Here is a 57671-nt window from a genome sequence, read left to right on the forward strand (position 1 = left end):
GGGGCCACCCTCACCTTCGGCACCGATTACACGCCGGGTACCTTGGTGACCTCCACGCCATTYGATATCAACAACGGTGAAGACGTTGTRGTYGATGCGTCTGACACCACCTATGACGTAACCRTCACGGGCGGTGACTTTGAATCTCTGACCTCACCAGACAGCGTCACCGTCTCTGTTGAAGACACCATGGACACCGTGACCGTCAAACTCACTGCGTCTGACAAGGTCAATGAAGGCGGCCAGATTACTTACACCGCAACCCTCGTGGGCGGTGAAGCCCAAAACGACATTACTGTCAAACTGGCGAATGGCGAGACTATCACCATCAACGCAGGTCAGACCGAAGGTACTGTCACCACGAACGTGGCCAACGACATTTACGACTCTGCTAACATCTCCAACAGCATTGCGTCAGTACAAGAAGCTAGCAGCAACGCTAAGTTAGAAGACCTTCAAGCAGATGGCGCAACCGTCACCACTGCTGTGGTTGATATCATCGAAAACGGCGATGCGGCCACCCTGACGCTGAACAATGTCACGGTCAAAGAAGGCACAGATAAAGCTACCATCACGGGTTCGCTCGACCACACACCAAAGACTGATGTCACGGTAACCCTAAGTAACGGTGCCACCTTGACCTTCGACACCGACTACACGCCGGGTACCTTGGTGACCTCCACGCCATTTGATATCAACAACGGTGAAGATGTCGTGGTTGATGCGTCTGACACCACCTATGACGTGACCGTCACGGGCGGTGACTTTGAATCTCTGACTTCACCAGACAACGTCACTGTCTCTGTCAAAGACACCATCGACACCGTGACCGTAAAACTCACTGCGTCTGACAAGGTCAACGAAGGTGGCCAGATTACTTACACCGCAACCCTCGTGGGCGGTGAAGCCCAAAACGACATTACCGTCACACTGGCGAACGGTGAAGAAATCACTATCAAAGCAGGTCAGACCGAAGGCACTGTCACCGCAGATGTTGCCAACGATATTTACCACTCCGATAACATCACCAACAGCATTGCCAATGTCACCGAGGCGGGTGACAACGCTAAGCTGGAAGACCTGCAAGCAGATGGTGCAACCGTCACCACGACTGTGGAAGATATCGTCGAAAACGGTGATGCGGCCACCCTGACCCTGAACAATGTCACCGTAAAAGAAGGCACAGATAAAGCCACCATCACGGGCTCGCTCGACCACACACCAAAGACTGAAGTCACGGTGACATTAAGCAACGGGGCCACCCTCACCTTCGGCACCGATTACACGCCGGGTACCTTGGTGACCTCCACGCCATTTGATATCAACAACGGTGAAGACGTTGTAGTCGATGCGTCTGACACCACCTATGACGTAACCGTCACGGGCGGTGACTTTGAATCTCTGACCTCACCAGACAGCGTCACTGTCTCTGTCGATGACACCATGGATACCGTCACTGTCAAGCTCACTGCGTCTGACAAAGTCAACGAAGGTGGCCAGATTACTTACACCGCCACATTAGAAGGCGGCGTGGCTCAGAACGACATCACAGTGACATTAGCCAACGGTGAAAAAATCACTATCAAAGCAGGTCAAACAGCAGGCTCTGCCTTCACGGATGTTGCCAACGACATTTACGACTCCGCTAACATCACCAACAGCATTGCAAGCATCACCGAAACGGGTGACAACGCTAAGCTGGAAGATCTGCAAGCAGATGGCGCCACCGTCACCACTACAGTGGCTGATATCATCGAAAACGGCGATGCGGCCACCCTGACGCTGAACAATGTCACGGTTGAAGAAGGCACAGACAAAGCCACCATCACAGGCTCGCTCGACCACACGCCAAAGACTGATGTAACAGTAACCCTAAGCAACGGGGCCACCCTCACTTTCGGCCCCGACTACACGCCAGGCACCTTGGTGACTTCCACGCCATTCGATATCAACAACGGCGAAGATGTCGTGGTTGATGCGTCTGACACCACCTATGACGTGACTGTCACGGGCGGTGACTTTGAATCTCTGACCTCACCAGACAGCGTCACTGTCTCTGTCGATGACACCATGGACACCGTCACCGTCAAACTCACTGCATCTGACAAGGTCAACGAAGGTGGCCAGATTACTTACACCGCCACATTGGAAGGCGGCGTTGCGAAAAACAACATCACAGTGACCTTGGCGAACGGTGAGACTATCACCATCACCGCAGGTCAAACCGAAGGCACTGTCACCACGAACGTGGCCAACGACATTTACAACTCCGATAACATCACCAACAGCATTGCCAATGTCACCGAGGCGGGTGACAACGCTAAGCTGGAAGGCCTGCAAGCAGATGGTGCAACCGTCACCACGACTGTGGCTGATATCATCGAAAACGGCGATGCTGCGACCCTAACACTGAACAATGTCACGGTTGAAGAAGGCACAGACAAAGCCACCATCACGGGCTCGCTCGACCACACACCAAAGACTGATGTGACGGTCACCCTAAGCAACGGGGCTACCCTCACCTTCGGCACCGACTACACGCCGGGTACCTTGGTGACCTCCACGCCATTCGATATCAACAACGGCGAAGATGTCGTGGTTGATGCATCTGACACCACCTATGACGTGACCGTCACGGGCGGTGAATTTGAATCTCTGACCTCACCAGACAGCGTCACTGTCTCTGTCGATGACACCATGGATACCGTCACTGTCAAACTCACTGCGTCTGACAAAGTCAACGAAGGTGGCCAGATTACTTACACCGCCACATTAGAAGGCGGCGTGGCTCAGAACGACATCACAGTGACATTAGCCAACGGTGAAAAAATCACTATCAAAGCAGGTCAAACAGCAGGCTCTGCCTTCACGGATGTTGCCAACGACATTTACGACTCCGCTGACATCACCAACAGCATTGCTTCGGTACAAGAGACCGGCAACAACGCCAAGCTGGAAAATCTGCAGAAAGGTGGCAAAGATGTAAATACAGACATTACTGATGATGGCGATGTCATTACAGCCAAGCTATCAGGTTCAAGTTCCGTCTCGGAAGATGGCGGCAAGATTACCTACACCATCGAATTACAAGATGCTGATGGCGATGCGGTTGAAGTGGCTAATGATGACAATGTCATCGTAACAATTCAGCTGCCAGACGGCTCATCGAAAGACGTTACGTTCAAAGAAGGTGAGAGCACAAAAGACGTTGAATTTATTGTGAATAGGGACGATATCTTTACAGAGTCGGATACTGCCGAGGCATCAATTACTGGCATTTCAGGTGGCACTGAGTTTGAAGACCTCACAACAGATAATTCGACGGTGACAACACTAGTCGAAGATGACATTGATACCATTTTTGCCATCATCGAAATAAATGGTGATAAGAAAGTTGAAGAATCCGACGGTGAAACAATCACCTACACCGTCACACTTGTTGACCAAAACGGAAATGAAGTCAGCGTTCCAAACAATGAATCCGTTACCATCAACTTAAAATGGAAAGGCTCAACCGAGAAGGAAGACTTTGCCGAAGGCACTGATCTCCCGAAATCGATAATCATTGAGGGCGGTGAAAGTCACGCCTCATTCGACATTGAGATCAAAGATGACAACCTCAATGAAGGCACAGAGAAACTCGTCGCCCACATTAAGAACATCAAGCAAGATTCATTCGAAAAGGTCGTTGAAGGCAAGTTAGATAACAATGGCATTCCATCAAAAGGAAAAGCCAAAGCTGTCGTAACAATTGAAGACGAATCAACGTCTAACGCTGAAGACACCGTCTCCGTGAAAATTTTCGCAGTGGTTAATGGTAAGCTCGTCAGCACGAATACCATCAATGAAAATGTCGAAGAAGGCACCAATGAGGCGGTTTACAAAGCGGTTCTTGTAGACAGCAATGGCAATATCATCGACGAAGGAAATCAATCTGAAATCAATGTTTCCTTCTCGGATCTTGGTCTGAATCAAAACGGGTCTGCGGATTTTGATCTCAATGGTCAAACCATCACTGTAAAGTTAAACGACGCGTTTTCAGCCAAGGCGCTCGATGATCTCTACCGAGAAGTAAAAGAAGAATTCACTGTTAAAGCTGAGCTCACTGATGATCAAATCGCCTCTTTAGAACAAACCTATGAAAAAGTCGTCAGTAGCGATGACAAGGTCACGACCACCATCCGAGATGAACACCACAGTGACAGAGACACAAATGACACCGTTTATGTCGTCATCGAAAGTTCTGGCGATGTAACAGAGTCAGATGATGCAACGATCACTTACACAGTCACCTTGGTCGACGTAAATGGAAATCCTGTTAACGTCCCTGCTGGTGAGTCCGTTGATGTTCGAATTAGCTGGAATGGGTCAAGTGAAGTCTCTGATTTCGCCAACCATAACGGCTTGCCAACGTTCGTCACCATCAACGGTGGAGAGAGCAGTACTTCTGAAGGTTTAACTGTTCACGTTAAAGATGACTCTTTGAAAGAGGGGTCTGAAAGCTTAAAAGCGCATGTGACGCAAATCAGCCAGTCGAGCTTTGAAATCGTTCGAGAAGGTGAACTAGATAGCAACGGAAAGCCTCAAGAAGCGCAAGCTATCGCAGAAGCAAACATCCTCGATGAAATCGTTTCTGGCAGTGAGTCAGTCACCGTGAAACTCTTCGTCGCAGATGGTTCTGGCAAGCTTGTTTTAGAGAACGGTTCCCCAGTCGAAGCTGATGGCAGCCAAATACTGACCGAAGCTGAAAGCGATACCATCCAGTACATCGCGCTCCCTGTTGCGCCTAACGGTGAAATCCTCGCAGACATTGATGATGGCGGGAACGTGACGCTCTCTGATGCGAATCGCGGAAAAGTGATAGTCACCCTCTCTGAAGGCGTTGATTTGAATCACAGCAACAACAGCGATATCGAAACGTCTGGCATATCCAAAAATGGTTCCGTTGTTCTGGGCAAACCTTTTGACGTAACGGCGACCAATGACAACTTCAAAGACAGTGGCGAAACTATCTCCATTTCGCTGGGCGATGTGCAAGGAAAAATCGTCAACAGTTATGAAAATGTCGTTACCTCTGGCGATGTTACGCATGTCATCGAGGATGAAGATGTCTCAAGTTCTACAGAATCACTCTTCGTTACTTTTACAGCAGCACAAACACAAGTAAACGAAGAAGGAGAGCCCACTCTCGAGTTCACGTTGTCACTGGTTGATGAAAACGGTGACAAAGTACAATTGGAAGCGGGACAGACGGTTTCAGTTAACGTTGATTGGTCTTTAGGCCGCGACGGGCAGCTATCGCTCGATGATTTCTCCTCAACCAACAACCTCAATAACAGCTACGTATTGGAAGCAGGAACAGAGCTTCAAACGATCTCGCTCACCGTCGAAAATGACGCGCACGTTGAGGGGCTGGAAACCATCGTTGGTAACATCACCCAAGTAACCAGTGAAAGTTTCGAAAGTGTCGCTCAAGGGATCAAAGACCTATCAGGAAAGATCGTTGAAGGAAGCGCAACAGTATCCTCAACAGTCATCGATAACGACAACCCACCAGTCGCAAAAGACGATTACGACGAAGGTAACATTGAAGTGGGCGGCCCTCATCCCTATTGGGTTAACAACAGTGATGCTGATGGTATTTTCATTGCTTTCACTGACATCACCAAAAACGACACCGACCCAGATACTGGCGACACAGTCAGTATTTGGAACAAAGATGATCTAAGCAGCTTTGTATTAGTGCCAAGCGATGCCGGCTCTTTAGCATTGGGGCAAAACGGCATCACCTTCAAACCAAGCCCTGACTACAATGGCCCCGTTCAGATTGAATACTTCGCCACCGACGGTACAAATAAATCTCTCGAGTCGGCAAATATTCATATTTACGTTAATGAAGTGAATGCCAATGACGATGGCGGTGACGTGTTGTTCACCACATCCAAAGCGGATGGATGGGCAAACTTGGACGGCAATGGCTTTTTCACCGTCAAAGCATTCAAAAAAGGGGAAGCCTTTAATGCCGATGGCTCACTAAGCGGGGCTGGGGATACAGTAAGCGAAAATTCCAAGCACCTAGACAACAAATACGGTATGGGTGTGGCTGACAATGCGCGTGATGATGGCGCGGGAGATGTTCCGTATCAAGTGGAATACGACCATGAGACAGACTCGTCCGAAGCTTTGCGCATTGATTTAACCAATCCTATTAAGGCATTAGCGTTTGGTGTTTCGCGGTTGTTTGCCGAAGAGAATGGTACAGAAGTCGGTCAATATAAGCTTTACGATGCCGATGGCAATCTCATCAAGACCCAATCATTCTCGTTAGATTCGGGTGACAAAGGGGCATTTACCATCTTCTCAAACACGCCGTTTTCTTATGTTGTGTTTGAAGCCCTTCCACGAACAAAAGACGGTGAATCACAAACCAGTGGCGATGCGTCTGATTTTGTCATTACTGAAATTACCATTCTGAACGACGCCTTCATCGTTGAAGAAGGTTTAACACCCGATAATTCAGATGCCGATACTATCAGCGGCTCACTATTCGACAATGACTCGGACCCTGAAGGCCATGCCTTCTCGATCACCAAAGTGAATGGCGAAGCATTGACGTTTACTGACGATGGCAAAGCGACGGTTGACTTTAACGAAGGTTCGTTGACCATTTGGAAAGACGGCCGATTCACTTTCGAAGCCGCTGATCAAGGTGACAACCTCAAGGCTGGCGAGCAGCAAGACTTTGACTTCGAATACACCATCCAAGATGAAAAAGGTGACACTGACTCTGCGACAGTTCATATCGATATTGTTGGTAAGGACGCAGCCCTAAACCCTAATCCTAATCCTAATCCTCAAGATAAAATGGTCGTATTAGGTTTTGGTGGCGATGACGCAATCAATGCGAATATCGTGAAAATTCTGAAAACCGGAGGATTAGAACAAAAGCACGCTTGGGAAGAGCAGCCCGGCGATTACTACACCAAAGAACAATTTGAAGATGCCGGTTATATTGTCACCAGCGCTGACGAAAACAACTTGAACCATGCTTCAGGTAAGTACGGCAACTTTGAACTCGAGCTCGAAAACCCGTACGACGCAAATGAAGGAGCCTACCTGTTTGGTGACTTAGGGAATGACAACATCATTGGTGGCGCAGGCGCTGACACCATTAGAGGTGGCGCCAACGGGCACGGTAGTTCAGGCCTTAGTGCAAATGGAGAATCAGGAGACACGCTTGAAGGCGGTGCGGGGGCAGATACATTCCTTTGGATGAAAGAAGACTTAGTCAACCTCGGCACTGTCAACGGATACGACCATATCACTGACTTCATTGGTGATTTTAATGTCAATGAAGATAAATTAGATTTATCAGACCTCGTTTCTGTATCAAATGGTGACCTAGATAATTTATCAGTAGGCTATGACGAGCATGGCCAGCTTAAGTTATCCATTAACGTCACGGGTGTAGAAAATGACAGTGATGGCAATGTCACTCAACACATTGTTCTACAGAAAAAAAGTCAATCACAAGTGGACAATGAAGGGCTAGACCCATCCGTTGATGGGGGGATCGTTGTCAATACCATCATTAATGGAGAAGAAGCTAAGCTCACAATTACAGACAGCGATGGATATGCAGGGGTCAATGCACCAACTGTAACTATTGATTTTGAAAACGATTAACGTCTAGGGCACTGGCCATTTGGTCATGCCCTTTTCGTTTTTATACGTATGTATTTTTAATTATTTATAGAGAGAACTAGGTGACCGAAGTCAGTATCGCCGAACGCAAACCGTCGCAGTGGCGCATTAGTGCGTCCACAAAGGCGGTTGACGACCCGTTGTTAGATTGTTTGGTATTACTCACCGAACACTATGGTTCACCGTGCTCTGGCGATGCCTTAACGGCTGGTTTACCAATGACAGACGCGTTGCTCAAGCCGGATTTATTTCCGCAGGCAGCAGCGCGCGCTGGATTGACCGCAAAGCTATCTCGTCGGCAGTTACATGCTCTTCCTAAGCTTTTGCTGCCTTGCATACTTCTTTTGAATAACGAAAAAGCCTGCATTCTTCGCCACCTTGATGAGGACAAAGGGCTCGCTCTGATCCAAACGTCTGAAACTGGCGGCGAAGAAGAGATATCTTTGGCTGAACTCGAAGCCATGTATGTCGGTTACGCGTTTTTGGTTAAGCGCCAATACCGAGGCGATAACAGTGTCGACCTTCATCTTCATGACACCAAAATTCATTGGTTTTGGCAGACGGTAAAAGATGCCTCTCCTATCTACCGTGATGCAATCATTGCGTCGATATTGGTCAATCTGTTCGCCCTGGTTTCTCCACTCTTTGTCATGAATGTCTATGACAAAGTCCTGCCTAACTTGGCTTTTGAATCCTTGTGGGTACTCGCATCAGGCGCACTTATCGCGTTCAGCTTTGATTTTCTGATGAAGAAAATGCGCTCCTACTTGATTGATGTGGCGGGTAAAAAAGTCGACATCATCGTGTCCTCGAGACTGTTCGCGCGCTTAATGGGTATACCGCTAGAAAAAAGAGCCAAGAGCGTCGGGGGCATGGCGAAGCAGCTTGGCGAGTTCGATGGCATTCGTGACATGTTGACGTCTGCCACTATCACGACCTTGGTCGATCTGCCTTTTGCAGCTTTCTTCATTTTTATAATCTACTTGGTTGCAGGCGATCTTGCGGTAGTGCCTGTTGTCGCAGGTATTGCCATTATCGGGTACGCCTTACTCGTCCAGCCTCGACTTAAAGCGGCCATTGAAGAGTCCAATAAGTACGCAAGTCAAAAACATGGTCATTTGATCGAAAGCCTCTCGGCGATGGAAAGCATTAAAGCGAACGTGGCTGAAGGTATCGTTCAAAAAAGCTGGCAACAGATGACGGCACACACCGCTAACTGGAACCTAAAGGTAAAAAAAATCACCAATTCGGTGTCCTACTTTGCCGCATTTATCGTGCAAGTAACCTCGGTGGCCGTCGTCGTGTTTGGTGTTTATCGTGTTGCTGATGCAGCCATTACCATGGGCGGAATCATCGCGGCAGTGATGCTCTCAAGCCGTGCCGTGTCACCCATGGCGCAACTTGCCGGGTTAATGAGCCGCTGGAACCAGACACAATCAGGCATGCGTCAACTCAATGCCATGATGGAACAAGAAGACGAGTTCGCGGAAAAAGGGCATTTGATTAGTCGTAAGCGGTTAAACGGTGACATTTATGCCGACAATGTCAGCTTTCTTTACCCCGACACCGACAAACCTGCCCTTCACGCCACCAGCTTCACCATAAAAGCCGGAGACAAGGTTGCCATCTTAGGCAAAAACGGGACGGGTAAAAGTACGCTCATTCGAATGCTTGCAGGCCTCTACCAACCATCACAAGGCAGCCTGCGTTTTGATGGCGTTGATGCAAAGCAAATACACCCAGCAGATCTGCGCCGCAACGTGGGTTATCTAGCGCAAGATGTCACGCTTTTTCACGGTACTATTCGTGAAAATATTATGTTTGGTACGCGCCAGGTAACAGAGCACCAATTAATCCGAGCAACCCAACTCTCTGGTGTTGGCATCTTCACGTCACAAGACAGTGAAGGCTTAGACAAACAAGTTGGCGAGCGCGGCGAGGCCTTATCTCGCGGACAACGACAATCCGTGGCGCTAGCACGAGCACTACTGAACGACCCTCCCCTTTTGATCATGGATGAGCCCACCGCAAGTTTAGATGCTCACGCGGAAAATCAATTTATTCATTCAATGAAGTTCGCCGCAAAAGAGCGCACTTTGGTGATGATCACACACAAGATGGCGCTGCTCCAACTCGTGGATCGCGTCATTGTTATGGATAAAGGCCGCATCGTGATGGATGGCCCACGTGACAAGGTTCTCGCGCGTTTAAATAGCAGTAACGCTGGAGAGAAAAATGACTAATGCGTTAAAACACGATGACCTCGAAATGACTGACGATGTGTATGGCGCGATGCTGACAGATGCACCGCTTCGATATCGCATGGTTATCTGGGGCGTGTTTGCCTTTTTTGCTGTGATGTTGGTTTGGTCAAACTTTGCTTCACTAGATCGCATGACGCGCGGTGAAGGAAAGGTCATCCCCTCCTCGCAAGTACAGCTCATTCAAAGTTTGGATGGCGGCATTCTTCAAGCCATGTATGTCTCTGAAGGTCAGCTTGTTCAGCAAGGTGAACCGCTCGCCCGTATCGACGATACCCGTTTTCGCTCTGACCTTGCACAACAAGAGGAAGAAGATGCCAGCCTGCGCGCCAATATCATTCGGATGCGTAAAGAACTGCAAAGCATCACGTTATCGCCAGATGCGCCGAATTGGCACGATAAAGTGCAAATCAACATTCAGCCGTTAGTCTTCCCTGACACCCTCATTGCCGCTGAACCAGAGTTGGTTGCTCGTCAGGAGTTAGAATACCAAGGTCGCTTGCTGGATGTGAAAAACAAGCTGGAGATCTTGGCGCGTCAAATTTTGCAAAAACAGCAAGAAAGCCGAGAAATTGAATCAAAGATCCGCACCCTCTCGAACAGTTACGGATTGATAAGCCGCGAGTTGAAAATCACCATCCCTCTGGCAAAACGCGGCATCGTCTCTGAAGTTGACCTACTTCGTCTTGAACGACAAGTGAACGACATCAAAGGTGAGCTTGACTCTCTCAAGCTCATGCAGCCGAAATTAAAAGCCACAGTGGACGAAGCGATACTCAAGCGCCGAGAAGCGGTTTTGGCGTTTAGTAATGACACGCGCGCGAAAATGAGTGAGTTAGAAACACGCTTATCTCGACTGACACAAGCGCAGGTGGGTTCCCAGGATAAAGTCGATAAGGCAGTCATCACCTCCCCTGTCACTGGCACCATTAAAACCATTCATATCAACACACTCGGCGGCGTCGTTCAGCCGGGCATCGACTTGATCGAGATTGTTCCTGCTGAAGACCAATTGTTGATTGAAGCCAAAATATCACCAAAAGACATCGCCTTCCTCCATCCCGGGTTGCCCTCAGTGGTCAAAGTCAGCGCCTATGATTTTACCCGTTATGGCGGACTCAATGGCGAGCTTGAGCATATCAGTGCCGACACCACACAAGACGAGGAAGGAAACAGCTTCTATCTCGTCAGGATCCGCACTGAAAAATCCAATCTCACGAAAAAAGACGGCGGTGAGCTCCCGATCATTCCGGGCATGTTGACCTCTGTCGACATTATTACAGGGAAGCGAACAGTACTTGAGTACTTGCTAAACCCAATACTCAGAGCAAAAGAATCAGCGCTCAGAGAACGCTGATGATAATAATCAAGGAGAGACCCATGAAGAACAGCGTCAGTCTGTCATTAAAAAGGAGCGTGGCTGCATTGGCAGTAGCGGCCGCACTGATTCCATCGACATCCTTTGCACAGTCACTTGAGCAAGCCGTTGCAACGGCGTTGGATACGCATCCCACCATTCGACAAGCCTTTAATCGATTCAAAGCCTCTGAAGAGCAAGTGAATCAAGCCGAATCGGGATACTACCCAAGCATCGACTTCGATGCTGGGCTCGGCCGAGAATGGACAGACAGCCCATCAACACGTCGTGATGGTGACGATAAAGAGCTGACACGCCGAGAGATTGGCTTATCACTTCGCCAAGTCATTTTTAATGGCTTTCAAACGGCTAATGAAATCAACAGAACAGAGTTTGAAGCAAGCGCAGAACAATGGGCGCTTTTTGCCTCTGCCGAAGACATTGCCTTGGAAGTCTCTCGCGCTTATCTCGAGTATTTACGTGCTGAAAAAATCGTTATTTTGTCCCAACGTAACCTCGACAGTCACCAGGCCATTTACGATGCAGTGAAACAAAAAACAGATTCAGGACTGGGTTCAACCGCCGATCTTTCTCAAGTTACTGGCCGCCTTGCCCGCGCCCATTCAAACTTGATTTCTTCAAAGAACAACCTGTCAGATGCGTACATTACGTATAAAAAGCTTGTCAATGTTGCGCCGCAAAACACGCGCATTCCTGTACCCGATGCGCTTTTACTGCCAGAAAGCCTAGAGCAAGCGCTTGATATTTCTACGGCTTACCACCCAACCCTAAAAGTGGCCGGAAATGACATCAACGCCGCGACCGCACAACGCGATTCCGCCCAAGGTAACTACTACCCTGAAGTGACTTTCGACCTCTCGGCAGGTTGGGATGACAACTTAGACGGTACAGACGGAACCAGCCCGACTGGCGCGGATGTTGGCGGCAACAACGATGAAGTACTCGCGATGGTGCGCGTGAGCTACAACCTGTTCTCAGGCGGTTCAGATCGCGCTCGAGAGCGTGAGGCGGCTTACAACATCAATGAATCTAAAGCCATTCAACAAGAGGTTTATCGCGACATTGTTGAAGGAACAACGTTAGCGTGGAATGCACGAGATTTTCTTGCTCAGCAAATGACGTATTTGCGTCAGCACGTTGAATCTGCCATAGAAACGCGCAATGCCTATGAGGATCAATTCAAACTTGGTCAACGTACCTTGATAGACGTTTTGGATGCTGAAAATGAGCTCTTTCAAGCCCGAAGAGAGTACCTCACCGCAGAATATGACGATCTCATTGCCCAATATCGATTGCTCAATGCCACAGGGCAACTGCTTCAATCACTTCGCATTACAACCCCAGATGTGTGGTTAGGTGAAGATAGCTACCAAGGAGGCGTTCAATAATGAAAATCTATGCGGCCTTACTTCCTCTGATCTTTCTTGCTGGCTGCGCGCCACAAGACGTCATCACCATGCAAGATGTGTCACCTCAAGAAAACGACCTGCGCGATCTCGACTTTGATGGTGTCATCAAATCCCGAGAAAAATGCGTTGAAACCATCGCTGGCGCCGCCGTAAACAACGATGGTTGTCCGAAAGACAAGAGCGTCAAACAAAGTTTCAAACTTGACGTGAAATTCCCGAATAACTCCGCAGAGTTACTTCCGCGCTATTATGCAAAGTTGGAGCAATTGGTGGCGTTTATGGAAGAACAAAAAGAGGCCACTGTCACCATCGAAGGCCATGCGAGTAAAGTGGGCAATCCTGCCCATAATTTGGTGTTGTCACAGCAGCGCGCAGATGCCGTTGCCGAGGCATTGGTAAAAGACTTTGGCATCTCAGCCTCCCGTGTTGAAGCGATTGGCCACGGCGATGCAGAACCATTGATTGATGATGATTCTGACTTTGCTCATGAAACCAATCGCCGCGTCATGGCAACGCTGAGCGGAAGCTACAGCACCACTGACATGCGATGGACCATTTTCACGTCAGAGTAAACGCAAAGCCAACCTCATTCACCGATGAGGTTGGCGCTTTTTCGTCCATTAGACAGAAACCCTATCAACTATGATTGCGAATCGCTTTTCTCTTTTTTTAGCATTCACACTGGCTATTCTCGCACTGTTCTTCTCTTTTTCTCTTCAGCTCCATTGGAATGTACAGCAGCAGAGAAATCAGTTAGTACAGTACGCTGACGACCTCACGTCTCAGCTTTCAAGTACGCTTCCCGTGTTCATCTCATACAATGACAGAGAAGCCATTGTCCGTATCGTTGAAGCCTCATTGACACCCAACGTAACGTCCCTTACTTTGGTTGACTTGATCACATCAGAACAAGCGACATGGTCAGGAGAGACAGTCAACACTCCCACATCGTCGCTGCCTTTTGCGCATATTTCATCCATAGAAAGGCAGGTTGAATTGCAGCATGAAGGCATCCCTATCGCCTCATTAGCCATCACTGTGGCGCCGAATAAAGAAGTACAAATCGCTGGGTTCAATGCCATCAAAACACTGGGCATACACGCCGCATACTTGTTTATAACCTTATCCATTGCCGCCTTTTTCATTGGTCGACAACGTCGCGCCATTCTCGATGCAGCACAAACACTGACCGCAATGTCTAACAATGGATTCCTTCCTCTTGAAACCTCAAAGCGTTCAGGCATTGCAACCCTTGATCATGCGATGGATCATTTTGGTCGACACGCCCAACGCTTGCTGCAATCAAGCAACAGTGAATTAAAACGTTTACGTCAGAGTATGATGTTTGATGCTGTGTCAGGGCTGTACAACAAACAGTATTTTATTCATCAACTCAACAGTTGGATGGATGAAGGCGAGGATGCCCAAGGCGCAGTCTTTATCATCCAGGTCGATTGGCTTGAGCATGTATACCGACAATATGGGTACTCCGTCAGAGACGAGACATGGAGACTGCTTTCACATTCATTGCAAGACATCGCAATTCAAGACAGCAATGCGTGCTTAGCCCGCTTTGGTGAAAAAGAATTGGCCATTTTCCTGCCTGAATATAACGACGAAGAAAGCCGTAAAGTGCTACATGCTGTTATCAGCGCACTGAACAATGAAGCTGTGATGGCAGGGTTTTGCGCCAATAAGGACGTTCATATTGGGGTTGTGCATGCGCACGGAAAATCCAGCTCGGACATGCTGTCATTTGCCGACAACGCACTTCAGCACGCCATTGAGAAAAATGAGGTTTTTATTTTTCACCAAGGCACCAATGAGCATGTCATTGCGCGAGAAGCGTGGCGAGAACTGTTGTCTGAGGCCATCGACAAACGTTTACTCAGGCTAAAGTCTCAACCCGTCTATACGCTGGGAGAAAGCGCGAGTATTTTCCATCGCGAAGTGTTTACTCAGACTTTGATTGAGCACACATGGCATTCTGCTGGGCGCATCATGCCTTATGTCAATTTCTTCTCTAAAGGGGCAGAGCTCGACCGCGCCATTATTGAAACCCTGATACAGCAGCATCACCAGCGTCCAATTCAAGGGAAAATTGCCCTCAACCTATCAACCACAAGCCTTCGTGATGGTACGTTCATTGATTGGCTGTGCAACGTTGTTCGCAATGAATTGCCTTCAGAGTATCTTCATTTCGAAATCAGTGAAGCAAGTGCGCGTGCAGACCTCAATGCGTGCTTATTGTTTTCGAAGAAAATGAAAGCCTGTGGGGTTTCAATCGGCATCGATCACTTTGGTCGATACTTGGAGAGCGTCGAGTACCTCGCTGCAATAAAGCCGCATTACGTTAAGCTCGATCAAGCATTTACCCAAACACAATGCAGCACTAACCAGCTTTTCACCATCACGTTGGCAAACATTGCTGAATCACTCAACATCACGGTGATTGCCACGGGAGTGAAAAACACAGCATTGCTAGAGCGCCTTGATCCTATGCTCATTCATGCTTACCAAGGTTTTATTCATCCACCAACGCTGATCATCGAAGACGAGCTTCAGCCTCAGAGATAACGACACAAAAAAGCCCGCACAGCGCGGGCTTCTTTTCATCAAGTCACGGTTACTCAAACCAGTAACTCATGATCAACGCATCCTCTCGTCCACCCGCTATAGGGTAGTAATCGAAGCGACGATCGAATTCATTAAAACCTTGAGATTCATAAAGCCTGATAGCGTTTACGTTGCTTTCACGCACCTCAAGCCAGGCTTCTTGAGCTCCTGCAGACTGCATACAATCAATAAACGCCAAGAGAAGTTGCTTCCCATAGCCCTTTCCTTGTTGCGTCGGCGCGACTGCTATGTTCAATAACGAGGCTTCACCCGCCACACATTGCCCATAGAAATACCCTACCACATCGCCATCAACGACAAGGACACGGTTACAAGCAAACTTGGTTTCGGCTTGAGCCAACATCGATTCGGCCCAAGGATGCGTATGTGCAGCGCGCTCAATGCTAATCACAGCGTTAAACCACTGCTCGTCGAGCGTGAGAAGTTCAGCGTTCATATTGTCGGATCTGTACCCACAATGCTTTTTTCGCATCAGGATTATCTTGAAGAAGTGAAAGTGACGGCGACGTAAGTTGCTTTACATCTGCCATCGTGATGGCATCGACACCGGCAAACCAACACCATTCCAGAGAATGTGATTTTAGGTTTGAAAGCGCTTCTCTCGGCAAACGCAATGCTTGATCCGGCGTAAGCTTCATACTGGCTAGGATCTTACCAAACAGCCATGCATCATGTTCATTGGGCGTCACGTCAGACACGAACAGCAGCTTACAGGTGTCCGGTAACGTCAACGTATTTAACGCGGCATTGGGGAACAATTCAGGGCGTCGCAATCCCCATACGGGAATGCCCATTTCTTTCAGACGTTGAACATCGTTCATAAAAAGCGAGTGCCCGTTTAACGAGGTAAGGTTAATGAAAGGCATGCTATCAAAAAACACGTAACGCAGGAATGTCAGCGCACGCCATAACGGTGAAACGCTGACAAGCAGAGTCAATTATAGCGCGTCAAACTCCGCGCAGTATTCCACCAATCCTTTTGCGTCACTGAATGCACCATCAAGTAACTCGATAGCCATAAAGGCATCGGCAGGTACATCCCATTTACAGTTCAAGGAATATTGAGAAGCTGGCACGAAACCCACACGCGAATAATACGCAGGGTCGCCCAGAACAACACAGGCTGGATAACCAAACTCATGCAAAATTTCAAAGCCTTCACGGATCATTTCTGACGCCAAGCCTTGATTGCGGTAATCCGGATGCACACAAACGGGTGCTAAACCTTGAATACCCGTGTCTTGTCCGCCCACAATCACAGGGCTAAACATGATGTGACCAACAACCTTGCCATCATCATTACATGCAACGAGAGACAAGGTGTTATGTCCGTTCTCACGCAATGTCATGACCAAATTGGCCTCTGCATCAGTCTCGAACGCTTTTTTCACCAATCGATCAATAGGCAGGAGATCAGCTGGAGCTTCAGATCTTAGGAGCATAGTGTGCTTCTTCCAAAGAGGTTGGGGCTTGTAAGCCTTTCTGAACAAAATCAGCCAAGGAGAACAATGCCTGTCGAAGCATGGAGGGTAACGAGTCCAGATCCACACTGTCCATCAAATTCTTCACTTCTAAGCCTAATTCTGTATCGCCTTCAATAATCAATCGACGCTGAAAGAACAAGGTATCAGGATCTTCTTTACGTGCGGCAATTAAAATCAAATCATTCAGATCGCCACTGAAGCGCACATCGGCATTTTCAATGTCACTGCGAACCACCAGCTTTTCATTTTCAAAGCTGATGTAGCTTTTGAAGCCAACATCGCGAACATGCACTTCCAACCAACGGCTTTCAAGGAACTCAAACTCACCATCATCTAACGCTTCTTGAAATACACGTTTCAATGTTTCAAGCATCAATGATTGTTGAACTGATGCTGGAACAAGCTTAACAGGTAAGCGAAGAAAAGCAGGAGCTTGCTGTACTAACTTAGTGTGAATCTTGTCGAGCAAAATAGCCATCCAATTTAAGGTCAGTCGAAATGAACGTGTATTGTATGCCAGTGGATCACCTTACTATTATGCCTTGAGTCAAAAAAACAGTGCTCATCGCTATAAAGGTTTATCTCTGCTATCTCAACGTTATATAGTGTTGGATTAATTCGGAGTTGTATTTGGAAATACTCCGCCAGTTAGGATGTGTGGTGCCTTAATGCCAATGAAGCAGTTAACATATTGGTTCTCCCGTCTCACTCATAACAGCCCTTTTCTCTTCGCCGTTCTCGACAAAAACCACCAGTACCTATGGGTCAGTCAGCGTTATTGTGAAATCAGTGGATTGAATCAGGATGAGTTAGTTGGAAAACACGATAAGGACATATTGGGTTCGACTTTCTACGAGGCATTAAAACCCCATTATTTACGTGCCATTAATGGAGAAAACTCCGAAGGCGAAATCGTTCTCAACGATGGCGTGCATGATTCTAGCTTTCATTTCAGCGTTTCCACGCTTGGCCCTTCTCAGCATGAAGAGTTGCCTGAAGGTGCCATCATTTTCCATGCTGTCGACACCTCTGAGCGTCAAATACTCACCAGCGCACTTGAATCATCAGAGCACAGATTTAAACACCTAAGCCAACTTGTTAGCGATGGTTGCTGCGTGTTGGATGATGGCATTGTACTGAGCGCGAACGAACGCGCCGTGGCCCTGCTTGGCTATGACAGCGTTAATGAAATTCTTGGTGAAGACATCGAAAAGCTACTGATAAGCCCCGTCAAAGGGCGCTCTATTGTGGCATCGTTAACATCATTAAAACCAGGGCAACAACTTGCTTGCCAAGCGGTTTGTGCTGCAGCCGATAGCAGCCCGATCAATATCGCCTTCAGCGCCATCAATGTATTAGGCGGAGAAGGGTCAATCATCACCCTTTCACGCTCCGTTTCAGAACCCGAGAACCACAAGCAAACCATTGAAAAATTGGCACAGTTTGATGCGTTAACAGGCCTGTATAACCGTCACGGGTTTTCCCGTCGTTTAGAGCAACTCATTGCCAATAAAACGCCATTGGTCATGTTCTACCTAGATGTCGATAACTTCAAAAACATCAATGACTCTCTAGGCCACCACATTGGCGATCGTGTTCTTCAAGACATCGCTCAACGCCTGAGAAAACAATTACCGCCTGAAACCATCCTTGGCCACCTTGGCGGTGATGAGTTCGCGGTATTGATGCCAGAACAAAGCGATGAAGCGTTGGCCACAGACCTTGCTAACCGCATTGTGAACGTGATCAGCCAGCCTTTTGATCTTTACCACTTCAGTAAATTCCTCGCGTGTTCCATTGGATTGGTGAAATACCCTGGCGACGGCAAAGACGCACGCAGCTTGCTGCAAAACGCTGATACCGCGATGTACGAAGCCAAAGAGCAAGGCCGCAACCGTGTGGTGAATTACAGCCAACACATGAACAAAGAAGCGCGGATGCGTTTATGGCTGGAAATAGAACTTCAAAAAGCGCTGCAGAATAATGGGTTGGAAGTGTGGTATCAGCCTAAGGTGAGTGCCAAAGATTACACCATCAATGGTGCAGAGGCGCTCGTGCGTTGGAAGCACCCGGTTGAAGGCTACATCAGCCCTGCGCGTTTTATTCCTGTGGCTGAGCGTTCCGGCATGATTGAATTGCTGGGCCGTAATGTCATGCGTGAGGTGTTCCAAACCGTGAGGCGCTGGCAAAACATGCAGGTGTTGCCGGGTCGTGTGGCAATAAACCTCTCGCCCCAGCAGTTCAAAAACCCGAACCTCACCTCGCACATGAAAAAACTGCAGGTCGCAACGCAAACCGACCCATCACTCATTACCTTTGAGCTAACGGAAAGTGCGGTGATGAATGACGGTGAACACGCCATCCAAATGCTCAATGCCATAAAAGATCTCGGCTTTTCCTTGTCGATTGACGATTTTGGAACGGGGTATTCCTCACTGTCTTACTTGGCTAAATTCCCGCTGGATGAATTAAAGATCGACCGCGCATTTATCTGCGACATGGAGACCTTTCCTAAACAGGTCACCTTGATTGAAAACATCATCAATCTTGGTCGCTCATTAAACATGTCGTTAGTGGCCGAAGGCGTCGAAACCGGCAAGCAGGCCAGCGTGTTAGCCAACCTAAAGTGCGACACCATTCAGGGCTTCCACTTCTACAAACCCATGCCTCGTGCAGAGTTTGAAGCCATCTTGGTGAGCAATAGAAAAGTCAAAGCAAAAGCGTCATAAGCCACATTGCGTCGGGTTGCGACACGAAAATGTCACCAACCCGACCGCTTTCTTCATGGCTTTCAGAGACGAAACGCGGCGTATGACGCGTAAACCTGCCTTATATCAATGCCCCGTCAGAAGTGACTCCCTAAAATCGCCTCATTAGGTTCATTAACACAACACGTCATTTTCTTTGACGTGGGGAATTATATGGAATTACTTTGCCCGGCAGGGAATCTACCCGCCCTAAAAACCGCCATCGACAATGGTGCAGACGCCGTTTACATCGGCTTTAAAGATGGCACTAACGCCCGTCATTTCGCTGGATTAAACTTCGACGGCAAGAAGCTTCAAAAAGCAGCAAGTTATGTGCACGATCGCAATAAAAAACTGCATGTAGCACTCAACACCTTTGCCCACCCTGACGGCTTTCACCGTTGGACAGATGCGGTTGATGCTGCGATTGATCTGGGCGTTGATGCGCTGATCGTGGCCGATCTCGCCGTGCTGGATTATGCTGCAACCAAGCACCCAGACATGGAAATTCACCTGTCTGTGCAAGCATCAGCCACGAACAGTGCGGCCATTGATTTCTACCGCGACCATTTCAACGTTAAACGTGTGGTTCTGCCTCGCGTATTGTCGATGCATCAAGTAAAGCAGCTTTCTCGCACGACGGATGTCGATCTCGAAGTGTTTGCGTTCGGCAGCCTTTGCATCATGTCAGAGGGGCGTTGTTACTTGTCGTCGTACCTCACAGGGGAATCACCGAACACTGTCGGTGCGTGCTCACCTGCAAAATATGTCCGCTGGAAAGAAACCAACGAAGGGCTAGAGTCTCGCTTGAACGAGATTTTGATCGACCGATACAAAACAGGTGAAAACGCTGGCTACCCTACCCTGTGTAAAGGCCGTTTCATCACCGATGGTGAGGCATACCACGCACTGGAAGAGCCAACGAGTCTGAATACCCTGTCTATCCTGCCCGAGCTGTTTGAAGCAAACATTGCTTCCGTCAAGATTGAAGGTCGCCAGCGCAGCCCGGCGTATGTCGAACAAGTAACACGCACATGGCGACAAGCCATTGATAGTTACAAAGCAAACCCTGAGGACTACCACGTTCTGCCTCAATGGAATCAATGCTTAGACAGCGTATCTGAAGGGGCACAAACCACCCTTGGCGCATACCACCGCAAATGGCAGTAGGAGCTCACCACCTATGAAATACTCTCTTGGCCCGCTACTGTACTTTTGGCCGAAAAACGACGTTGAAGATTTCTATCATCAAGCCGTCACTAGCCAAGCTGACATTGTTTACCTTGGTGAAACCGTGTGCTCCAAGCGCCGAGAAATGCGCACCAACGATTGGCTTGATGTGGCACGAGAGCTCGCGAACAGCGGCAAGCAAGTGGTGCTTTCCACCATGGCTTTGCTCGAAGCGCCGTCTGAAGTCAACATCATGAAAACACTGATCGACAATGGCGAGTTCATTGTTGAAGCCAACGATGTGTCAGCCATTCAACTTGCCCACGAAAAAAGTGTTCCTTTTGTCGCAGGCCCCGCGCTCAACCTGTACAACGCACAAGCGTTAAATGTGATGTTGAAAAAAGGCATGATTCGCTGGTGCATGCCCGTTGAATTATCACGCGATTGGCTGCAAAAGGTGCTTACTGAAGCAGAAATTTTAGGTATTCGAGACAAGTTCGATGTTGAAGTCTTCAGCTACGGACATTTGCCTTTGGCCTATTCGGCGCGCTGTTTCACCGCACGTGCTGAAGATAAACCCAAAGACAAATGCGAAACCTGCTGCATTAGCTACCCACAAGGCATTGAAGTAAAAAGCCAAGAAGGCCAACCCGTCTTCACGTTGAATGGCATTCAGACACAATCTGGCTATTGCTACGATCTGAGTGGTGACCTTGCGTCAATGGAGGGTGTGGTGGATGTCGTTCGTATTAGCCCGCAAGGTAAAGATACGCTAGATATCCTTGCTGGCTTTAAATCAGGTCAATCGGATCTCGCGCCGCGTAGCCATCACTGTAACGGCTACTGGCACAGCATCGAAGGCATGGCGATACACGGTTAAATGCATCGAGCGCTAGCAGGTTAACGCTGGTGAACAGTAAAAACAAAAAAGCCGCTTAAGCGGCTTTTTTCTGCATCCAACCCTGACTAAATCATGAGCTGTCCCAACGTTGAATCCATCATCATGACGATGGCGCTTGTCTCATCTTCTGCGCGATAAGACCCAGCTCTAACATGGCATAGCGGTGCTCAACAAAGTCGTACACATTGCCTGACATCGCCAGTTTATAAAGGGCCACTGCCGAACGGTAATCACCGAGGGTTTGGTAGCGCTTCGCTAAATAGAAATACCCTTCGCACAGTCTTTCTGCCAGTTGCGCATTATCCTGGCTTGTACGCATGATGTTTTCAAAAAACGCACTTTCGCTGACATCACGGATATAAAGACGCGCAATCTGCCATCCCCAATCTTGCTTGTCAGATGCCTGATAACGAGACGCTAAACGCTCCCTTGCAAGCACATCGCCGTCTTTTTCAACTTCGACCAGATACAGCCACAATGCACGATAAGCATCATGAGGGTTGTCTTTGTAATGTTTGAGTAAATCACGCTCTGCAAGTTCATAGCGACCGCCATAATACAGTGCAATGCCGCGATTGCGCTCAGCAAACTGATGCGCTTCATCTAGCTCTAATGTGGAGTCAAAGGCTTCATAAGCCGCATCGTAAAGCCCGCTTTGCGTGAAATACACACCCAGGATGTTAAACACATCCGGTTGAGCAGGATTAAAAGAAAGGGAACGATTGAAGTCGAGGCGCGCAAGATCGCGTAAGCCCAAACTGTCGTTAATTAAGCCGCGCTCGTAGTATATCTGCGCTCTGTCTTTTTCGCTTAAATCAGAACGCGTGAGGATCTGATCGATACGTGCCAATTGCACTTCTTGCTGGGTGGTAGGTTGCAGAGGCACAGCCATTGGCAACAAGAGCCAAGGTTGAGTACTACTGACTGACGACGTCGACGCACACCCTGAAAGCATTAACAACGAGCCCACAAGGGTGAACGTTAGCCATCTATTTTTTCGCATTCGCACCAATCTCCTACCATTAAAAAAGGGGGCATAGCCCCCTTCTTATACCTTGTTTACGCGTGTGGCGTAAACCTCTATGCCTTACCCAAGTGACGTTGTGTGGGCTAAATGCCGTTCAACACCACCCAGTGGCAGAGTCAGGTTATCTTATGCGTCAGCTTCTGGCTGTGCATCAGACGCTGCAGCTTCGCCTGCTGGCGCTTCTACAGCTTCTTTCATGCTCAGACGAATACGGCCTTGACGGTCGATTTCCAGAACCTTAACTTGTACTTCTTGACCTTGCTCTACGTAGTCAGACACTTTCTCGATGCGCTTATCAGCAACTTGAGAAATGTGTACTAGACCTTCTTTGGTACCGATAACAGACACAAAGCAACCGAAGTCAACGATGCGCGTTACTTTACCTGTGTAGATACGACCAACTTCAACTTCAGCAGTCAGCGCTTCGATACGGTCGATAGCTGCTTTTGCTTTGTCGCCGTCAGTTGCAGCGATCTTCACTGTACCGTCATCTTCGATTTCGATGGTGGTTTCAGTTTCTTCAGTCAGTGCACGGATTACCGCACCGCCTTTACCGATCACATCTTTGATCTTCTCTGGGTTGATCTTGATAGTGTGGATACGTGGCGCGAACTGAGAAATGTCTTCACGCGCAGAACCAATTGCTTCGTCCATCACGGTAAGGATGTGCAGACGCGCACCTTTCGCTTGGTTCAGAGCAATTTCCATGATCTCTTTGGTGATACCTTCGATCTTGATGTCCATCTGCAGTGCAGTAACACCGTCATCAGTACCCGCTACTTTAAAGTCCATGTCACCTAGGTGGTCTTCGTCACCCAAGATGTCAGAAAGAACAACGAAGTCGTTGTCTTCTTTCACAAGACCCATTGCAATACCCGCAACAGATTTCTTGATTGGAACACCCGCGTCCATCAGCGCAAGAGAAGTACCACATACAGACGCCATAGAAGACGAACCGTTTGATTCAGTAATTTCTGAAACAACACGGATGGTGTATGGGAATTCATCTTGGCTTGGCATTACTGCTGCAATACCACGCTTAGCCAGTTTACCGTGGCCGATTTCACGGCGCTTAGGTGAACCAACAAAACCGGTTTCACCTACACAGTATGGAGGGAAGTTGTAGTGCAGTAGGAAGTGGTCAGTACGCTCGCCAGTGATTGAATCAATGATCTGCGCATCACGCTTAGTACCCAATGTTGCAGTAACCAATGCCTGAGTTTCGCCACGAGTGAACAAAGATGAACCGTGGGTACGTGGAAGTACACCAGTACGCACGTCTAGCGCACGAACCATGTCTTTTTCACGACCATCGATACGTGGGTTGCCCGCAATGATGCGACCACGAACAACGTTCTTCTCAAGGCTGCCTAGCATGCCTTGAATTTCACGAACGTTAAGATCTTCGTTTTCTTCGCTCAGTTGAGCAATAACGCTTTGCTTGATGTCGCCAACTTGTGCGTAACGCGCCATCTTCTCAGTGATTTGGTACGCTTCAACGAAACGAGACTCAGCCAGTTCAGCAACGCGCGCTTTAAGCTCAGCGTTAACTTCTGGTGCAGTCCAATCCCAAGCTGGTGTTGCAACTTCAGCTGCAAACTCGTTGATTGCTTTAATCGCAACTTGTTGTTGGTCGTGACCAAACACAACAGCTTGTAGCATTTGCTCTTCGCTTAGACGGTCAGCTTCTGATTCAACCATCAGAACTGCGCCTTCAGTACCTGCAATAACCAGGTCCAAACGGCTGCTTTCAAGTTCAGTGTTGCTTGGGTTCAGCACCAACTGATCGTTGATGAAACCAACACGTGCAGCACCGATAGGGCCATTGAACGGAAGGCCAGAGATCGCCAATGCTGCAGAGGTTGCAAGCATTGCTACGATATCAGGGTTAACGTCTGGGTTTACAGAAACCACAGTAGCGATAACTTGAACTTCGTTTTTGAAACCATCTGGGAACAGTGGACGAATTGGACGGTCGATCAGGCGAGACGTTAGCGTTTCACCTTCAGAAGGACGGCCTTCACGCTTGAAGAAACCACCAGGGATTTTACCTGCAGCGTAAGTACGCTCTTGGTAGTTAACAGTCAACGGGAAGAAATCTTGACCTTCAACAGCGTCTTTCTTACCAACAACACTTACGAATACGGAAGTGTCGTCCATGCTAGCCATAACAGCAGCAGTCGCTTGGCGAGCCATAACACCGGTTTCTAGCGTAACGGTGTGGTTGCCATACTGGAATGTTTTTACGATTGGATTCACGAGAAATTCCTTGTTTTATGTGCACTTACTTAGTGCGAGTCACTTTTTGTTCAAAGGCTTCACCAATCGCGACTAATGACAACACTCTACCTTCTTACCTTATTGATACGTAAGCAATTAGCGGAGTACTCTCAATAGTCGCGACCTGATGGTCGACTTCGTAGACTGCGAAGCCAATGAAAGCGCCAATATTATATACCCAAACGGGCGTAAGTTGCATGTTTCGGCATGAATAACTGGGGTTATGCTCAAGGCTTGGGGTTGCAACGCGATAAGACGGAATCAAAAATGACCTCACGTCGATCCTTCACCAGCAATCCTTGACGCTTAAGCCTAGTTAATACGTTAAATTGGGCGGGAACAAAAACGAGAAAAGGAGCCATAAAGGCTCCTTTTCGGTATGCGGTACTTATAAGCCAATGGCTTATTAGCGACGCAGACCCAGACGCTTGATCAGCTCAAGGTAACGGTCAGCGTTTTTGCCTTTCAAGTAGTCAAGCAGTTTACGACGACGCGAAACCATGCGCAGTAGACCGCGACGGCTGTGGTGATCACCTTTGTGCTCAGCGAAGTGGCCTTGCAGGTGATTGATAGAAGCAGTCAAAAGCGCTACTTGAACTTCTGGAGAACCAGTGTCGTTAGTGCCTTGTGCGTATTCAGCAACGATTGCTGCTTTAGTTTCTGCATTCAGAGACATAGTCTTTTCCTAAATGTAAAAGGTTATATTTGTGTCAGCCAATCTCTGATTCAGCCAACACCCGAGCGGCGGATTCTACAGCGCTTGCTTCAATAAGGCAATCGATATAGTCCCCGCCGATGACGAATATCCGTCTAAGCAACTTATTGCTGACGGATCTTCACCAAACGCTTTGGTGCTATCATGCCATCGGCATCAATTTCACCCACACCAATAAAGGTGCGCTCTTCACCCATCGTCATACGTACCTGACCTTCAGACGGCGCGTTCGCGGCCTGAACAGCCTGGCCTTGCAAGACGTAGCTTGCGACGGCAGGTAGAAGGTTAACTTCTTCAAGATCTTGTACGGCAGAATCAAGAGGAAGCAACAGTGGATCAAGGAGTTCACGAGGCTGAATGCCTTGTTCACGCGCTTGCTCTAGCAATTCTTCCAGTTGTTCCAGCGTTACCATTCTCTCAACAGGGTAGTGAGAAACACCGATACGGCGAAGTGCCGTTACGTGCGCACCACAACCTAGCATTTCGCCAAGGTCATCAACGATCGTACGAATGTATGTGCCTTTCGAACAGTGCACTTCCATCTCAATTTCATCGCCTTCAAAGCGCAATAGAGAGATTTCGTAAACCGTGATTTTACGTGCTTCGCGCGGTACTTCGATACCCGCACGTGCGTATTCGTAAAGTGGCTTACCTTCGTATTTCAATGCTGAAAACATCGAAGGTACTTGCATGGTTTCACCGCGGAAACCCGCAACAAAACCTTCAAGTTGCTCAAGGTTGACGTTCACGTCACGCGTTTCAACCACTTCACCATCAGAATCTGATGTATTGGTTCGCTCACCCAACTTCGCCACAACACGGTAGCGTTTGTCAGAATCTAGCAAAAATTGAGAGAACTTCGTCGCTTCACCAAAGCAGATTGGCAGCATGCCAGTTGCTAAAGGATCCAGTGCGCCAGTGTGACCCGCTTTTTCTGCGAAGAAAATGCGCTTCACTTGCTGCAAAGCACCGTTTGACGTGATGCCACTTGGCTTATCTAGTAGAACAATCCCGTCAACAGGACGTCCTTGACGACGTGGACGGCGGCCCATTATTCGGCCTCTCCATCTTTGTCATCTTCAACATGGCGTTCTTCATCAGACTTAACCGCTTGACTGACCAAGTTGGAGATGCGCATGCCTTCGGTCAGTGATTGGTCAAAAATGAAAATCACTTCTGGAGTAATACGAAGACGAATCGCTTTGCCAAGCAAAGTACGTACGTACCACGCTTGTTCGTTCAATGCTTCTAGGCCTTCTTCTGCGGTTTGATCACCCGTGGTCAGGAAGGTCACGTGAACTTTTGCATAAGCAAGGTCACGAGAAACATCAACGCCAGATACCGTCACCATGCCGATACGTGGGTCTTTGATTTCGCGTTGCAGGATCAGTGCAATTTCTTTTTGCACTTGCTGCGATACGCGTTGAGTACGGCTAAATTCTTTTGCCATAACGCTCTTCTCTCATAAGAAATGGGGGGAAAGCGCAAAGCGCTTCCCCCCATGGTGTTTATAAACAACCTGTTACAGGCAGCTATTAATCGATGGTGCGTTTCACTTCAACGATTTCGAATACTTCGATTTGGTCGCCTACGCGAACATCGTTGTAGTTCTTAACGCCGATACCACACTCGTAACCTTTCGCTACTTCGTTCACGTCGTCTTTAAAGCGACGTAGAGACTCAAGCTCACCTTCATAGATAACAACATTGTCACGCAGTACGCGGATTGGGTTGTTACGCTTGATGGTGCCTTCAGAAACGATACAGCCTGCAATTGCACCAATCTTAGGTGATTTGAAGACTTCACGAACTTCAGCCAGACCCATGATTTCTTGTTTGAACTCAGGCGCAAGCATACCGCTCATCGCTTGCTTCACTTCGTCAATCAGGGCGTAGATTACTGAGTAGTAACGTAGATCTAGGCTTTCAGCATCAATCGTCTTACGTGCAGACGCATCAGCACGAACGTTAAAGCCAACCAGAATCGCGTTAGAAGCAGCAGCAAGAACCGCGTCAGTTTCGGTGATAGCACCTACACCTGAACCGATGATCTTCACTTTCACTTCGTCAGTAGACAGTTTAACCAGTGAGTCAGCAATCGCTTCAACAGAACCTTGTACGTCAGCTTTCAGTACGATGTTCAGTTCAGACACTTCACCTTCAGCCATGTTAGAGAACATGTTTTCCAGTTTCGCTTTCTGCTGGCGAGCCAGTTTAACGTCACGGAACTTGCCTTGGCGGTAAAGTGCAACTTCACGCGCTTTACGCTCATCACGAACAACCGTCGCTTCGTCACCCGCTGAAGGCACACCTGAAAGACCCAAGATCTCTACAGGGATAGATGGACCTGCTTCTTCAACGTCTTTACCGTTCTCATCACGCATTGCGCGAACACGGCCATATTCCAGACCACAAAGAACGATATCGCCACGCTTCAGCGTACCTTCTTGTACAAGAACGGTAGCAACTGGACCACGGCCTTTATCTAGGCGAGATTCGATAACCACACCGCTTGCCATGCCGTCACGAACAGCATCAAGTTCAAGTACTTCTGATTGAAGAAGAATTGACTCTAGTAGGCTGTCAATATTGATGCCTTGTTTCGCTGAAACGTGAACGAAGATGTTCTCACCGCCCCACTCTTCTGGAATAACATCGTATTGAGCCAGTTCGTTTTTAACTTGGTCTGGGTTTGCAGCTTCTTTATCGATCTTGTTCACAGCAACAATCAGTGGCACTTCTGCCGCTTTTGCGTGCTGGATAGCTTCGATAGTCTGTGGCATTACGCCATCGTCAGCTGCAACAACCAAAACAACGATATCTGTCGCTTTCGCACCACGTGCACGCATAGACGTAAACGCTGCGTGTCCTGGAGTATCCAGGAAGGTGATCATACCGTTGTCAGTTTCAACGTGGTAAGCACCGATGTGCTGGGTAATACCACCCGCTTCACCCGATGCAACGTGTGCTTTACGGATGTAGTCAAGTAGCGAGGTTTTACCGTGGTCAACGTGACCCATGATAGTAACAACTGGCGCACGTGGTTCACGTGAAGCGCTGTCGTCACGATCCAGCATTACCGCTTCTTCAAGCTCGTTTTCTTTGCGAAGAACAACCTTGTGACCCATTTCTTCTGCAACAAGTGCTGCAGTTTCTTGGTCAATCACTTGGTTGATGGTTGCCATAGCACCCATCTTCATCATCACTTTGATAACTTCAGTGGCTTTAACGGCCATTTTGTTAGCAAGTTCAGCAACAGTAACGGTCTCACCGATTTCTACGTCACGGTTAACTTTTTGTGCTGGTTTCTGGAAACCATGCTGCATAGACGTTGGCTTAGCCAAACGGCCTTTACCTTTAGAACGATTACCACGGTTGCGGCTATCGTCTTTATCTTGTGCTGATTTTTTCTTCTTGCGACGACGTGGCGCAGCTTCTTGGCGACGATCCGCCTCATCTTCTGCTTCACGTGCATACGCAGATGTCACTGTGTGATGGTCTGCAGTTTCCATCACATTTGGCACTGCTTCTTGTTGACTCCAGCGCTCTTCGTTTAATTCTGCCATTTTGCGTGCCTCTTCTAGCTGGCGCTGACTTTCTTCTTCAGCTTTACGCTTGGCTTCCTCTTCCTGGCGACGCTTGAGTTCATCAGCTTCATTCTTCGCTTGCGCTTCTGCAGCTTCACGAGCAGATGTTTCTTCTGCTGTTTCTTGTGATTGCTGCGCTTTCTCAGCGGCAATGCGTGCTTTTTCTTCGGCGTCACGTTGGGCTTTTTCTTGTGCCTCACGTTTCGCTTTTTCTTGAGCTTCACGCTTCGCTGCTTCTTCAGCTTCACGGCGGGCTTTTTCCTCAGCCTCGCGTTGTGCTGCTTCTTCAGCTTCACGCTGCGCGGCTTCTTGAGCCACGCGTTGTTCTTCTAGTTCGCTGCGCTTCACGTAGGTGCGCTTTTTGCGCACTTCTACTTGAACATCCTTACTCTTTCCGCCAGCACCAGAAACACTTAGGGTGCTGCGTTTTTTGCGCTGTAACGTCAGTCGAGTTGGAGCGCTACCATCGTCACCGTGCTCACGTTTTAAGTGAGACAGTAAGGTTTGTTTCTCATCCTGGCTTACGCTGTCGTCTGCCGACTTTTGAATGCCTGCATCCTGAAATTGCTTCAGCAAACGTTCTACCGGCGTATCAATCTCGCTCGCCAGTGCTTTAACTGTAACCTCTGACATTCTGCTCCTCCTTTGCTGCGTTTAAGCTTCGTCGCTGAACCAGCAAATATTGCGCGCGGCCATAATAAGCTCACCCGCTTTAACTTCATCCATTCCCTCGATATCTAGAAGATCATCAGTGCCTTGGTCAGCAAGATCTTCCAACGTGCAGATGCCTTTTGCTGCAAGGCGGAACGCCATATCGCGATCCAAACCTTCAAGACCAAGCAGGTCTTCAGCCGGCTCAGCACCGTCAAGGATTTCTTCTTTCGCTAGCGCGATTGTAGTCAGCGCTTCTTTCGCACGGCTACGCAGTTCTTCAACTGTGTCTTCGTCAAGGCCATCCACTTCTAGAAGTTCAGCTGCTGGTACGTAAGCAACTTCTTCCAGTGTGGTGAAACCTTCTTCAACAAGCAGTGCGGCAAAATCTTCTTCAATGTCCAAGTGCTTGCTGAACAGCTCAATTGACTGACCAGCTTCTTCTTGGTGTTTCTTCTGTAGATCTTGAACCGTCATGACGTTCAGTGTCCAACCCGTTAGCTGAGAAGCTAGGCGAACGTTCTGACCGTTACGGCCGATTGCTTGAGCCAGGTTATCGGCTTCAACAGCGATATCCATGGTGTGGGTATCTTCGTCAACGATGATAGAGGCTACATCTGCAGGCGCCATCGCGTTGATAACGAATTGCGCTGGGTTATCGTCCCAAAGCACGATATCGATACGCTCACCACCAAGCTCGCCAGAAACCGCTTGTACACGTGCGCCACGCATACCAACACACGCACCTACAGGGTCGATACGTTTGTCGTTTGTTTTCACAGCAATCTTAGCGCGAGAGCCCGGATCACGAGCCGCACCCATGACTTCAATCATTTCTTCGCCGATTTCTGGCACTTCAATGCGGAACAATTCGATCAGCATTTCAGGCTTAGAACGGGTCATGAATAATTGGAATCCACGCGCTTCTGGACGCACAGCATACAGCAAACCGCGCACGCGGTCGCCTGGGCGTAGGTTTTCACGTGGCAATTGATCGTCACGTTGGATTGCCGCTTCCGCGTTGCTACCCAAATCAACGATAACCACTTCACGGTTCACTTTTTTAACAACACCAGTGATTAGCTCACCTTCGTTGTCCATGAACTGTTCTACAACTTGTGCACGTTCAGCTTCACGTACTTTTTGTACGATAACTTGTTTTGCAGTTTGCGTGGTAATACGGTCAAACGTAACAGACTCGATATCGTCTTCTACGTAGCTACCAATTACCATTGATTCATCTTCAAACTGTGCAGCTTCAAGCGTGATTTCACGCGTTGGTTGCGTCACTTCTTCAACAACTTCCCAACGACGGAACGTTTCGAATTCGCCCGTTTTACGGTCGATTTCTACGCGTACTTCAATTTCAGCTTCGTATTTTTTCTTTGTTGCCGTCGCCAGCGCTGTTTCCAACGCTTCAAAAATGCGCTCACGTGGAACGGCTTTTTCGTTCGACACCGCTTCTACGACAGCCAAGATTTCTTTGTTCATGAACTAATGCCTCATTTAAATTTAAAATGAAGGAACCAGGTTAGCCTTGGCGATATTGCTCAGGGCGAACGCTTCTTCGTTTCCATCCACGTTGATGGTGACGGTCTCGCCGTCAACAGAAAGAATCAGCCCTTTCCATTTGCGACGGTTTTGCATCGCCATTTTCAGCACTACGTTCACTTCGTGACCGATGAATTGCTGATAATGCGCTGCTTTAAATAATGGTCTTTCCAACCCAGGAGATGACACCTCCAAATTGTAAGCAACAGTGATTGGGTCTTCGACGTCCATCACTGCACTGACTTGGCGGCTCACTTCGGCACAAGCGTCAACTGTGATACCGTTTTCGTGATCGATAAAGATCCGCAGGGTTGAATGTTGTCCTGCGCGCACAAACTCAAGCCCTACAAGCTCGTAGTCAAGTGCTTCAACAGGCGCTTCTAGCAAAGCTACAAGCTGTTTTTCTAGTCCGGTCATACAAACCCCAGAAATAAAAAAAGGGCCTAAAAGCCCAGTTATCCATCCGAATGGTCATCTTCAGATAACAAAAAACCCCGAATTTCGGGGTTTAATGCAACTGGACCCTGATGCCATGGTTTCCCATGACCAGCAACTGTTTTGGTCTCTCTAAACAATTACCGATAAGTGGTTGCGGGGGCCGGATTTGAACCGACGACCTTCGGGTTATGAGCCCGACGAGCTACCAAGCTGCTCCACCCCGCGTCCGAATGGCGATTATTATATCGTCGCCTCACGCCCTTTTTCAAGTGCCGTGACCTTACTAAGTAAGGATTTTAAAATGGTGCCGAGAGCGGGACTTGAACCCGCATGCCTATACAGGCACTACCCCCTCAAGATAGCGTGTCTACCAATTTCACCACCTCGGCAAGCATTACTGCTTAAATCTTTTACTGAGGAATGTCGCTATTGCTTTCAGCAGGGACATCACTCGCCGGAGTTACTTGCTCACTGGCAGGTAGACTCAGGTCTTCGTACTCGCTACCAACGGTTGCGTTGTGAGTACTCATGTTACCCAGCACTAGGCTAAGAACAAAAAATATTGTCGCGAAAATCGCGGTCATTCGGGTCAGAAAGTTTCCAGAGCCGCCAGAGCCAAATACTGTATTTGATGCCCCAGCCCCGAAAGAGGCTCCCATATCTGCGCCTTTACCTTGTTGAACCAGAACTAGGCCAATTACACCAAGCGCGGCCAACAGATAAATCACAAGTAGAATTTCGTACATGGGTTCCACCTATGTTCCAAATTGTTGAGCCAGCTGACTATTCAGTTCACTAGCGCAACTCCCATCATTGGGAGCGGAAGAATACTAACGAAAGCCGGCAGGCGAAACAAGAGAAAAATACAAAAAAGCGGTACTTTTCATCCCGTTTGCGCATCTTATAACCAAACAGCCTCGCGACCCTTCCGCTTTCCTTGTTTATTAGCAGTTTGCTTTTACAGCATCTGCAATTTCAAGCGCATATGCTTGCACTTCGTCAGCGTTTTCACCTTCAACCATGACACGGATAAGCGGCTCAGTGCCAGACTTACGTAACAATACACGACCTGTGTCACCCAGTTTGGCTTCAACCGCTGCGGTCGCGGTCATCACAGCGTCTGATTGCAGTGGGTCACTATCACCACTAAAACGCACATTCTCTAGCACTTGTGGGAACATGCTCATGCCATCACACAGTTCTTTGAGCGTCAACCCAGTACCAACAACACTGGCCAGCACTTGCAGTGCTGCAACGATGGCATCACCCGTGGTCACTTTATCAAGAAGGATCACATGACCTGAGTTTTCTGCGCCGATTTTCCAATCGTTCTCAAGCAGTTTTTCCATCACGTAACGGTCGCCAACTTTTGCACGAGTAAACGGAATGCCGAGTTTTTTAAGTGCGACTTCCATGCCCATATTGGTCATTAACGTACCTACCACGCCACCTTTTAGTTCGCCGCGACGCAGCGACTCACGGGCGATGATGTAAGCGATTTGGTCGCCGTCTACTTTGTTGCCTTCATGGTCAACCATGATGATACGGTCACCATCACCATCAAAAGCAATACCCAATACGGCGTCTTCTTCAACAACACGCTTTTGCAGTGCACGAACGTCTGTCGCCCCCACTTCTGCATTGATGTTTGTGCCGTTTGGTTCAACACCCATAGCAATCACATCAGCGCCCAGTTCAGAGAACACGGAAGGTGCAATGTGGTACGTTGCTCCATGCGCACAATCGATAACGATTTTAAGGCCTTTCAGGTTCATTTCTGATGGGAAAGTGCCTTTACAAAACTCGATGTAACGACCAGCTGCATCAACGATACGTTTTGCTTTACCAAGCTCTGCAGACTCAACACACGTCAATGGCTTTTCAAGTTCGGCTTCAATCGCAAGCTCAACTGCATCAGGCAGTTTCGTGCCTTCCGATGAGAAGAATTTGATGCCGTTGTCATAATAAGGGTTGTGTGAAGCAGAGATCACGATCCCCGCCTCTGCACGGAAGGTTTGCGTTAAATACGCAATGGCAGGTGTTGGCATAGGACCCGTAAATGCAGCTTGAAGACCTGCTGCAGATAGGCCTGCTTCCAACGCAGATTCAAGCATATAGCCAGAGATACGCGTATCTTTTCCTATCAATACTTTTTTCGTGCCTTGTTGGCTTAGGACGCGACCTGCCGCCCACCCCAGTTTCAACATAAAATCAGGAGTGATTGGGAATTGGCCAACTTTACCGCGTACACCATCGGTGCCGAAGTATTTACGTTCTGTCATTGTGTATCTCCAAGTAGATCTGCTGCTTCCTGCATCATGCTGACAACGCGAACCACGTCTGCGGTTTCTTTTACGTCATGCACGCGAATGAGCTGAGCCCCTTTCGAAGCAGCAATGGTGGCGCAAGCTAAACTCCCCCCTAAAACATCGGCGGGGGATTTATCCAATAATTTAAAAATCATAGACTTCCGAGACATACCCGCAAGTATTGGCAGCCCATGACGGTGAAACGATTCCAGTTTTGCAAGCAACTGGTAGTTATGTGTTAGTGTCTTACCGAACCCAAACCCCGGGTCTAAAATCAGTTTTTCCTTGGCAATCCCCATTGCCGCACACGCCGCTATTCTTTCATCGAAGAAACCGTGGATATCTTCGATGATATCGTCATAGGTTGGATCAACCTGCATCGAGCGAGGCTGTCCTTGCATGTGCATAATGCATACTGGCACATCCGCCTTGGCTGCTGCGTTAAGCGCGCCAGGTTCTTGAAGTGCACGCACATCATTGATCAGATTAGCACCTGCATTCACTGCTGCCGTCATGACCGCCGCTTTACTGGTATCAATTGAGATCCAGCAATCAAACCTTTCTCGAATTGCTTCTATTGCAGGAATAACCCTAGAAAGCTCTTCATCCAACGACACATCTGCCGCACCAGGCCTCGTAGATTCTCCGCCTATATCCAATACAGACGCACCTGTGCTGAGCATGTTTTCCGCATGATAAAGCGCCGTATCGAGGTGATTGAACTTACCGCCATCGGAAAAAGAATCAGGCGTGACGTTGAGGATACCCATAACTTTCGGGGATGATAGATCGAGAACGAATTCTTTGCTGGTCAGTATCATAGTTGGACTTTGTTTTAGGCGAGAATTTATCACTAGCAAAAGAAAAACCCCGAGTAATCCCGGGGTTTGTAATAGTGACGAGGCGATTACGCTTCTGGTTGGTTGTCAGGGTCGACGGGTTTAGATCCCGTATCGTCCGAAGAAGATTCTGATTTCGCTTCTGCGTCAGGTTTCTTCGGCGTGTTATCTGAACTGTCTGAATCTGTTGTCCAACCTGCAGGTTCGCGCACAGGGCGGCGTTCCATCAAGTCATCAATCTGCGCTGCATCGATAGTCTCATATTTCATCAATGCATCTTTCATTGCATGCATGATGTCCATGTTGTCTTCGATTAACGTGCGAGCACGCTTGTAGTTGCGATCGATGATTTCGCGGATCTCGCTGTCGATAAGGCGCGCTGTTTCATCGGAAACATGCTTGGTTTTGGTCACTGAACGCCCCAAGAACACTTCGCCCTCATCGTCGGCATACAATAGTGGTCCCAGTTTTTCCGAGAAGCCCCATTGCGTCACCATCTTACGTGCGATATCTGTTGCACGCTCGATGTCGTTCGATGCGCCTGTAGACACGTTTTCTACACCGTAAACAATCTCTTCCGCCAAACGGCCACCGTAGAGACTCGAAATCATCGACTCAAGGTGTAGGCGAGACATGCTCACGCGATCTTGTTCTGGTAAGTACATGGTCACACCCAATGCGCGTCCACGCGGGATGATTGACACTTTGTAAACAGGATCATGCTCAGGCACTAGGCGACCAACAACGGCATGGCCAGCTTCGTGGTATGCAGTTGATGCTTTGATGTCTTCAGACATAACCATGGATTTGCGCTCAGCACCCATCATGATTTTGTCTTTCGCCAGCTCAAATTCAACCATAGACACTACGCGCTTGTTACCACGAGCCGCAAACAGTGCCGCTTCGTTTACCAAGTTTGCGAGGTCTGCACCAGAGAAACCTGGCGTACCACGTGCGATAAGAGACGCTTCAACGTCACCGCCCAAAGGCACTTTACGCATGTGAACTTTAAGGATTTGCTCACGACCACGTACGTCAGGCAAGCCAACAACGACTTGACGGTCAAAACGACCAGGACGCAACAGTGCAGGGTCTAGAACGTCAGGACGGTTTGTCGCTGCAATAACGATGATACCTTCGTTACCTTCAAAGCCATCCATTTCAACCAGCATTTGGTTCAATGTTTGTTCACGTTCGTCGTGGCCACCGCCAAGACCTGCGCCACGTTGGCGACCTACGGCATCGATCTCATCGATGAAGATGATACAAGGCGAAGCTTTCTTGGCTTGTTCAAACATATCACGGACACGAGATGCACCCACACCCACGAACATTTCAACGAAGTCAGAACCAGAAATCGTAAAGAACGGTACTTTCGCTTCACCCGCGATGGCTTTCGCCAGCAAGGTTTTACCTGTACCAGGAGGACCCACCATCAAAACACCCGTTGGGATTTTACCACCGAGTTTTTGGAAGCGACTTGGGTCGCGTAGGTAATCAACCAGCTCTTTAACGTCTTCTTTCGCTTCGTCACAACCTGCGACATCTGCGAACGTGGTTTTGATTTGCTCTTCACTCATCATGCGCGCTTTCGATTTACCGAAAGACATCGCACCTTTGCCACCGCCGCCTTGCATCTGACGCATGAAGAAAATCCATACACCGATAAGCAGAAGCATTGGGAACCAAGAGATGAAGATAGATGCAAGGATGCTTGGCTCTTCAGGAGGCGTGCCACGCACTTGCACTTTGTGATTAATCAGATCGTCCAGCAACTTAGGGTCTTGAAGAACAGGCATGTACGAGACGTAGCTCGTGCCATCACGACGCGTGACTTTCAGCTCGCGATTGTCGAACTGTACTTCCTGTAATTTATCTTGCCCTATTTCTTGGACAAACGTTGTGTAGTCGACTTGACGGCCAGCACTATCGCCTGGTCCAAAGCTTTGGAACACAGACATCAGCACAACAGCGATGACCAGCCATAAAATCAAGTTTTTTGCCATGTCACTCAAGGTGTTAGCCCCGCGAAAACTATAATGATAAAGGTAGAGTACTACAGTTTATAGCCTGTAGCCACAATGTAGACCTCACGTGAGCGAGCACGAGAGGAATCGGGTTTACGAATTTTTACTGCTTTGAACATTTTACGCACTTCAGCCAAATATTGATCAAACCCTTCCCCTTGGAAAACTTTAACAATAAATGCGCCATTTGGTGCAAGAACTTCTCGACACATTTCCATAGCAAGTTCAACTAAGTACATTGCTTTGGGTTGATCTGATGCCAAATTACCGCTCATATTTGGCGCCATGTCCGACATCACCACATCAACCATGTCTGGTTGAATGCGGTCCAACAATGCGTTCAATACAGCTTCTTCACGGAAATCACCTTGCAAGAAACTTACACCCGGCAAGGAATCCATAGGAAGGATGTCACACGCAATAACTTGACCGTTGTCACCAACTTGTTCTGCAGCGTATTGAGACCAACCACCAGGGGCAGCACCCAAATCGACCACAGTCATGCCAGGTTTTAGCAGTTTGTCCTTACCTTGAATTTCATCCAGCTTGAAAATTGCACGTGAACGAAAGCCTTTTTTCTGGGCCTCTTGAACATATTTATCATCAAAATGCTCTTTCAACCAGCGGCCAGAACTCGCTGAGTGTTTCTTTTTGCTCATGTTTTACCTAGCCCACATTTCCGGCCGTTAAATGTTAACGGACTGCTTAGGGGGATATTTGTTCAGTTTGGATAGATATGGCGGTAGAATGTCACGTTTTCAACCCCGATAAAACAACAAATCGAGTCAACATGAATCTAAGCACAAAACAAAAGCAGCATCTAAAAGGTCTGGCACACTCACTTAAACCTGTCGTTTTGATGGGCGCCAATGGTCTTACAGAAGCCGTGCTTGCTGAGATTGAAATCGCTCTCGATCACCACGAACTGATCAAGGTAAAAGTTGCGTCTGAAGATCGCGACACTAAGAACCTGATTGTTGAAGCAATTGTTCGTGAAACCAAGGCAGAAAAAGTGCAAGTCATCGGCAAAGTGCTTGTGCTGTACCGCCAGAGCGAAGAGCGCAAGATTGAAATCCCGCGCAAATAAGAAAAGGCCGCTTAGCGGCCTTTTTTGTATCTGCGATAGTAACAACCGCTAACATTTTTTTCGTTCAAACGTATTCAACGCTATCGATTTCGAATTCTTTCACGCCGCCAGGCGTAGTGATTGACACTTCATCGCCAGCTTCTTTACCGATTAACCCACGTGCAATCGGTGAGTTGATGGAAATCAGGTTCTTCTTAATATCAGACTCGTCATCACCAACGATTTGGTAAGACAACTCTTCATCGGTATTGATATCAATCAAGCCAACCGTTGAACCAAAGATCACTTTGCCATTGTTTGGCATCTTTGCAATGTCGATAACTTGAGCAACAGAAAGCTTGTATTCAATATCACGAATCTGCGCTTCACAAATGCCTTGCTCTTCACGCGCTGCGTGGTATTCAGCATTTTCTTTAAGATCGCCCAACTCACGAGCTTCACCGATCGCCTGAGTAATAATTGGACGACGTTTCAGCAGGCGGTCTAACTCTACACGAAGCTGCTGTTCGCCACGAACAGTCATGGGTACTTTATCCATAAATGACATTACCTCTGTCTCCAAAACCCTTGGTTTTGGGAATAACAAAGCCACGCCCATAAACAATGATGAGCGCAGCAAACGAATATCTGTGTTTTCAGTGTAAACAACTTATCCCTGAAGGTCACCAATCATTTTTCGCCTCCTCAGAGCACACCGAGTTACCACTCCACAAGCTAGAAACAGATGCACAAATCGAACCCAAAAAACCAATCAAAGTTCACATAAACAGATACTTAACAAGAGATTTAGCTCGCACAAAAAGATAAAAAAACATAAATGCGACGAATGTAACGGAACTTTAATGAAAAAATGCAAACCACTGTTTTTATTGATCAAAAACAAAAATAGCAACATAAAAAACAGTGTTTTAAATGTGTTTTTTGATTGTTTTACTAGCGGTTGCAAATCGTCAGCGGGTACAAACAAGTCATCGAGATGGTTTGAGATGCCATCAAGAAACTCAAAACCTTATAAAAGGACAACGTAATGAATAAAACGTTTATCGCACTTGCTGTAGCTGCTCTAGCGTCTACCTCTGTTTCTGCTGCTGAAATTTTCAATGACGGTACTTCTTCTATGGCTATCGGCGGTCGTGCAGAAGCACGTGCGTCTATCAAAGATGGCGACATGGCAGATAAAAGCCGCGTACGTATCAATGTTCTGGGTACCACTCAAATCTCAGAAGAAGCATACGGTGTAGGTTTCTTCGAACGTGAATTCACTGCGGGTTCAGACACTGTAATCAACGATGAAGGTAAAGCAGAGAGCGCTAACCAAAACCGTTACATCTACGCTGGTATCGGTACTGAGTTTGGCCTAGTAACTTACGGTCTAAACGATGGTTCTCTGGGCATGATCACTGACTTCACTGATATCATGTCTTTCCACGGCGCTGCTGCAAGCGCAAAAATCGACGTTGCAGACCGCACAAGTAACAACATCGCGTACAAAGGCGAGTTCGGTGGCCTAACGGTTAAAGCTAACTACGTTGGTAACAACGAAACTATCGACAAAGGTTACTCTCTAGGTGCGGTTTACGCGATGGAGAACGGTCTTGCAATGGGTCTAGGTTACGCTGACCAAGACAACCTAACCAAAACCACTGAAAGCCAAATCGAAGCAGCTGTTTCTTACACCATGGGCGACATCTACGTTGCTGCACTTTACAAAGACGGCGAGAGCAACGTATCTGGTTCTGACAAAGACCTAACTGGCTACGAATTGGCAGCGGCTTACACCATGGGCCAAACCAAATTCACAACCACTTACGGTAAAGCTGAAACTGAGTCAGACGACACAGCAGACTCTATCGCAATCGACGCGACTCACTACTTCAACAGCAACTTCCGCACTTACGCGTCTTACAACTTCAACCTGCTTGATGCAGACAAAGTTGGCAAAGAAAAAGCAGAAGACGAGCTAGTATTCGGTCTACGCTACGATTTCTAATCTGATTTCAGCTAAACACTGAATACAGAGACAAACGCCTACCTCCATGTAGGCGTTTTTTGTACCATACTGGATCTGCCGTCTACGCTGGAGCCTAATATGGTGCGTTATTGCCTTCTCATTCTTTCTCTTTGTTTCTCTTTTCGTGCATCAGCGGTGCCCGTGAATACGCTTGAAGCCATGCTTCCTGCGGGCAGCCAACTCGCCCTCTCGGTTTACAACATCGACAGTAAACAGCAGATGGTTGCGCTGGATGATCAGATTCTACTTCCCCCTGCCAGCACTCAAAAAGTCGTCACCGCACTCGCCTCTGCGCTTTATCTACCTAAAGACTTCACCTTCACTACACGCGCATATCGCTCCGGTAAAGACGTTATTTTTTCATTCTCTGGCGACCCAACATTAACGCGTAAAAACATCCAATCCTTACTGAAAGACATCAAGGCAGCAGGGGTTACCCGTATCAATGGTGATGTGTGGCTGGATGGCAGCATTTTTACAGGCTATGAACGCGCAGTCGGCTGGCCATGGGATATCCTAGGGGTATGTTATAGCGCTCCCTCAACCTCTATTGCCCTAGAGCGAAACTGTGTTCAGGGTTCGATTTACAGCGAAAAAGGAAAAACAACGACGCGCATTTTTGTTCCCGAACATCAGCCTGTTTCTGTCACCACCGACGCACTCGCTGTGACGAAAGACGAAATGAAAGCCAAGCATTGCGACCTAGAACTGCACTACGAAAACAACAACAGTTACCGACTGAGTGGCTGCTTGCCACACAGAAGCAAGCCATTACCGCTTAAGTTTGCAGTGCAAAACCCAGAGAAATACATGCAAGATGTGCTTTCAGCTGAACTCAAAAAAGTAGGGATACGTCTCGCAGGACAAATCCGCATTGGCAACCCTATCAGCAATGCACCAAAGCAACTCATCGCCACGCACTTATCTGCACCTCGCGATGCACTGCTTAAAAAAATGCTCAAACGTTCAGACAACCTGATCGCTGATAACTTACTAAAAACACTGGGGCACCAGTACTACGGCCAACCAGGGTCGTTCTCTAACGGCGCAGCAGCCATCAAAGCCATCATGCAAGAACGTGCAGACATTGATTTAACCCAAGCGGTTATTGTGGATGGCTCTGGGCTTTCAAGAAACAATCGCATGTCCGCAAAGCAACTGATGGACATCATCCACTACACCTATTCCCATCAAGACTTGGGCGTATTGGCAATGCTGCCAATCTCTGGGGTAGATGGCACGTTAAAGTATCGCAGTAGCGTAAGACACGCGCCTTTAAAGCAGAAACTGAAAGCCAAGTCTGGTTCGCTCTATGGCAGTTATAACTTAGCTGGCGTGATAAGAAATGATAAAGGACAGGATGTGCTAGTGGTGCAATTGGTCACCAACTACCACATCCCTAGAACGGATGAGCGCCCGACGAACCTCGCCAGCCCCATTACGCAATTTGAGCGCGAATTGTATCAGGCCTTGCTTACATCAAGTCTAACCACGCGTTAACTGTCATGAAATAAATCGCCATCCCGCTGATGTCGACAACGGAAGCCAAAACGGGACTCACGAGCACAGCAGGGTCGAGGCGAAACGTTGTCGCCACAAGCGGGAGAACGCCGCCTATTGTGGTAGACAACAGCACTTGAATGATCAGCGCCATACCAATCGCTACAGCAATGTCATCTAATGAAAAACCCAACGGGAGTGCTGCGCTATCACTGAAGAGCATCACCCTCGCCATGATGACGGCAGCCAGTGCAAACGCGATGACCACCGCCACGCGTACTTCCTTCCACATGACGCGTAGCCAGTGAGACGGGCGCACTTCGTTCATTGCCATGGCGCGAACAACTAGCGTGGCTGCTTGTGAGCCAGCATTCCCCCCCGCCGCCGCAACCACGGGCATATAAATCGCCAATAAAATCAGCTGGCTGATCGACGCCTCGTAATGCGAAATGATCAGCCCAGAGACAACGCCCAGTAACGCAAGACCAATGATCCAACCAATGCGTTGCCGAACATGTGACATGACTGAATTCGACAAATAATCCCCATCAGGCTCAACTTCAGAATTGATAAGACCCAGCCCTGTCGCAATTTGCCTCACTCTTACCGTGTCTCCTGTTTCCGCAAGATCATCAAGTAGTTTTCTGACCAACCCTAATGGGCAGCAATTTAGTACGCCAATGACTTCCGGAACAGGCATGACAGACAACAACCGAATTCGGTCTTCTCCACCGTGAACAAGAAACGCATTTTTTGCTGCTTCAATTTCATGCGCAGCGACATGATGGTGCTGGTTTTCCAGCAAGGTGGCATTCATTACCGCCATAGCGAACCTCCCGATTGGCTAGTCCCAGAGATCATCTGGTGATGGGTAACGACCATGAAAATACGCAATCCAGCAGGATTTTGTTTTTATAACAAAACAACGATTATTCGCGCGAAGCGAGTACTCACCATGCGAAAGTGAAACATAAAAGTTTCTTTGCGTATGTTTACTCAGAGTGTTGGGGAAGCGCAGGGAATAGAAAAACGAGGGAGCATTCCGACCTGGCAGTCGAAATGTGAAGACACACTTAGGTTACCGCCGGGTTTACTGGCCTCCCTGACAACTCGGAGGATGGTCGATAACGTTCATGGTTTTCTCCAAAAGTGCCGCAGTATTGCGACGGGGCAATATTACGCTTCTTTTGTCTGAGAGAAAACACTCCGTAGGCGTTAGATCATGAAGATTTAATGACACACCACATGCTGATTAATTCGAACAATAACGCACGAACCTTACATTGCCCTAGCCAATAAAAAGGCACAAAAAAGCCCGCCATAAAGGCGGGCAAGGAGGTTGTTATCTAGGTCGGCTTCCTGCCGACTCATTGATTATGTTTTTGCCTTTCTTGAGAAATTACGCTTTACTGTATTTCTCTGCAACGCGTGCGTGAAGCTCTTGTACTGAGTTCACTTTCGACATATCTACTGCGGCATGCGCCATACAGGTAGCAAACGCCGCGTTCAGCGTTGTGGTGTAACTTACTTTCTCAGCCAGTGCGCCACGACGAAGGACTTTCGAATCTTCAATCGCTTGGCGGCCTTCAGTGGTGTTAACAATGTAGCTGTATTCGCCATTCTTGATACGGTCAAGGATGTGAGGACGACCTTCATGTACCTTGTTCACTAGACGAGGGTTAATGCCCGCTTCGCCAAGAACAACTGCAGTACCGTGTGTCGCATCCAGCTCGAAACCAAGCTTGATGAGCTTCGCTGCAAGGTCTACAACACGCTGTTTGTCGTTGTTACGAACAGACAGAAGTGCACGGCCTTTCTCGCTGTATTGCTTACCGCAACCAAGATCCGCTTTCGCAAACGCTTCAGCAAATGTATCACCCACACCCATGACTTCACCGGTAGAGCGCATTTCTGGGCCCAACAATGGGTCAACACCTGGGAACTTGTTGAACGGCAATACCACTTCTTTCACCGAATAGTACGGTGGAATGATTTCTTGTGTGAAACCTTGTGATTCAAGCGATTGTCCAGCCATAACACGCGCAGCAATCTTCGCGAGCGGTGCACCGGTGGCTTTAGACACAAATGGCACCGTACGTGCAGCACGCGGGTTAACCTCAATCAGGTAAACTTCGCCATCTTTTACTGCAAACTGCGTATTCATCAAACCGCGAACACCCAGCTCAAACGCCAGCTTTTCAACTTGGCGACGCATTTCATCCTGAATGTCTTGGCTCAAGGTGTAAGCAGGCAATGAACATGCAGAGTCACCCGAGTGAACACCCGCTTGTTCGATGTGCTCCATGATACCGCCAATCACGACGCGCTCGCCGTCACAGATAGCATCCACATCCACTTCGGTCGCATCATCAAGGAAGCGGTCAAGCAGTACTGGCGATTCGTTAGACACGCTTACCGCTTCAGTAAAGTAACGGCGTAGGTCGCTTTCGTCGTAAACGATTTCCATTGCACGGCCACCAAGAACGTACGATGGGCGAACAACCAATGGGTAGCCAATATCACGCGCTTTTTCTACCGCTTGCTCTAGTGCAGTCACGGTGGCGTTTTCTGGCTGCTTAAGGCCAAGGCGGTCAACGGCCGCTTGGAAACGCTCGCGGTCTTCCGCACGGTCAATCGCATCAGGACTGGTACCAATGATTGGCACACCTGCCGCTTCTAGCGCACGCGCCAATTTCAATGGTGTTTGACCACCGTATTGCACGATAACGCCTTTAGGCTTCTCTACACGCGCAATCGCTAGCACGTCTTCAAGCGTGACAGGTTCGAAGTACAGACGGTCAGAGGTGTCGTAATCGGTAGAAACAGTTTCAGGGTTACAGTTAACCATGATGGTTTCATAGCCATCTTCACGAAGCGCTAATGATGCGTGTACACAACAGTAGTCAAACTCAATGCCTTGGCCGATACGGTTTGGACCACCGCCCAATACCATGATCTTGTCTTTGTCTGTTGGGTTCGCTTCACACTCTTCATCGTAAGAGCTGTACATGTACGCGGTATCAGAAGAGAACTCTGCCGCACAGGTATCAACACGCTTGTAAACAGGGTGGATGTCGTACTGGTCGCGAAGCTTGCGGATTTCACTTTCGCTCACGCCCAATAGCTTGCTCAAACGTGCATCAGCAAAACCTTTGCGTTTCAGCTTACGAAGCATGTCTTTGCTCAATCCTGCAAAGCCATTTTCTTTCACTTCAGCTTCTAGATTGACGATATCTTCAATCTGAACAAGGAACCAACGGTCAACGTTTGTCAGCTTGAAAACGCCTTCCACTGACATACCCGCACGGAAAGCATCGGCGATGTACCAAATGCGCTCTGCACCTGCGTCTTTCAACTCATGGCGAATTTTGGTCAGTGCATCGGGCGCATCCAAGTCAACCATCTCGTCGAAACCTGTCGCGCCAACTTCTAGGCCGCGCAGTGCTTTATGTAGCGATTCTTGTTGGTTACGACCAATTGCCATCACTTCACCCACAGACTTCATCTGTGTGGTTAGACGGTCATTTGCACCGGCAAATTTTTCGAAGTTGAAGCGAGGGATCTTAGTCACAACGTAGTCGATGGTTGGTTCGAACGATGCTGGTGTCGCACCGCCAGTGATGTCATTCATCAACTCATCAAGGGTGAAGCCAACCGCCAGTTTCGCTGCCACTTTTGCAATCGGGAAGCCCGTTGCTTTCGACGCCAACGCAGACGAACGAGAGACACGAGGGTTCATCTCAATGATAACCATACGGCCATCTTTCGGGTTGATACCAAACTGTACGTTTGAACCGCCCGTTTCAACGCCGATTTCACGCAAAACCGCTAGCGATGCATTACGCATCAATTGGTATTCTTTGTCGGTCAGTGTTTGTGCTGGTGCAACCGTGATGGAGTCACCCGTGTGGATGCCCATTGCGTCGAAGTTTTCAATGGCACATACGATGATACAGTTGTCGTTTTTGTCACGAACAACTTCCATTTCGTATTCTTTCCAGCCGATAAGAGATTCATCAATCAACAGCTCGTTGGTTGGCGACAAGTCCAAACCGCGACGACAAATTTCTTCAAACTCTTCTTTGTTGTACGCAATACCGCCACCGGTACCACCCATGGTGAAAGAAGGACGAATGATACAAGGGAAACCCACCATATCGAGAACGCCGTATGCTTCTTCCATGGTTTTCGCCGTGTCTGCACGTGGGCATTCAAGGCCGATAGATTTCATTGCTTTGTCGAAGCGTGAACGGTCTTCTGCTTTATCAATCGCATCCGCCGTTGCACCAATCATTTCTACGCCAAATTCAGCCAGTACGCCATGCTTTTCAAGCTCAAGCGCACAGTTCAACGCTGTTTGACCACCCATGGTCGGTAGAACCGCATCAGGGCGCTCTTTCTCAATGATGTTGCGCACAACCTCCCACTGTATTGGCTCGATGTACGTTGCATCCGCCATTTCTGGGTCAGTCATGATGGTGGCTGGGTTGGAGTTAACCAAAATAACGCGGTAACCCTCTTCACGCAGCGCTTTACAAGCTTGCGCACCTGAATAGTCGAACTCACACGCCTGTCCAATAACAATTGGGCCTGCGCCTAGAATAAGAATACTTTTTATGTCTGTACGTTTTGGCATTCTCTGCTACTCCGGATTACGCGCTGTGTTGCTTAATAAGTTCAATGAAGTGGTCGAAAAGTGGTGCCGCATCGTGCGGACCAGGGCTCGCTTCAGGGTGCCCTTGGAAGCTAAAGGCTGGCTTGTCTGTGCGGTGGATACCTTGCAAAGAGCCATCAAATAGCGATACGTGAGTAGCACGTAAGTTTTCAGGAAGCGTGGCTTCGTCAGCAGCAAAACCGTGGTTTTGCGATGTAATCATCACAACGCTGCGATCCAAATCTTTTACTGGGTGGTTTGCACCGTGGTGACCAAACTTCATTTTTACCGTTTGAGCGCCAGATGCCAGAGCCAGAATTTGGTGACCAAGACAGATACCAAAAATAGGCAAGCCTTTGTCTAGGAATACTTTTGTTGCTTCAATCGCGTAAGTACATGGCTCTGGGTCACCTGGGCCATTCGACAGGAATACACCATCAGGGTTAAGCGCCAATACCTCTTCAGCAGACGTTTGTGCAGGCACAACAGTCAAACGACAACCGCGGTCCACCAGCATACGCAGGATGTTGCGCTTCGCGCCAAAGTCGTACGCGACAACGTGATACGGCAGTTCGCTGCTGTCTTTTGCTTCTGGCAGGCCACCTTCAAGCGTCCAAGAGCCTTGCTTCCACTCGTAAGCTTCTGCTGTGGTCACTTCTTTCGCCAAATCCATACCTTTCAGACCTGGGAATGCTTTCGCTTTCGCAAGTGCCAAGGCTTCGTCAAGGTTGTCACCTGCAACGATACAACCGTTTTGTGCGCCTTTTTCACGCAAGAGGCGTGTCAGCTTACGGGTGTCGATGTCGGCGATACCAACGATGTTTTGAGATTTGAGGTAATCGGAAAGTGTTTGTTGACTGCGGAAGTTTGAAGCAATAAGGGGAAGGTCACGAATTACCAAGCCTTGCGCGTGGATTCTTGAGGATTCTTCGTCTTCGGTATTAGTACCGGTGTTGCCAATGTGGGGATAAGTAAGAGTAACAATTTGCTGAGAGTAGGAAGGGTCAGTGAGAATTTCTTGGTACCCCGTCATCGAGGTATTAAAAACAACTTCACCAACAGCGGAACCATCAGCACCAATGGACACACCGTGGAATACAGTCCCATCTTCTAGGACTAAGAGCGCAGACTTGCTCAAGACAACCTCCAAATCAATAAAAATGCAAAATAAATAGATAAATTCGCATTAAGTCATTCCATACAATTGCCAGTTCGACGTCAAGCCGAAATTTGACAAATTGCGCGCATTCTAGAGATCGGCGCGGAAAGTGTCAACAGGACAGGTGAAAAAGAATATAACTTTTAGCCAGCCTATATAATTTTCATCATCAAGCGCATAAAAACCCCACTAAACCTAGGCGCTAGCCGCAATTTTAGGCATAAGACAAATCATTCTGCGGCAAGAAGAGAAGAAAGCCACACAAAAACAATCAGCGCAATACGCAACCGTTTCCCAATGCGCAGTTATGGCAACATTTAAGGCCCATGAGATCAATTAGCCCCACTAAGCCTTGAAAGCACACGTTAACTCAGGTCGAGATTGCAATATTTATGCAGAAGTGTGAGAGAGATTGAAGGAGGGAAGACCATGCAATTGGCAAGCGCCAATTGCATAGTTAATCGGTTTTCATTTAGAGTGCATCGAGGTCCAGCACATCTTGCATTGTGAAGAAGCCAGCGCCTTTTGCATTCAACCAAATCGCTGCACGCACTGCACCATTTGCAAATGTCATTCGGTTGGTCGCTTTATGTGTAATTTCCACACGCTCACCGATATCAGCAAACATCGCGGTGTGTTCACCCACAATATCGCCAGCGCGAATGGTCGCAAAACCAATCTCATCACGGCTTCGCTCACCCGTGATGCCTTCACGTGCATACACAGCAACATCACTCAGTTTGTTGCCCATCGCACCCGCAATGGCTTCACCCATACCAATCGCCGTGCCAGAAGGTGCATCCACTTTGTGGCGATGGTGCGCTTCAACGATCTCAATGTCGCAGTAGTCGCCCATGACTTTCGCTGCTTTCTCAAGCAGTTTAAACACGAGGTTTACGCCGACGCTATAGTTTGGTGCCATCACAATGCCAGTATCAGAAGCTGCGGCATCAATCTGAGCGCGCTGTTCTTCAGTAAAGCCTGTCGTACCAATGATCAGTTTCTTCCCATGCGCTTGGCAAAGCGCAAGGTTCGCTAAGGTCACTGCAGGCGCAGTAAAATCAATAATGACATCAAAATCATCGGCTACCTTCGCGAGATCATCCACGATGGTAACGTCGCGCTTACCGATGCCCGCGAGTTCGCCCGCGTCAGTGCCAATAAGACTCGATTCAGGACGTTCACTTGCAGCTGCCAGTATTGCGCCTTCCATTCCATCCGTGGCTTGAATTAGCTGTCGGCCCATACGACCGGCAGCGCCCGCAATTGCGATGCGAACCATGTAAATCCCCTTTTCACTTTCGGTCAGCGCCGCGTCAACGCGGCGCAATAAAATCATTCGTTTGTCACTCTACCTTTTTCAAACAGTGATGTATATCCGAGCAATACTTGGAATGACGCTCTGTATCGTCGACGAAATACTTCTCGCGCTATAACGCCAAAAGGAGCCATAGGCTCCTTTTATACAATCAGACATCGTCGCGTTTTTGTTATGTTTTGATGCCCCTAGTCGATATGCTTCACTTGAAGCTCACGTGGCACTTCAAAGAACATGTTTTCTTCACGTCCTTTAAGCTCTTCTACCGCCGTGCCGCCATATGCTTCAATCTGTGCAATGATAAGGTTCACGAGCTCTTCAGGTGCAGACGCGCCCGCTGTAACGCCGACTTTTACTTTGCTTTCAAACCACTCTGCTTTCACGTCTTCTGCGCAATCTGTCAGGTACGCTGGCGTACCTAACTTTTCACTCAATTCACGCAAACGATTCGAATTTGAACTGTTCTTCGAACCCACCACCACCATCACATCACATTGCGTCGCAAGTTCACGCACTGCATCTTGGCGGTTTTGGGTTGCGTAGCAAATGTCATCTTTACGCGGACCTTGGATCTCAGGAAACACTTCACGCAATTTGTCGATCACGTCTGCCGTTTCATCCACAGACAAGGTGGTTTGACTAACGTAATGCAAGTTAGATGGATCTTTCACGTCAATGGTATGAACATCTGCCGGTGTTTCCACCAAGTACATACCACCGGTTTCGCTAGCATATTGTCCCATGGTGCCTTCCACTTCTGGATGTCCGGCATGGCCAATCAGCACCACTTCCATATTTTTGCGACTCGCACGCGCAACTTCCATGTGAACTTTAGTCACCAATGGACACGTTGCATCGAACACGGTCAAACTGCGAGATTTTGCTTCATTACGCACCGCTTGTGACACGCCGTGGGCTGAAAAAATAACAATGCTGTCATCAGGCACCTCACTGAGTTCTTCAACGAACACGGCGCCACGTGACTTTAAGCCTTCCACGACAAAGCGGTTGTGCACGACTTCATGACGCACATAGATGGGAGGCTGATACATTTCTAGTGCACGCTCAACAATGCTGATAGCACGATCGACACCGGCACAAAACCCACGAGGGTTAGCTAGCAAAATCTTCATTACAACGCCTTTTAACCGACACTCACTATTTCTACATCAAAGATGACATTTTGGCCGGCGAGTGGGTGGTTAAAGTCCACAGTAACAGACTCGCCCGACACTTCCGTAATGACACCTGGAATTTCCTGACCACCGGGACCTGCAAACGCGACGATTGTCCCTTCTTCTAAAGGAATATCACCAGCAAATTGACTGCGATCCATATGTTGGATGTTGTCAGGGTTAGATTGGCCAAACGCATCATCAGGCCCCAATGTAAAACTGGCTTTTTCACCTTCGGACAATCCTAACAAACACTTTTCAAAGTTATCCGTCAAACTGCCGTCGCCCATCACAAGCTTCGCAGGTTTACCTGATGTCTGGGTGCTGTCTGCGACAGAACCGTCTTCCAGTTTAATGGTGAAGTGCATCACCACTTCACTGTTAGCGCTAACGTTTGCCATTCAACCATCCTTGAATTCGATGAAGACGTAAACCGTCTAATAGTACCCAGCAACATCTTCATGTTGGGTATAAACCCCAATTCTCATTGGGTTATGTATTTTTGAATACAATACGGCGCTGCCCGTAAAACGACCAGCGCCATAGTGTTATTTCTTATGTCTCACCACAAACCGTTTACTCAGTTTCAGCGGCCTGTTTTTTTGACGACAAAATACTTTCCAGCACAATCAAACCTGCACCGATACAAATTGCTGTATCCGCCAAGTTAAAGGCTGGCCAGTGACTCTTTCCAATAAAGAAATCGAGGAAATCGATCACGTAGCCATGAACGAGACGATCAAACAAGTTACCAATCGCACCGCCAATGACCAAGGCATAGGCAATGTTCAAGATCTTGTTGCTCGCAGGTGTTTGGCGCATCCAGTACGCCAACATGCCTGATACGGTCAGCGCAATGGCAGCAAAGAACCATCGCTGCCAGCCACCCGCATCGCTCAAGAAACTGAACGCAGCGCCGTAGTTGTGAACATACAAAAGGTTAAAGAAAGGCAGCACTTCAATGCGGTTTGCCCAACCATACCCCATGGTATCCATAACAAGCAGTTTACTGCCAATATCCAACACGAACACCAGCAACGCTAACCACAGCCAGCGCACACCCGATTGTTTTGCTGTCAGATCTTTCATCCAGCCTTCCTACTCTCTTTATGCGTGGCGACGATTACGCGAATTGACGCGTTTCGCCTTCACCATCAATGTTACTTACACAACGACCACAAAGGGTTGGATGTGCGTCGATTGTGCCTACATCTGCAACATGGTGCCAGCAACGCTCACACTTCTCTGCATCTGATTTTGCAACAACGACAGACAAACCTTCGATTTCCGTTGCAACTGCAGCTTCAGGCGCTGCGTCTGTCGCAACAACCTCTGCTTTAGACGTCAGCAACACAAAACGTAGCTCATTGCCCATCGCTTCTAGCTTGGCAGCAAACTCAGGTTTCGCATATAGAGTGATTTCAGCTTCGAGTGAACCACCGATTTTCTTATCGTTACGTGCTTGTTCTAGAACCTTGTTAACGGCACCACGAACACGCAGCAATTCAGACCAGAATGCGTTGTTCAGCGTCTCGTCGTCATTCAGGCCAAACAAACCGTCGTACCACACTTCAGTGAATACGTATTTGTTACGTGAACCCGGCATTTCGTTCCAGATTTCATCTGCAGTAAACGACATGATCGGCGCCATCCAACGCACCAACGCTTCCATGATATGGAACAGAGCCGTTTGACAGCTGCGGTGCGCAAGGCCACCGGCTTTCGCGGTGTATTGGCGGTCTTTGATGATGTCCAAGTAGAATGAACCCATCTCAACAGAACAGAACTGCATCAAACGCTGAGTCACTTGGTGAAAGTTACACTCTTCGAACGCCTTCAGAATTTCTTCTTGTGCTTCAAGTGCTTTGCCCACCGCCCAACGGTCTGCAATCACCATGTCTTGAGCTGCAACCATGTCAGTTTCAGGGTTGAAGCCATTCAAGTTAGCAAGCAAGAAGCGCGCGGTGTTACGAATGCGGCGATACGCATCAGCACTGCGGTTCAGAATTTGATCAGACACGGTCATTTCACCCGTGTAATCAGTCGATGCCACCCACAAACGCAGGATGTCGCCACCCAGCTTGTTCATTACGTCTTGTGGAGACACAACGTTACCAATCGACTTAGACATCTTACGGCCTTGACCATCAACGGTGAAACCGTGGGTCAACACTTGCTTGTAAGGTGCGGCATTCTTGATTGCAACAGATGTCATTAGCGATGACTGGAACCAGCCACGGTGTTGATCCGAGCCTTCCAAGTACATGTCAGCTTCATTGCCGTTGAATTCCGCGCGTTGATTTACAACTGCATAGTGCGTAGCACCTGAGTCAAACCATACGTCTAGGGTATCCAGCACTTTTTCGTAGTTTTCAGCATCGTCACCAAGCAACTCAGCGGTGTCGAGATCCCACCACGCTTGAATGCCTGATTGTTCAACTTTCTGCGCCACTTGTTCGATCAGTTCAACCGTGTTCGGGTGAAGATCTGAGGTTTCTTTGTGAACGAACAACGCAATTGGCACGCCCCACGTACGTTGACGGGAGATACACCAATCAGGGCGACCTTCAACCATCGACTCGATGCGGTTTTGACCCCACTCAGGGATCCATTGTACGTTTTTGATCTCTTCCAGTGCTTTCGCACGCAGGCCAGCTTTCTCCATAGAGATAAACCACTGTGGCGTTGCACGGAAAATGATCGGCGTTTTATGACGCCAGCAATGCGGGTAGCTGTGCTCATACGCGTGGTGGTGCAATAAAGAACCGTGTTCTTTCAGCACGTCAATCACGTTGTCGTTTGCTTTCAATACATGTTGACCGGCAAACAGTTCAGTATCAGGCAAGTAAACGCCGTTGCTACCCACTGGGTTTGCCACTTCTAGGCCGTACTTTTGACCCACCACGAAGTCTTCTTGACCATGGCCCGGTGCCGTGTGAACAACACCTGTACCTGATTCAGTCGTGACGTGATCGCCACAGATTACTGGCACATCGAAGCTGTAAAACGGATGGTTGAAGCGCAATAGCTCCAACGCGTCACCTTGGCAGAAACCAAGGTTATGGAAGTGTTCAATACCCGCGCGATCCATCACTTGCTTCGCAAGCTCTGATGCCATAATCAAACGACGAGGGGTTTCGCCTTCCACTTGAACAAGTACATATTCCAGTGCATCAGAAACAGCCACTGCACGGTTTGCAGGCAATGTCCAAGGCGTGGTGGTCCAGATAACGATAGACACGTCACCGTGACCTTCATGGCCTTCCGCCAAACCGAATTTGGCCAGAACGGCCGCTTCGTCTGTCGCGCGGAACATCACATCAATAGAAGGCGATACTTTGTTCTCGTACTCTACTTCTGCTTCGGCCAGTGCTGAACCACAGTCAGTACACCAGTGAACAGGCTTAAAGCCTTTGTGAAGGTGACCGTTGTCTGCAATTTTGCCTAGCGCACGGATGATGTTCGCTTCGGTGTTGAAGTCCATGGTCAGGTATGGCTTATCCCACTCACCCAACACACCAAGACGTTTGAAATCCGCCTTTTGGCCTTCAACTTGTTTTGCTGCGTACTCACGACACTTCTGACGGAATTCAGCAGCAGACACTTTTTTGCCTGGCTTGCCGACTTTCTTCTCAACCATCAGTTCGATTGGCAGACCATGACAGTCCCAACCAGGTACGTAAGGTGCGTCAAAGTCCGACAATGTTTTGGACTTAATAATAATGTCTTTAAGAATCTTGTTTACTGAGTGACCAATATGGATGTTGCCGTTTGCATACGGAGGGCCGTCATGCAGGATGAAAGATTTCTTGCCTTTTTTCGCTTTACGGATCTCGCCGTAAAGATCTTCATCGTACCAACGCTTGAGCATTTGCGGCTCACGTTGTGCAAGATTACCTCGCATCGGAAACGCGGTTTCCGGCAGGTTTAAGGTATCTTTAAAGTCACTCATTGATTGTTCATTCCGTATGGACGTTTTCGACATTATCTTGACCAGCCAGCCACGCACGCGCTGTCTGGGCATCAAGTTCAATTTGGGCTTTTAGTTCGTCTAGCGAACCAAATTTTTTCTCATCTCGCAGCTTATGAAGAAGCTGCACTTCAACATGCCGACCATAAAGATCGCCAGCGAAGTCAAAAAGGTGCACTTCCAATTGTTGGCGTACACCGTTAACAGTTGGTCGCGTGCCTACATTAGCAACACCACCTAACCAAGTGTTCTCATCAATACCGCCGACCTTAACGACATACACACCAGACACAGGCGTAACACGTCGTTTTAACGGGACGTTTGCGGTAGGGAATCCGATGGTACGACCTAGCTTCTTACCGTGGGAAACACGCCCACTGATGCTATAAGGTCGCCCTAGCATCTGCTCCACTGCGTCTTGCTCGCCTCGCGACAATTCATCACGAATGGCAGTACTGCTAACACGCTGCTCGGAGACACAAAAACTTTGCGTACTCACCACATCAAAATGTGCAGATTTTGCTTCTTGCTGCAGATAGACAAAATCGCCCTGACGCTTAGCGCCAAAGCGGAAGTCATCGCCGACCACGAGAAACTTAACACCCAATTGTTCAGCCAACAAGCGATGAACAAAGTCATAGGGAGTAATGGCAGCGAATTTTGCATTAAAATTCACCACAAGTAATCGCTCAACACCTAATTTCGCCAACTGCGTGTATTTATCACGCAAGCGAGTCAAGCGTGCAGGCGCGCGATCGGCAGCAAACAATTCTCTTGGCTGGGGTTCAAACAGCATGACCGTGGACGGAACGCCCAACTCACGGGCCTTCTTTACCACTTGAATAAGCACTTGTTGGTGGCCTAAATGCACACCATCAAAGTTACCGATCGTCAGTACGCACCCTCGGTGTCTGTCTCGGATGTTATGAATGCCTCGGATCAATTCCATAATGGTAAAACTGCTTTCCCCTAAAAAAACCGACGGATTATATACTAGTTATGCGTAGCAATCAGCTTTCTGCTCGAAGTTGACGCGGTCTCACACCAGAAACGGCCAAAGACACAAGGTAAGTCACTGCACCTAAAGCAATTAAGCCAAATAGAATGTAGATACGTTCCCAAAGCCCCATCGCGAGCCAGTCAGTATTTTCTGGCATCAGCCAAAACACCAAGCCGCCCATCAGTGACGCACCAATCACGAGGCGCAACGTAAAAAAGAGTGTTTCCCGACTCACGCGATACACACCTTGCTTATGAAGGCCTCTGTACAGCAAGCCCGCATTGACCAACGCTGACAACGCCGTTGCCATAGCCAGACCAACATAACCATAAAATGACGCGAAGATAAGGTTGAACACCATATTGCTAACCATAGCAATGATGCCATAGCGCACAGGGGTTTTCGTGTCTTGGCGGGCGTAATAGCCTGGCGCAAGCACTTTAATAAGCATGAAGTTCAGCAAGCCTGACGCGTAAGCCATTAGCGACAGCGCCGCAGCATCCACGTCTGACGGACTAAACTCGCCACGCATGAAGAGCACCATCAGCATAGGTTTCGCTAATACCATCATGCCCACCATCGCGGGTAATCCCAGTAACAGCACCATGCGAATACCCCAATCCATCGTACTGGCGAATTGACCGGATGATTGCTCAACGTGCTTTTTCGACAACGCAGGCAATATCACAGTGGCAATCGCAATGCCAAACAAACCCAGCGGGAACTCTAAGAGGCGGTCAGAGTAATACAACCAACTGATGGACCCCGTCGCAAGGAAGCTCGCGATAAAGGTATCAAGCAACAAGTTAATTTGGCTGACGGACACACCAAACAGTGCGGGAATCATCAATGTGCGAATTTTCACCACACCAGGGTGAGACCAACCCCATTTGGGTTTAACCAACATGCCTTCGCGATAGAGAAAAGGAAGCTGGAACGCAAACTGGATCAAACCACCGAGGAAGACACCAATACCGAGCCCAATTTCTGGCTGCTCTAAATTAGGGGCTATCCAAATGGCCGCCGAAATCATCGCAATATTGAGAAATACCGGCGTAAAAGAAGAAACCGCAAATCGCCCGAGCGTGTTCAGGATGGATCCTGCCAACGCCACAAAGGAAATAAACCAAAGATAAGGAAACGTGATTTTCAATATCAACGAGGCTAATTCAAACTTGTGCGCAGACGGGCCATCGTTGACCCAATCTAAAAACCAGCCAGCACCAAATAATGCTGTGATCACAGGCGAAGCAATCACCCCCACCAAGGTCACAATGGTCACTAACACTCCCAAGGTGCCTGATACGTAAGCAATTAGCTCACGGGTTTTGTTTTTATCATCACTGGCTTGGTATTCGGCTAAAACAGGCACAAACGCCTGTGAAAACGCACCTTCTGCAAACAGACGACGTAAAAAGTTAGGGATTTTATTGGCGAAAAAGAAAACGTCAGCGGCGGCGCCCGCCCCCATTAGATTTGCGATAACCACATCGCGCATCAGCCCCATCACGCGAGACACCATCGTCATAAAGCTGACAATCATTCCCGAGCGAAGCAATCGCTTTGACACGTATATCCCCTTAAAAATCTCGCTCTGTAAACGGTTTAGCCATGCTTTGCAGCAAAACCGGCAATAATCTGCGAGCGAAAAACGCTAGCCCTGTGATTATCGCGCATAAAGTGCTTACTTAACGATAAGAATGCTGATAGAATTTTCCGCCATATTAACCGCGAAGTTCGCAACACGCCAACCCTAGCGAGTCTAGTGTTAGTGCGGCGGATATTTGCACAAATGAATTGACAACTCCGGTAAAACGAGGCATATTCCTCGGCCTTAAATTGTCACCGAATATAAGATTTGGGAGTTAGACCCTTGGCGAATATCAAATCTGCTAAGAAGCGTGCAATCCAATCTGAGAAGCGCCGCCAGCACAATGCAAGCCGTCGCTCAATGATGCGCACTTACATGAAAAAAACTATCGCAGCTATCGTAGCTGGTGATAAAGAAGCCGCTACTAAAGCGTTTGGCGAAATGCAACCTATCTTGGATCGCATGGCTACTAAAGGCCTGATCCACAAGAACAAGGCTGCTCGTCATAAAGCGAACCTAGTTGCTCAAATCAAAGCTCTTTAATAGCGCTTCGATTTGAAATAAAAAAACCGGCTTAAGGCCGGTTTTTTTATGCGTGTTATTTAGACATGAGAGCTAACTAAACGAATCTCCACACCTCATCACTCATCAGCGCCAACTTATCTTCGCACCACAACTCGCTCATGATTCCCATTGATTAATTCAATAAGAAGACAGTCACGAATGACTGAGCATCGTGTTCACGCAATGACTGATCAGGTATAGATACTTTGCTTTGTTCTACGAGTGGCTATTTGCAATATAGTTGATGAAGCGTTGACATAATCGTTTGAACTTCAACACTTTTCAGTGAGTAGTACACGGTTTGCGCCTCTTTGCGTGTTGCAACGAGCCCGTCACGACGAAGCCAAGCAAGGTGTTGCGACAACGCTGATTGACTGAGTTGTAATTTGTCACTGAGCATCCCCACTGACAACTCACCTTCCAACAAATAGCATAGAATGAAAAGTCGACGCTCATTGGCCATTGCTTTTAACAACTGTACCGCTTTTGGCCCCTGTTCTTGCATCTGTTTCAAATCCATACTTACT

The 57671-nt window shown here is 48.3% G+C and carries 42 protein-coding genes and 2 tRNA genes; 13 read left to right on the forward strand and 31 right to left on the reverse strand.

Translation table 11 applies throughout. The features are described 5' to 3' along the window. The first annotated feature begins 45 nt into the window (after positions 1 to 45). From EQP46_RS24135 to EQP46_RS21915, 6 genes are all read left to right on the forward strand, one after another. Positions 46 to 7686 (forward strand): immunoglobulin-like domain-containing protein, encoded by a 7641-nt coding sequence (locus EQP46_RS24135; RefSeq protein WP_205685943.1) that lies wholly within the window; start codon positions 46 to 48, stop codon positions 7684 to 7686. A gap of 80 nt (positions 7687 to 7766) precedes the next feature. Continuing rightward, positions 7767 to 9947, forward strand: coding sequence for a type I secretion system permease/ATPase (locus EQP46_RS21895; protein ID WP_129495650.1), 2181 nt, complete (start codon positions 7767 to 7769; stop codon positions 9945 to 9947). Further along, complete coding sequence (locus EQP46_RS21900; RefSeq protein WP_129495651.1) at positions 9940 to 11322, forward strand: HlyD family type I secretion periplasmic adaptor subunit; 1383 nt, start codon at positions 9940 to 9942, stop codon at positions 11320 to 11322. The genes EQP46_RS21895 and EQP46_RS21900 overlap by 8 nt, the downstream gene beginning before the upstream one ends. A 23-nt stretch (positions 11323 to 11345) precedes the next feature. Beyond that, complete coding sequence (locus EQP46_RS21905) at positions 11346 to 12731, forward strand: TolC family outer membrane protein (RefSeq protein ID WP_129495652.1); 1386 nt, start codon at positions 11346 to 11348, stop codon at positions 12729 to 12731. Next, on the forward strand, positions 12731 to 13324 hold the full coding sequence (locus EQP46_RS21910; RefSeq protein WP_129495653.1) for an OmpA family protein: 594 nt from the start codon (positions 12731 to 12733) through the stop codon (positions 13322 to 13324). Before EQP46_RS21905 ends, EQP46_RS21910 begins: the two co-directional genes overlap by 1 nt. 70 nt (positions 13325 to 13394) lie before the next feature. After that, complete coding sequence (locus EQP46_RS21915) at positions 13395 to 15329, forward strand: EAL domain-containing protein (protein WP_129495654.1); 1935 nt, start codon at positions 13395 to 13397, stop codon at positions 15327 to 15329. Positions 15330 to 15378: 49 nt separating this feature from the next. Here EQP46_RS21915 and rimI read toward each other — a convergent pair whose 3' ends face one another. From rimI to ubiT, 4 genes are all read right to left on the reverse strand, one after another. Continuing rightward, positions 15379 to 15825, reverse strand: coding sequence for a ribosomal protein S18-alanine N-acetyltransferase (rimI, locus tag EQP46_RS21920; protein WP_102317473.1), 447 nt, complete (start codon positions 15823 to 15825; stop codon positions 15379 to 15381). After that, positions 15815 to 16210 (reverse strand): DNA polymerase III subunit psi, encoded by a 396-nt coding sequence (locus EQP46_RS21925; RefSeq protein ID WP_129495655.1) that lies wholly within the window; start codon positions 16208 to 16210, stop codon positions 15815 to 15817. The genes rimI and EQP46_RS21925 overlap by 11 nt, the downstream gene beginning before the upstream one ends. A 117-nt stretch (positions 16211 to 16327) precedes the next feature. Further along, complete coding sequence (locus EQP46_RS21930) at positions 16328 to 16831, reverse strand: GNAT family N-acetyltransferase (protein WP_129495656.1); 504 nt, start codon at positions 16829 to 16831, stop codon at positions 16328 to 16330. Further along, positions 16815 to 17342, reverse strand: a complete 528-nt coding sequence (gene ubiT, locus EQP46_RS21935; protein WP_192545538.1) for a ubiquinone anaerobic biosynthesis accessory factor UbiT — start codon at positions 17340 to 17342, stop codon at positions 16815 to 16817. Before ubiT ends, EQP46_RS21930 begins: the two co-directional genes overlap by 17 nt. Before the next feature lie 199 nt (positions 17343 to 17541). Between ubiT and EQP46_RS21940 the strand changes: the two genes are divergently transcribed. The 3 genes from EQP46_RS21940 (at position 17542) to EQP46_RS21950 (ending at position 21670) form a co-directional block, all read left to right on the forward strand. Beyond that, complete coding sequence (locus EQP46_RS21940; RefSeq protein WP_167482787.1) at positions 17542 to 19602, forward strand: sensor domain-containing protein; 2061 nt, start codon at positions 17542 to 17544, stop codon at positions 19600 to 19602. 192 nt (positions 19603 to 19794) lie between these two features. Further along, positions 19795 to 20790, forward strand: coding sequence for a ubiquinone anaerobic biosynthesis protein UbiU (gene ubiU, locus EQP46_RS21945; protein WP_129495659.1), 996 nt, complete (start codon positions 19795 to 19797; stop codon positions 20788 to 20790). A gap of 13 nt (positions 20791 to 20803) precedes the next feature. Beyond that, a complete protein-coding gene (locus EQP46_RS21950) occupies positions 20804 to 21670 on the forward strand; it encodes a U32 family peptidase (RefSeq protein WP_129495660.1) in 867 nt (288 codons plus the stop codon). A 121-nt stretch (positions 21671 to 21791) separates the two neighbouring features. Here the strand turns inward: EQP46_RS21950 and nlpI are convergent, their stop codons facing one another. From nlpI to rlmE, 15 genes are all read right to left on the reverse strand, one after another. After that, positions 21792 to 22694 (reverse strand): lipoprotein NlpI, encoded by a 903-nt coding sequence (gene nlpI / locus EQP46_RS21955; protein ID WP_129495661.1) that lies wholly within the window; start codon positions 22692 to 22694, stop codon positions 21792 to 21794. A 150-nt stretch (positions 22695 to 22844) separates the two neighbouring features. After that, a complete protein-coding gene (pnp, locus tag EQP46_RS21960; protein WP_129495662.1) occupies positions 22845 to 24977 on the reverse strand; it encodes a polyribonucleotide nucleotidyltransferase in 2133 nt (710 codons plus the stop codon). Positions 24978 to 25404: 427 nt separating this feature from the next. Then, positions 25405 to 25674, reverse strand: coding sequence for a 30S ribosomal protein S15 (rpsO, locus tag EQP46_RS21965; RefSeq protein ID WP_017008791.1), 270 nt, complete (start codon positions 25672 to 25674; stop codon positions 25405 to 25407). A 143-nt stretch (positions 25675 to 25817) separates the two neighbouring features. Further along, positions 25818 to 26765, reverse strand: a complete 948-nt coding sequence (gene truB, locus EQP46_RS21970) for a tRNA pseudouridine(55) synthase TruB (RefSeq protein WP_129495663.1) — start codon at positions 26763 to 26765, stop codon at positions 25818 to 25820. Then, a complete protein-coding gene (gene rbfA, locus EQP46_RS21975) occupies positions 26765 to 27163 on the reverse strand; it encodes a 30S ribosome-binding factor RbfA (RefSeq protein ID WP_129495664.1) in 399 nt (132 codons plus the stop codon). Before rbfA ends, truB begins: the two co-directional genes overlap by 1 nt. Positions 27164 to 27248: 85 nt before the next feature. Continuing rightward, positions 27249 to 29933, reverse strand: coding sequence for a translation initiation factor IF-2 (gene infB, locus EQP46_RS21980; protein ID WP_129495665.1), 2685 nt, complete (start codon positions 29931 to 29933; stop codon positions 27249 to 27251). 21 nt (positions 29934 to 29954) lie between these two features. Beyond that, entirely contained in the window at positions 29955 to 31442 is a 1488-nt protein-coding gene (nusA, locus tag EQP46_RS21985) for a transcription termination factor NusA (protein ID WP_129495666.1), read from the reverse strand. 21 nt (positions 31443 to 31463) lie between these two features. After that, positions 31464 to 31919, reverse strand: a complete 456-nt coding sequence (gene rimP / locus EQP46_RS21990; protein ID WP_129495667.1) for a ribosome maturation factor RimP — start codon at positions 31917 to 31919, stop codon at positions 31464 to 31466. A gap of 169 nt (positions 31920 to 32088) precedes the next feature. Then, a tRNA-Met gene (locus EQP46_RS21995) sits at positions 32089 to 32165 on the reverse strand. 77 nt (positions 32166 to 32242) lie between these two features. Further along, a tRNA-Leu gene (locus EQP46_RS22000) sits at positions 32243 to 32329 on the reverse strand. A gap of 21 nt (positions 32330 to 32350) precedes the next feature. Beyond that, positions 32351 to 32686 (reverse strand): preprotein translocase subunit SecG, encoded by a 336-nt coding sequence (gene secG / locus EQP46_RS22005; RefSeq protein WP_129495668.1) that lies wholly within the window; start codon positions 32684 to 32686, stop codon positions 32351 to 32353. 198 nt (positions 32687 to 32884) lie between these two features. After that, positions 32885 to 34222 (reverse strand): phosphoglucosamine mutase, encoded by a 1338-nt coding sequence (gene glmM, locus EQP46_RS22010; RefSeq protein WP_129495669.1) that lies wholly within the window; start codon positions 34220 to 34222, stop codon positions 32885 to 32887. After that, a complete protein-coding gene (gene folP / locus EQP46_RS22015; protein WP_161972882.1) occupies positions 34219 to 35070 on the reverse strand; it encodes a dihydropteroate synthase in 852 nt (283 codons plus the stop codon). Before folP ends, glmM begins: the two co-directional genes overlap by 4 nt. 86 nt (positions 35071 to 35156) lie before the next feature. Continuing rightward, the gene (gene ftsH / locus EQP46_RS22020) at positions 35157 to 37094 is read right to left on the reverse strand and encodes an ATP-dependent zinc metalloprotease FtsH (protein WP_129495670.1); all 1938 of its coding nucleotides are present in this window, start codon (positions 37092 to 37094) and stop codon (positions 35157 to 35159) included. A gap of 50 nt (positions 37095 to 37144) precedes the next feature. Beyond that, positions 37145 to 37774 (reverse strand): 23S rRNA (uridine(2552)-2'-O)-methyltransferase RlmE, encoded by a 630-nt coding sequence (rlmE, locus tag EQP46_RS22025; protein WP_017008782.1) that lies wholly within the window; start codon positions 37772 to 37774, stop codon positions 37145 to 37147. Between the two features lie 131 nt (positions 37775 to 37905). Here rlmE and yhbY point away from each other — a divergent pair, with 131 nt between their 5' ends. After that, a complete protein-coding gene (gene yhbY, locus EQP46_RS22030) occupies positions 37906 to 38202 on the forward strand; it encodes a ribosome assembly RNA-binding protein YhbY (RefSeq protein ID WP_129495671.1) in 297 nt (98 codons plus the stop codon). A gap of 64 nt (positions 38203 to 38266) precedes the next feature. On the opposite strand, the gene greA is transcribed toward yhbY, so the two are convergent. Further along, positions 38267 to 38740: a transcription elongation factor GreA gene (greA, locus tag EQP46_RS22035; RefSeq protein WP_192545537.1), complete on the reverse strand. Its 474-nt coding sequence runs from the start codon at positions 38738 to 38740 to the stop codon at positions 38267 to 38269. Between the two features lie 489 nt (positions 38741 to 39229). Here greA and EQP46_RS22040 point away from each other — a divergent pair, with 489 nt between their 5' ends. Together EQP46_RS22040 and dacB are read left to right on the forward strand one after the other, a co-directional pair. Further along, positions 39230 to 40192 (forward strand): porin, encoded by a 963-nt coding sequence (locus EQP46_RS22040; protein WP_129495672.1) that lies wholly within the window; start codon positions 39230 to 39232, stop codon positions 40190 to 40192. Positions 40193 to 40291: 99 nt separating this feature from the next. Continuing rightward, on the forward strand, positions 40292 to 41713 hold the full coding sequence (gene dacB, locus EQP46_RS22045; RefSeq protein WP_129495673.1) for a serine-type D-Ala-D-Ala carboxypeptidase: 1422 nt from the start codon (positions 40292 to 40294) through the stop codon (positions 41711 to 41713). On the opposite strand, the gene EQP46_RS22050 is transcribed toward dacB, so the two are convergent. From EQP46_RS22050 to murJ, 10 genes are all read right to left on the reverse strand, one after another. Further along, positions 41688 to 42539, reverse strand: coding sequence for a magnesium transporter (locus tag EQP46_RS22050; protein ID WP_129495674.1), 852 nt, complete (start codon positions 42537 to 42539; stop codon positions 41688 to 41690). The two genes, dacB and EQP46_RS22050, sit on opposite strands and share 26 nt — an antisense overlap. A 573-nt stretch (positions 42540 to 43112) precedes the next feature. Then, positions 43113 to 46349: a carbamoyl-phosphate synthase large subunit gene (gene carB, locus EQP46_RS22060; RefSeq protein ID WP_129495675.1), complete on the reverse strand. Its 3237-nt coding sequence runs from the start codon at positions 46347 to 46349 to the stop codon at positions 43113 to 43115. Between the two features lie 16 nt (positions 46350 to 46365). Then, positions 46366 to 47505, reverse strand: coding sequence for a glutamine-hydrolyzing carbamoyl-phosphate synthase small subunit (carA, locus tag EQP46_RS22065; protein WP_129495676.1), 1140 nt, complete (start codon positions 47503 to 47505; stop codon positions 46366 to 46368). A 493-nt stretch (positions 47506 to 47998) separates the two neighbouring features. Next, on the reverse strand, positions 47999 to 48808 hold the full coding sequence (dapB, locus tag EQP46_RS22070) for a 4-hydroxy-tetrahydrodipicolinate reductase (RefSeq protein ID WP_129495703.1): 810 nt from the start codon (positions 48806 to 48808) through the stop codon (positions 47999 to 48001). Between the two features lie 224 nt (positions 48809 to 49032). Next, positions 49033 to 49977 carry a 4-hydroxy-3-methylbut-2-enyl diphosphate reductase gene (gene ispH / locus EQP46_RS22075; protein ID WP_129495677.1) on the reverse strand — a complete coding sequence of 315 codons (945 nt, stop codon included), beginning with the start codon at positions 49975 to 49977 and terminating at the stop codon, positions 49033 to 49035. Between the two features lie 11 nt (positions 49978 to 49988). After that, a complete protein-coding gene (gene fkpB, locus EQP46_RS22080) occupies positions 49989 to 50420 on the reverse strand; it encodes an FKBP-type peptidyl-prolyl cis-trans isomerase (protein ID WP_129495678.1) in 432 nt (143 codons plus the stop codon). Positions 50421 to 50595: 175 nt separating this feature from the next. After that, the gene (gene lspA, locus EQP46_RS22085; protein ID WP_129495679.1) at positions 50596 to 51108 is read right to left on the reverse strand and encodes a signal peptidase II; all 513 of its coding nucleotides are present in this window, start codon (positions 51106 to 51108) and stop codon (positions 50596 to 50598) included. A gap of 34 nt (positions 51109 to 51142) precedes the next feature. Further along, positions 51143 to 53971: an isoleucine--tRNA ligase gene (ileS, locus tag EQP46_RS22090; RefSeq protein ID WP_129495680.1), complete on the reverse strand. Its 2829-nt coding sequence runs from the start codon at positions 53969 to 53971 to the stop codon at positions 51143 to 51145. Between the two features lie 7 nt (positions 53972 to 53978). Beyond that, positions 53979 to 54938: a bifunctional riboflavin kinase/FAD synthetase gene (gene ribF / locus EQP46_RS22095; protein WP_129495681.1), complete on the reverse strand. Its 960-nt coding sequence runs from the start codon at positions 54936 to 54938 to the stop codon at positions 53979 to 53981. Positions 54939 to 54999: 61 nt separating this feature from the next. Next, positions 55000 to 56559: a murein biosynthesis integral membrane protein MurJ gene (gene murJ / locus EQP46_RS22100; RefSeq protein WP_129495682.1), complete on the reverse strand. Its 1560-nt coding sequence runs from the start codon at positions 56557 to 56559 to the stop codon at positions 55000 to 55002. Between the two features lie 303 nt (positions 56560 to 56862). Here murJ and rpsT point away from each other — a divergent pair, with 303 nt between their 5' ends. After that, a complete protein-coding gene (rpsT, locus tag EQP46_RS22105; RefSeq protein ID WP_017008767.1) occupies positions 56863 to 57123 on the forward strand; it encodes a 30S ribosomal protein S20 in 261 nt (86 codons plus the stop codon). Between the two features lie 247 nt (positions 57124 to 57370). On the opposite strand, the gene EQP46_RS22110 is transcribed toward rpsT, so the two are convergent. Then, on the reverse strand, positions 57371 to 57664 hold the full coding sequence (locus EQP46_RS22110) for an ArsR/SmtB family transcription factor (protein ID WP_017008766.1): 294 nt from the start codon (positions 57662 to 57664) through the stop codon (positions 57371 to 57373). Positions 57665 to 57671: the final 7 nt, after the last annotated feature.

The organism is Enterovibrio baiacu (assembly GCF_004120195.1).
Taxonomy (GTDB): Bacteria; Pseudomonadota; Gammaproteobacteria; order Enterobacterales; family Vibrionaceae; genus Enterovibrio; species Enterovibrio baiacui.

Excerpts from the sequence above, each read along its gene's own strand:
- ribF (WP_129495681.1), bottom strand. The coding sequence starts at position 54,938 with ATGGAATTGATCCGAGGCATTCATAACATCCGAGACAGACACCGAGGG.
- glmM (WP_129495669.1), bottom strand. The coding sequence starts at position 34,222 with ATGACAGAACGTAAATACTTCGGCACCGATGGTGTACGCGGTAAAGTT.
- dacB (WP_129495673.1), top strand. The coding sequence starts at position 40,292 with ATGGTGCGTTATTGCCTTCTCATTCTTTCTCTTTGTTTCTCTTTTCGT.
- folP (WP_161972882.1), bottom strand. The coding sequence starts at position 35,070 with ATGATACTGACCAGCAAAGAATTCGTTCTCGATCTATCATCCCCGAAA.
- EQP46_RS21950 (WP_129495660.1), top strand. The coding sequence starts at position 20,804 with ATGAAATACTCTCTTGGCCCGCTACTGTACTTTTGGCCGAAAAACGAC.
- yhbY (WP_129495671.1), top strand. The coding sequence starts at position 37,906 with ATGAATCTAAGCACAAAACAAAAGCAGCATCTAAAAGGTCTGGCACAC.
- EQP46_RS21900 (WP_129495651.1), top strand. The coding sequence starts at position 9,940 with ATGACTAATGCGTTAAAACACGATGACCTCGAAATGACTGACGATGTG.
- EQP46_RS22050 (WP_129495674.1), bottom strand. The coding sequence starts at position 42,539 with ATGGCGGTAATGAATGCCACCTTGCTGGAAAACCAGCACCATCATGTC.
- rbfA (WP_129495664.1), bottom strand. The coding sequence starts at position 27,163 with ATGGCAAAAGAATTTAGCCGTACTCAACGCGTATCGCAGCAAGTGCAA.
- EQP46_RS21930 (WP_129495656.1), bottom strand. The coding sequence starts at position 16,831 with ATGCTCCTAAGATCTGAAGCTCCAGCTGATCTCCTGCCTATTGATCGA.
- rpsO (WP_017008791.1), bottom strand. The coding sequence starts at position 25,674 with ATGTCTCTGAATGCAGAAACTAAAGCAGCAATCGTTGCTGAATACGCA.
- nlpI (WP_129495661.1), bottom strand. The coding sequence starts at position 22,694 with ATGCGAAAAAATAGATGGCTAACGTTCACCCTTGTGGGCTCGTTGTTA.
- fkpB (WP_129495678.1), bottom strand. The coding sequence starts at position 50,420 with ATGGCAAACGTTAGCGCTAACAGTGAAGTGGTGATGCACTTCACCATT.
- truB (WP_129495663.1), bottom strand. The coding sequence starts at position 26,765 with ATGGGCCGCCGTCCACGTCGTCAAGGACGTCCTGTTGACGGGATTGTT.
- ispH (WP_129495677.1), bottom strand. The coding sequence starts at position 49,977 with ATGAAGATTTTGCTAGCTAACCCTCGTGGGTTTTGTGCCGGTGTCGAT.
- ubiU (WP_129495659.1), top strand. The coding sequence starts at position 19,795 with ATGGAATTACTTTGCCCGGCAGGGAATCTACCCGCCCTAAAAACCGCC.
- EQP46_RS21925 (WP_129495655.1), bottom strand. The coding sequence starts at position 16,210 with ATGAACGATGTTCAACGTCTGAAAGAAATGGGCATTCCCGTATGGGGA.
- greA (WP_192545537.1), bottom strand. The coding sequence starts at position 38,740 with ATGGATAAAGTACCCATGACTGTTCGTGGCGAACAGCAGCTTCGTGTA.
- rlmE (WP_017008782.1), bottom strand. The coding sequence starts at position 37,774 with ATGAGCAAAAAGAAACACTCAGCGAGTTCTGGCCGCTGGTTGAAAGAG.
- infB (WP_129495665.1), bottom strand. The coding sequence starts at position 29,933 with ATGTCAGAGGTTACAGTTAAAGCACTGGCGAGCGAGATTGATACGCCG.
- EQP46_RS21905 (WP_129495652.1), top strand. The coding sequence starts at position 11,346 with ATGAAGAACAGCGTCAGTCTGTCATTAAAAAGGAGCGTGGCTGCATTG.
- lspA (WP_129495679.1), bottom strand. The coding sequence starts at position 51,108 with ATGAAAGATCTGACAGCAAAACAATCGGGTGTGCGCTGGCTGTGGTTA.
- secG (WP_129495668.1), bottom strand. The coding sequence starts at position 32,686 with ATGTACGAAATTCTACTTGTGATTTATCTGTTGGCCGCGCTTGGTGTA.
- EQP46_RS22040 (WP_129495672.1), top strand. The coding sequence starts at position 39,230 with ATGAATAAAACGTTTATCGCACTTGCTGTAGCTGCTCTAGCGTCTACC.
- ileS (WP_129495680.1), bottom strand. The coding sequence starts at position 53,971 with ATGAGTGACTTTAAAGATACCTTAAACCTGCCGGAAACCGCGTTTCCG.
- EQP46_RS21915 (WP_129495654.1), top strand. The coding sequence starts at position 13,395 with ATGATTGCGAATCGCTTTTCTCTTTTTTTAGCATTCACACTGGCTATT.
- EQP46_RS21910 (WP_129495653.1), top strand. The coding sequence starts at position 12,731 with ATGAAAATCTATGCGGCCTTACTTCCTCTGATCTTTCTTGCTGGCTGC.
- dapB (WP_129495703.1), bottom strand. The coding sequence starts at position 48,808 with ATGGTTCGCATCGCAATTGCGGGCGCTGCCGGTCGTATGGGCCGACAG.
- carB (WP_129495675.1), bottom strand. The coding sequence starts at position 46,349 with ATGCCAAAACGTACAGACATAAAAAGTATTCTTATTCTAGGCGCAGGC.
- nusA (WP_129495666.1), bottom strand. The coding sequence starts at position 31,442 with ATGAACAAAGAAATCTTGGCTGTCGTAGAAGCGGTGTCGAACGAAAAA.
- EQP46_RS21940 (WP_167482787.1), top strand. The coding sequence starts at position 17,542 with ATGCCAATGAAGCAGTTAACATATTGGTTCTCCCGTCTCACTCATAAC.
- ftsH (WP_129495670.1), bottom strand. The coding sequence starts at position 37,094 with ATGGCAAAAAACTTGATTTTATGGCTGGTCATCGCTGTTGTGCTGATG.
- rimP (WP_129495667.1), bottom strand. The coding sequence starts at position 31,919 with ATGACCGGACTAGAAAAACAGCTTGTAGCTTTGCTAGAAGCGCCTGTT.
- rimI (WP_102317473.1), bottom strand. The coding sequence starts at position 15,825 with ATGAACGCTGAACTTCTCACGCTCGACGAGCAGTGGTTTAACGCTGTG.
- EQP46_RS22110 (WP_017008766.1), bottom strand. The coding sequence starts at position 57,664 with ATGGATTTGAAACAGATGCAAGAACAGGGGCCAAAAGCGGTACAGTTG.